Source organism: Marinobacterium arenosum (genome assembly GCF_019795155.1).
Classification (GTDB): Bacteria; Pseudomonadota; Gammaproteobacteria; order Pseudomonadales; family Balneatricaceae; genus Marinobacterium_C; species Marinobacterium_C arenosum.
Genome location: NZ_JAILYN010000030.1, coordinates 1 through 57671, shown reverse-complemented (window position 1 = coordinate 57671; position 57671 = coordinate 1). Strand labels below are relative to the sequence as shown.

The following is a 57671-nucleotide window of genomic DNA, read 5'->3' as shown; positions in this document are numbered from 1 at the left end:
GCCGTCCTTGTAGCGACTCGCTGTCCAGGTTGAGCAGACGGGCCGCGGCGGGGTTGCTGAAGATGATCTCACCGTCGGTATTGAGCCCCAGTACGCCCTCCTTGACCGAGTCGAGGATCAGCTGATTCTTCCTGGCCAAGGCCAGGAAATCGTTGCGCTGGCGGAACAGCTCCAGAAATACCTCCACCTTGTAGCGCAGGATCTGCGGATCGAACGGCTTGAACAGGTAGTCCACCGCGCCCAGTTCGTAGCCCTGCTCGACGTATTGCTTCTCTTTGCTGATGGCGGTGACGAATATGATCGGCAGGGCTTTGGTCTCTTCGTTGTAGCGAATCAGCCGGGCGGTTTCGAAACCGTCCATTTCCGGCATCTGCACATCCATCAGCGCCACTGCGAAGTCATTGCGCAGCAGTTGGCTGAGCGCCTCGTTGCCGCTGGCGGCGCAGACCACTTCACCGTCGAGCTTGGCCAGTATATGGCGCATGGCGACGAGGTTTTCCGGGTGGTCGTCGACCACCAGTACCTTAGGTGAGTCATGGGTATTGACGGTCATGGTATTCATTGATGCTCTCCTTGCTCAAAATTACTGGAGCTGCTGTTCCGGTCATCGGAAGGCACCACTCTCTTTTGGTAGATACGGCTTCGCCGGTCGCAACTGCTGAAACTGCGGCTGAAGCTGCTGAAGTCGACCGCCTCGCTCTCACCCAGCAGCAGAAAGCCCTGGCTGGTCAGACTGTTGAAAAACAGGTCCATGCAGCGTTGTTTGAGCGCCTGGTTGAAATAGATCATCACGTTGCGGCAGGAGACCACGACCATCTCGCCGAATACGCCATCATGAACCAGGTTATGGCTGGCAAAGGTGATGTGGTCCTGCAGGGCGCCGGACATCTTGATGGCGTTATAGCTGCGCCTGCAGTAGCGGTCGAAACGGTCCGGGCCGCCCATCTGTTGGTAGTTCTGGCAGGCAATCTGGTATTGCGGTTCGCCATATACCCCCTCACGCGCTTCCTCCAGGGCCCGGCTGTTGATGTCGGTGGCATAGATGCGGCTGCGTTCCAGCAAGCCGGCTTCCTGCAGCAGGATCGCCCAACTGTAGGCCTCTTCGCCGGTTGCACAACCGGCGCACCAAAGTGAAATGAACGGATAGGTACGCAGTATCGGCACCACCTCCTGCCGGAAAGCGGCAAAGAAGGCCGGGTCGCGGAAGAACTCGGTCACCGTGACCGAGAGGGTCAGCAGCAGCTGCTGCATGCAGTCGGGATCATGCAGCAGCGCCGGGATCAGTTCCGACAGGTGCCGCGCCCGGTAGCGGCTGCGGAAGATATTCAGTCGCCGGTGCAAGACCTTGGCGGAGTACTGGCGAAAATCGTAACCGTAGCGCCGCATCACGGCCTCGAGCAGCAATTCGATCTCGATGGCGTTCAGCTCGCTATGCGGCGGTTCGTCGGCCGGGTCAAAACAGTCCGGCAGCAGCAGGTCGTCAGCCATAACCATCAGGCGCTAGCCCATACCTTGAGGGCCGACATCAGCCGTTCCGAATCCACCGGCTTGGCCAGATAGTCGTTGGCGCCGACCTGCAGGCAGCGGTCCCGGTCCTCGGGCATCGCCTTGGCGGTCAACGCGATAATCGGCAGGTCCTTGTAGTCGGCGCGTTCCCGTATCCGGCGGATCGTTTCATAGCCGTCCATCACCGGCATCATGATATCCATCACGGCGAACTGGATATCCTTGCTTTCGCTGAGTTTCTCCAGCGCCAGGCTGCCGTTGTCGGCCATCACCACTGTCATGCCATGGCGGCGCAGCAGGTTGGCCAGAGCGAAGGTGTTACGCATGTCGTCATCGACGATCAGCACTTTCTTGCCACGAAGCACATTATCGTCGGTCGGGACGGGTTGTGCCCGGCGCTTACGGTGGGCCGGCTGAACGCTGTGCAGGAACAGGGTTACATCGTTGAGTAACCGGTCCTGCGCGAGGCTGCCCTTGATGATGATGTTGTCGGTGTACTGGCGCAGCTGCTTGTACTCCTCGTGATCCAGGTCGCGTCCGGTATAGATGATCACTGGCAGGGATCGCGCTGCGTCGTCCTCCGCAATAATGCGCAGAATCTCGAGACTGTCCATGTCCGGCAGGTTGAGGTCGAGTATCAGGCAGTCCACCTGTTCCCGCTCCAGTATTCGCAGACCCTCGCTGCCGGTGCCGGCGTGCAGTACTTCAACCTGGCGTTTCTGCAGCAGCAGGTCGATGGCTTTGCGGGTATCACGGTCATCTTCAATTACCAGCACTCGACATTGGCTGTCGTCGTGCAGGTGGTGCAGGATATTTCGGAAGGCGTCGTTGATCGATTCCTTGCTGATCGGTTTGGTTAACACACCGATCGCATCGTCCGGTTCCACATCTTCGCGGTCCAGTGACGAGATAATGTGAATCGGGATCCGCTGGCAGTCGGCATCAGCTTTTAACTGCTCAATCACCTGGTTGCCGCTGCCGTCCGGCAGCACCATGTCCAGCACAATGGCGTGCGGCTTGTAATGCCGGGCCATTGCAATGCCGGACTCTGCATCGCCGGCGACCAGGCACTGGAAACCGCGGGCGTGGGCCAGTTCCATCATGCAGCGGGCGAAAACCAGGTCATCCTCGATGATCAGCAGCCGGTCGCGGTCGGACTTGAGCTGCTGGCGATCGTCCGGGATGAATTCGGCGATCGGGCTTTGTTGAGCCTCTGCTGCCGGTTGTTCCGGTTGTACTTCCAGCAGGGCCGGCTCGACCTGGGCTGCTGGGCTGGCCGGTTCGCCAGCCGGGATCGGGCTGGCCATATTCGGTTCATCGCCGGCGGTTGACGCGACCGCCGAAAGCGGCAGCTTCAGGCTGAATCTGGAGCCCCGATGCTCTTCGCTTTGCAGCAGGATCTCGCCGCCCAACAGGCGACTCAGTTCGCGCGAGATGGTCAGCCCCAGGCCGGTGCCGGAATATTTACGGTTCGAGGAGCCATCCACCTGCTGGAACGCTTCGAAGATCGCCTGCTGCAGCTTGGCCGGAATGCCGATGCCGGTATCGTTGACGTGGAACAGCAGTGCATCCGGGGTCTGTTCGATCTTCAGGCTGACACGGCCCTGTTCGGTGAACTTGATCGCATTGCCCAGCAGGTTGCGCAGAATCTGCTGCAGCCGTTGCGGGTCGGTGTGGATTTGGGCAGGCAATTGCGGCGCCAGCTCCACGGCAAACTCCAGGTTCCTTTCGTTGGCCAGCGGCTTGAACTGTTGCTGCAGCAGGGTGGCCACCTCCTGCAGATCGCATGCTTCCCGGCTGATGCTCAATTTGCCGGCTTCCACCTTGGATAGATCGAGAATGTCGTTGATCAGGTTCAACAGGTCATGGCCCGAGCCATGGATGATCTTCATCGCTTCGAGCTGTTCGGCGGTCAGGTTGCCGTCGCTGTTCTCCTTCAGTTCTTGGGCCAGCAGCAGCAGGCTGTTCAGCGGCGTGCGCAGTTCGTGGGACATGTTGGCCAGGAATTCCGATTTGTACCGGCTGGCGGTGGCCAGTTCCTGGGCTTTGTGCTCCAGGTTCTGATGCGCTTTTTCCAACTCCTCTGAGCGGGCTTCCACCTCCTGGTTGCGAATCGACAGCTGTTCGGATTTCTGCCGTAATTCCTCATTGGCTTCGGTCAACTGCTGTTTCTGCATGCGCAGTTCCTGTTGAGACTCTTCCAGTTGCTGGGCCTGTTCCTCCAGCTCGGAGTTGGTCTGTTCCAGCTCCTCCTGCTGGGCCTGCAACTCTTCAGACTGGGCCTGGGTTTCCTCCAGCAACTCGGTGAGCTGTTCGCGGTTGCAGGCCGCATGCAGCGCGACGGCTAGACTTGCACTGGCTTTGTCGAGCAGGTCGATGTCGGTCTCGGTCAGAGTCTCCAGGGTACCCAGCTCCAATACCCCCAGCAGCTTGTCGGCATATATCAGTGGGAACACCGCCAGGCAGCTGGGCGCCGAACTGCCCAGGCCAGAGCTGACGCAAACGTAGTCCGGCGGTAACTGATTGATGATGATCGGCTGGCGCTCCAGTACCGCCTGGCCGACCAGCGATTCCCCTTTGGTAAACCGGTTACGCACCTCCTTGCGGAAGGTATAGGCATAGCTGGCACAAAGTTCGGCTGTCTCGTCCTTGTCTACCAGGTAGATTGCGCCGACCGGTGCTTCAAGGTAGCGGCACAGCTGGTTAATCGCCTTCTGGGCCAGTTCTTGCGGGCGTTGGTCGCTGTTGACCTTTACTGCCAGCTCGTTCTGGCCGGTTTTCAGCCAGTTTTCCTGCTGCATCTGGCTGACCGATTCCCGCAGGGCCCGGATCATATGGTTCAGAGACAGGGCGAGGCGGTCGTTGTCGCTTTTGACCGGGACCTGCTGCTCCAGATCTCCCCGGGCGACCTCCTCCATTGCATGGCTGATAGTACGCAGTTTGTCGATCAGCTGATTGAACGCTCGGGCCACCTCGCCCAACTCGTCGTCGCTGTCGATCGGTACATCCTCCAGCTGGCCGCTGTCGACAAACCCTACCGCCGAGTTGCGCATCTGCACGAATCGGTCGACCAGCCGGCGGGTGGCGATGCCGCCGGTCATCGTGATGCCGCCGACAGTGGCTAGTGCTATGGCAAGGGTCAATAGCAGGGAGTTAAGGGCATCGTTACGGTTACGATCGGCGTAAGCGACGAGGCTGCTGTGGATCGATTTTTCGATCTCCCGCAACTTGTCGATACGCTCGCTGGCGGCGGTAAACCACTGTTTTGCATTCCCGTTTAGGGTGGCCCCCGGTGCAGCAAGCAGGATCTGCTGTATCAATCGTCGGCCTTCAGCATCGGTGTTTTCCAGATCCAGTTGCAGGTAGGCTTCCTGGTATTGAAGTGGCGCGAGTTTCAGGAATTTCTGGCTGAAGATCTCCTTCTTGGTGGTCAGCACCAGCAGTTGGCGAATTTCGCTTTCGGAGGCCTGGCCGACCTCAAGAATCGCACTCACCAGCGCCCGCTCCTGGCCGGTAATCTCCTTCAACTCGGCGATGGCGGTTAGCGCATCGGCCAGCTGAAAGATTTCGCTGCCCGGTGCCAGTTTGAGCAGGTTGCTGATGTTGTGATGAATCTTCTCGATTGCGCGGGTATATACCGCTAACACGGTGGCGCGGTCCAGTGAACCGTTGCGTGGCAAGCGCTCTCGCAGTGCGTACAACGGCTCCAGTTCCGTCTCGATGGTGCCCAGGGCTTTCAGGACCTCAGGCCGGGTACCTTCGGTCGACAGTTGGGTTTTCAACTGAGCGACCTGATCGATAAATCCATCACTGAGCCCCACGGCCTTGCGCCATTCCTGTAACTCCTGCTTGGTGGGGTTGGCCAGATAGGTGATCGTCTTGCCGCGCTCGAACTGCAGCCGGTGTGCGATGCTTAGCAATTCTGTGGTGCGTGCGAGATGCGAAACATCCCGGGCACTGGCCAGTTCCTGCTGCCTTTCCAAGCTTATCGTGGCCGCGTAGACCAGGATCAGAAGCAAAGGCAGGGAGATAAGAAGCAGCAGTTTGTGACGTAGGCTGAGTTTGCGAAGAGGCCCCATAAAAATATTCCCTTACTCGGAAAGTGCCACCTTGGTAATCCGTTTAATTCAAGGTAGACCGGGCCTGCAAATGAGACAAAAAATATTTCTATTTTTGTGGTGCCGATGTTTGATATGCAGTGGTGTTCTTTTAGATGAGACGACAGCAAGGTCGGCCGGTCCTGCCTGCCGGTCGGGCCTTGCGGGCAGGCGGATAACGTACGGGTTTTCTGGAGAATTGGATTAATGCCAGGGCTTTATCAGGTTATCCAATATAGTCCTTGCTTTTTTGTGGGCTTTCGCCTGCTGGTGTTTGTTCTTGGGATACCTCATTTTAATTTGACAGCAGACGGTCACAATTTGACGGGAGGCCGCAGACAGTTTTTTAGCGTTTTGTAAAAAACGGCTTCCCGAATAGAAGAAGCCGAGCATCATCTACTACCCGCATAGTTCAGTCAGCATTCAAACAGTTGGGCAAAATCCAGCATCGCATCGCTCATCATGAAGGCTATATCCAGCTTCAACCGCTTCGCTGCGCCTGAATAGGGTGACAGGCAGCAGGGGCGTCGAGTGGTGCATATCACCGGCGCCGCCCGTGCTGTTGAATGGGCTCAGGATGCCTGTTGTACCATATTCCCGCCACCGTTAACGGTCCGGACACAGTCTCGCCCGGCAGCCTTCGCTTGGTAAAGCGCGTTGTCGGCACGCTTGATCAGGGCGTCCAGGTCTTTATCGCCCGGTTCCAGCATACTGACGCCGATCGATACGCTGATGCTCAGGGTTTCACCGGAGGGGATCGAGACGGTTGCTCGACCCAATAGGGAACGCAACCGTTCGGCGGCCTCCTGTGCCATCGTCAGGGTGGTCTCTGGCATCAGCACGATGAACTCCTCGCCGCCGAAGCGGGCCAGCAGGTCGGAGGTGCGCAGGCTCTGTTTGGCGGTTTCGGCCATTGCTTTGAGTACCGCGTCGCCAGCATCGTGACCGTGCTGGTCGTTGACCCGTTTAAAGTGGTCGGCATCCAGCAACATCAGTGCCATCGGACTTTGATGGCGACGCGCACGTTCCAGTTCGGTCTCTCCCTGCTCGTAGAAGAAGCGCCGGTTGCTGATACCGGTCAGCAGGTCGGTGCGGGCCTGGCTTTCCAGCTGCTGCGCCATCTTTACCCGGTCGCTGATGTCGAAGCTGCTGGCGCGTGCCGTGATCAACATACCCTGTTGATTCCGAATCGCCTTGGCGGATATGGAGACATGAAAGCTGTCGCCATTTCGACGCCGTACCTCGACATCGATATCGTCAAGCTGGCCGCAAGCTTTGAACTGCTCGAAGTAGTCCCTGAACCTCGCGACGCTGGGCTCGGTGAGCAACTGATGAAACGGTTTGCCGATCAGCTCTGCCCGGTCGTAGCCAAGCCAGTCCAGTTCGGTCTGGTTGATGCGGGTGAGCCTGCCCTCGTCATCCAGCGAGTGGTAACCGCAGGGGGCGTGCTCGTAGAGATCGACCAGTTCGGCCTGAACCTTGTGGTCCCGTTCCCGTTGCAGGCGTTGCTGTACATTGCGCTGTATCAGCAGGAACAGTACAGCGGCAAGTAACAGGAAAAATAGCCCGATCAATAGCTGGTTGATTGGACTGTAGAGAAAGGACGCCGCCTGGATCTGCGCGCGGGGCAGGAATATCACCACCTTCCAGTCGTTGTTAGCGCCCGAGATATGGCTGATGCCCATCGTCTGTCGCAACTGCATATGGGGCATGGGAATCTCGGCGAACTCCAGAGGGTTGACCTCACGGAATAGAAACAGCCCCAGCGGGGTTTCGAGTTGACCTTCGGGTTGGTTGGCAATTATCGGCCAGGCATCCGGGTAGAGGCTCGCAAAGCGTTTCTCCGGTCGGGCAAGATCCGCGCCCCACTCGTTGGCCCGGTCATGGTTGCTCAGCCAGTATCCGTCGCTGTCGATCAACATGCCGTGGTGTCCGTGGCGTCGCGCCATGGCATCGCGGAATGCTTCCAACAGCCCGCCAGCCATATAGTTCATCACGACCAGACCGGCGTTCTCGCCCTGGCCGTCAAATACCGGCTTGGCGAAGCGGATGACCGGCTTATAGGGCTGTTCAATACGGCCGTTCTCCACGTTGAGATCCATTCGGGAGACATAGAGCTGGCCCGCATCGAGCTGCATGGCTTCCTTGATGTAGTAACGATCGGATTTATCCTGCAGCTCGTTTGCAGGCACCTGAACCGCTTGACCATCGACGATGTTGATCCTCACCACCTCACGGCCGTCGATATCGAGCAAACGAACCTGGTCGTAGCGCCGGTAGGTTTCGGCGAGCTGCTGAAAATAGGTTGCCAGCGCTTGGCGTTTGTTCGCGTCCCGGGTGTTCAGGTAATCCTTAAGTATCGGCAGGCCGGAGACCAGGTTCAGGTCACCGATCCGTTCGAACATCTCCTTCTTGAACATCAGTATCGACGAGTTGATATGTGCTTGTTCCTGCGCCAGCAGCGTATCCTTGATGTTGTTTTCGTACTGCTGATAGATCGGGTAGCCGAACGTCAGCAGGGCGGTTACCAGTACGGGGTAGAGCAGAAAAAACAGGCGCGGGGCTCCCCAGCGGGAAAGGGAGCGAATGAAGGCAGACGTCATGACTATTCCGGTAGATGGGAGAGATCGAATTCAAGCACTATCCATGCAAAGCCTGGATTATACGTTGGTCGATGTCATTGTCCGGTGTCAGGATGCTGAGAATCGAGCGAATCGAAATCCGAGTAATTGAGGCTGGCAGAATCGGCCTGTTCTTGGCTGCTGTGCTAACTTGATTGAGCGGTCAACGGATAAGGATACGTCACACCGTATATGGCCCTACACGGATGACCGAGGTGAATGAGCCCGGCCCGTTTTGTCGGCCGTTGACGCTCGACAAGCGCAGTGGGGGGAATTTATCGGGATAACCAGCAAAGGAGATCGACAGTATCCGCCTGGAGGATGTCTGAGCGGGCCGATTTTCAACCATGGAGAAACTGACAATGCTAAAAAAACTGCTTCTCAAACTGCTATTTCTGACAATGGCATCCTTGGCGCCTTGGGCTGCCGCAGACAGCCTGCCCAAGCCCGCAGGGAAGGTTATCCTGACAATCGAAGGGGCCATCAAAAATACCAATAGCGGTGACAAGGCCGTGTTCGATAGGGCGATGCTGGAAAACCTGGGCATGGTAACCACCCGCACCCATACACCCTGGACGGACGGCGTTACCGAGTTTGAGGGGCCGCTTGGCCGGTCGCTGCTGGAAGTGGTGGGGGCCGAGGGGGAGAACCTCACCGTGACTGCGTTGAATGACTACAGTGCCAATGTGCCGAGCGAAGACTTCTACAGCTTCGATGTGATCCTGGCGCTGAAAATGGATGGCGCCTATATGCGGGTTCGAAATAAGGGCCCGCTGTTCGTTATCTACCCGTTTGACCGTTCTCCAGAGCTGAACACCGAGGTTATCCATAATCGCTCTGTTTGGCAGGTAAAGTCGATTCGGGTCGATTAATGCAGGCCGCTCGATCCCTTATTGGTTGAGCGTCGGGCCCATTGTGCAGGACGTTGGGATGCAGAGATTATTCGGACAGAACAAAAGGCTCGCCTTTTTACTGCTGCTCACTGTCCTGGGTATGGTAGGGGCCCTGGCGCTTTATTTTGTCATTATCGAGCGTGAGAAGGAGATGCTAAATGCGGTCGAGGAAAACGCGCTCTGGGCCGCCCATCAGCTCGATCGAGAGAGCTTAAGGCTTCGGACCTCCCTGGCAATACTGGAAGAGCGTTATGATGAAGGTTTGCTTGAAGAGACCAAGCTGCATTTCGATATCCTGTATAGCCGGCTGGGGATTGTTCAAAGTGGACAGCTTGGCAACGTTTTCGCTGGCTTTCCCGGCGCTAAGGAAAAGATTCGCAAAATTGAGGAGATGCTTGAGTTCATGGAGCCGGTGTTGTTCACCGAGACGGGCTCTATCGCCATAGCGGAACTCAGTATCAGAGCGGAGGCGATAAATAACCTGACCGGCGATATTATCCTGAAGGTACTGGAGTACCGGGCAGCCGAAAAGGTACGTGCCCGGAACTATGTACTGGAGTTGTTCAGCTGGTTGGGGATGTTGATCATGCTGCTGATGGGCTGCATGGCGTCGATGATCTTTATGCTGGCGCGCCAGGGGGCCGCGGCCCGAAGAGCACAGCTCAAGAAGGAACGGCTGGCCCGCAAGCTGGCTAAAGCCGTGCAGCAGGCGCAATCCTCCAACCGGGCAAAGTCGGAATTCCTGGCCACCATGAGCCATGAACTGCGCACGCCGATGAGCGGGATCATCGGGATGACCCGGATGCTGCTGGATTCAACACTGAATGAGAAGCAGCGCACATTCGCCCTCACCATACAGCAATCTTCCAATGCGCTGCTGACGATCCTGAATGACATCCTGGATATCTCCAAGATGGAAGCGGGTTTTTTCGAACTGGAACGTACGGTGTTCAGTATTAAGCCGTTGCTGGCCGAAGTGATCGACCTGTTCCAGCACTCGGCGGATGAAAAAGGGCTGAGCCTGCAACTGCACCTCGCGCCGGGAATCTCCGGCAACTATGAGGGCGATCCCGGCCGGCTACGGCAGGTGTTGGTTAATCTGTTGGGCAACGCGCTGAAATTCACCGAATGTGGGGAGATCACACTACGGGTCAGTCGACGATGTGAAGATGGCCTCGCCTGCGGTTTGTTATTCGAAATAGAGGATACCGGGATCGGTATCGACGAAGCCTCGCAGCCTCGCCTGTTCAATATGTTCAGCCAGGCGGATGCCTCGACCTCCAGGCAGTATGGTGGCACCGGGCTGGGTTTGGCGATATGCAAACGGATTGTCGAGCAGATGGGCGGGCAGATCGGATTCACCAGCCAGGCCGGCCGGGGCTCGACATTCTGGTTCAGCATCTCGCTGCCCTGCCGGGGAAAGGTCAGCCCGACGTCGGAGATTCAGCCCTCGGCGGCGACAACCGATGACCGTCAGCAGAACGCAGTGGCTACCGAGATGGCGATCCTGGTGGTGGAGGACAATCTGATTAACCAGAAGGTCGCCCTGGGGTTGTTGGAGCCCATGGGGTTAAGCGCCGATGTCGCCGGAGATGGCCTGGAAGCCCTGCGGCTGGTCGAGCAACGCGACTACGACCTGATCCTGATGGACGTGCGCATGCCCAAGATGGATGGCCTTGAAGCGACTCGACGAATCCGGCAACTGGGCGGGAACAGGGCCAGCGTCCCGATTGTGGCGATGACGGCCAATGCGATGGAGGAGGACCGCTCAACATGCCGGGCAGCGGGGATGAATGATTTCCTGGCCAAGCCGGTCGATCCCGACGAACTGAAGCGGCTGGTGCAATGCTGGCAACCCAGTGCCGTTGAGACAGAGTAACTGGGATGGGGAGTAACGAGATCTGTTTCGAGCCGGTTACTGCAGAATAGCGACCGGCCGATTCATTTGATCGGCCGGTACTGACTTTCACGCCTCGGGCGTTCGCCTTTTATCAGGAACTTTCACCGCATAACGGTTGCGCCAGCTGTTCGCGTACCTGCTCCGGCGTCAGGCCGCTGGCCAGCAGGAAGTGCAGCTTGGCGAATGCCGCTTCCGGGGTCAGGTCCTGGCCGGCGACCACGCCGATCCGGTTCAATACCGAGCCGGTGGCATAGGCGCCCTGGCTGACCCGGCCCTGCAGGCACTGGGTGATGTTCAGCACCACCACGCCGCGGTCGCTGGCCTTTGCCAGGCTGTCGACCAGCGCCTCGTTGGCGTCCGGTACGTTGCCGACGCCGTAGCTCTGCAGGATCAAGCCTTTCACCTTCGGGCTGTCCAGCAGCGCGTCGACCACCCGTGCCGGGATACCGGGATAGAGCTGCAGCATCACCACCGCTTCGGCATCGAACGCCGGCAGCAGGAACTGGCGCAGGCCCGGCTCCAGCAGCAGGTTGCCGTGCAGTTCGATATGGATGCCCACCTGGCCGAGCCAGGGGAAGTTGGGCGAGTCGAACGCATCGAAACCGGTGCTCTTCAACTTGGTGCTGCGGTTGCCGCGTAGCAGCCGACCGTTGAAGTAGATACAGACTTCGGGAATCTGGTAGTTGCCGGCCAGCAGCAGCGCGGTGATCAGGTTGTCCAGTGCGTCGTTGCGCAACTCGACCAGCGGGATCTGCGAACCGGTCAGGATCACCGGCTTGTCCAGCCCCTGCAGCATGAACGACAGCGCCGAGGCGGTGTAGGCCATGGTGTCGGTGCCGTGCAGTACGATAAAGCCGTCGTACTGCTGCCAGTGCTGTTGCAGCAGACCGGCGATCTGCAGCCAGTGCTGCGGCACCAGGTTGGCGCTGTCGATCAGCTGGTCCAGCTCCAGCAGCTCGAATTCCGGCAGCTGCTGGCTGGTCTTGCTGTGCAGCTGTTGCTGCAGCAGCTCATGGAAGCCGGTGACCGGCACGTAGCCCTGCTCGGAGGGTTGCATGCCGATGGTGCCACCGGTGTAGAGAATCAGGATACGTCGCTTCATAGGCGGGTCATCTGGGGTGTCAGCATCGATTGTGGGCTCAATAGTTGATCCAGCTGGCTGTCGGTCAGCAGTCCTTCGCGGATCACCAGTTCGCGTACTGTAGCGCCACTATGCAGTGCCTGTGAAGCGATACGTGATGCGCTGGCGTAGCCGATATGGGGTACCAACGCAGTAATGATGCCGATGCTGTGGTCGACATGACGGGCGCACTGCTCGCGATCGGCGCGGATACCGTTGATGCAGCGGGTCTCCAGCATCCGGCAGGCGGCGCCGAGCATCTTCATCGAGTTCAGCAGGTTGTAGACGATCAGCGGCTCCATCGCGTTGAGCTGCAGCTGACCGGCCTCGGCGGCCAGAGTCACCGCCAGGTCGCTGGCGATCACCTGGTAGGCGGTCTGGTTGACCGCTTCAGGAATCACCGGGTTGACCTTACCCGGCATGATCGACGAGCCCGGCTGCATCGGCGGCAGGTGGATCTCGCCAAAGCCGGTGCGAGGTCCGCTGGATAGCAGGCGCAGGTCGTTGCCGACTTTGGACAGTTTCACCGCCAGCCGCTTCAGGATGCCGGAGAAAAGCACGAAGGCGCCCATATCGGAGGTCGCCTCCACCAGGTGGCTGGCCTGGACGATCGGCTTGCCGGACAGCTTCGCCAGTTCACTGACCGCCAGCGCGGCGTAATCCGGGTGGGTGTTGATGCCGGTGCCGATCGCGGTGCCGCCCAGGTTAACCTCGCACAGCAGCAGGCAGGCCTCGTTGATCCGCTCGATATCCTCGCCCAGGGTCACTGCGAAAGCTTCGAACTCCTGGCCGAGGGTCATCGGTACCGCGTCCTGCAGCTGGGTGCGGCCCATCTTCAGCACATCGGCGAACTCCTCGCCCTTGGCTTCCAGCGCCCGCTTCAGGCTGTCGACCGCCTCGATCAGCGGCTCGGCGGCGAACTGCAACCCCAGGCAGACCGCGGTCGGGTAAGCGTCGTTGGTCGACTGGGAGCGGTTGACGTCGTCGTTCGGGTGCAACTGCCGGTATTCACCCTTGCCGTGGCCGAGTTTCTCCAGCGCCAGGTTGGCGATCACCTCGTTGGCGTTCATATTGGTGGAGGTGCCGGCACCGCCCTGGATCAGGTCGACCACGAACTGGTCGTGCAGCCGGCCGTCGATGATATCCCGGCAGGCGGCGGTGATCGCATCGGCTTTCTTCGGTACCAGCAGCCCCAATTCACGGTTGGCGCTGGCAGCGGCCGACTTGACCATCGCCAGCGCCTTGATGAACGGCGGGAAGTGGCTGATCGGCACGCCGGTGATGGCGAAGTTCTCGACGGCGCGCTGGGTCTGAATGCCATACCAGCAGTCGGCCGGGATCGCCATCTCACCCAGCAGGTCATGTTCAATACGTGTGTTCATGTTTTTTGAGTCGACTCAAACAAGGGACGAAAAGCGACCGCCGAACGGTGGGTGATCGGCGGTCGCAGGAAAAAGGCTGTGCTCTGGCGTCATTGCCGGACAAGCCCGGTTAGTTGGTAGTCATTAACCTGAGGTCACCGGCTGGCGCGCTTTTTTCGACAGAGCCTCCGGCCTATCTTCCGGCTCGATCTGCCAGGCGCCCGCATCGATATCCAGGTCGGCGAACTTCTGCGGATCGAACACCGGCTTGTCGTTGCCGGCGGCCAGCTGATCGTCGAAATCCTTCATGATCCGCAAGCCCGGCTTGAACAGCATCGCCAGGGCGAACAGGTTGGCCAGCGCCAGCAATCCCATGGTGACGTCGGCGAAGGCGAACACGGTGCCCAGGTCGGTGGTCGAGCCCCACAGGCAGAGTCCGATGACCGCGATGCGGAAGACGGTGAACAGGGTCTTGTTCTCTTCACTGAAGAAGTTGAGGCTGTTCTCGCCCAGGTAGTAGTTGTAGAGGATGGTGCTGAAGCCGAACAGCATCAGCGCGATGCTGACGAACACCCGGCCCCATTCGCCGACATGGTCGGCCAGCGACGCCTGGGTCAGTGCCACGCCGCCCAGATCGACCGCGTTGCCCGGCTCGTAGACGCCGCCCAGCAGGATGATGAAGGCGGTGCAGGAGCACAGGATCAGGGTGTCGATGAACACCGAGAACGCCTGCACGATCCCCTGATTGGCCGGGTGCGGCACATAGGCCACCGCCGCCACGTTCGGCGCGCTGCCCAGGCCCGCCTCGTTGGAGAACAGGCCGCGCTTGACGCCCATCAGGATCGCCGCGCCGATGCCGCCGCCGACCGCCTGCTCCAGGCCGAAGGCGCTGTTGATGATCAGGCTGAACACCGCCGGGATCTCGCCGACGTTCAGCGCCAGCACCACCAGGGTGATCGCCAGGTAGCCCAGCGCCATCACCGGTACCAGCACCTCGGCCACCTTGGCGATCCGCTTGATACCGCCGAAGATGATCAGGCCGACGATCAGGGTCATCGCCACGCCGGTGGCAACTACCGGAATGCCGAAGGCGTCATTGAACGAGGTCGCCACCGAGTAAGACTGCAGTGCGGTGAAGCCGAAGCCGAAGGTGACCAGCAACAGCACCGAGTAGAGTGCCGCCAGCCATTTCCATTGTTTGCCCAGGCCACGGGTGATGTAGTAGGCCGGGCCGCCGCGGTAGCTGCCGTCCGGTTCGGCATTTTTGTAGGTCTGTGCCAGGGTGCACTCGAAGTAGCTGGTGGCCATCCCCATCAGGCCGACCAGCCACATCCAGAAGATGGCGCCCGGGCCGCCCAGCGTGATCGCCACCGCCACGCCGGCGATGTTGCCGCCGCCGACGCGGCCGGCGACCGACAGCAGCAGTGCCTGGAATGAGCTCAGGTGACCGTGCTTGTCGGTACGGCTTTCGCTGAAAATCTTGAACATCCGGCCGAAGTAGCGGAACTGTACGAACCGGGACGCAACGGTGAACCAGATGCCCAGGCCGATCAGGGCGACGATCAGCACCTTGCCCCAGAGGAGGTCATTGAGAAGGTCCAGCATGCTTAGACTCCTGTTCCGGTGGCTGACAGGCTGTCTGGGGAGATCTGGCAGGCCGCTGCGTCGGCGGGCATCAATATGCGAGTCAAGGACATAAAAAATATCTCCATCTGCGGCCGCTGGCCGCTGTTATTGTTTTGGTAATAGAGAGTGGAATATTTCAACAGCGGGGCCGGGGCGGGTAAATTTGACGGCCTGGAACAGATTGGCGCTAAATGGTGCTAATAAAGCGCCAAACTGCGCTATATAGACGGTAGGCAGAAAGGCACGAATCCACTACCGTTGGCAATCTGGTCAAACCGGCATGGGCACGCTGATGAACGAAGACTTCGCACAGAACCTGCGCCTGCTGTGCAGTTACTACAAGTCTATCGCCGAGGTCTGCCGGCGATTAAGGATCAACCGGCCGCAGTTCAACCGCTACCTGAGCGGCCGCTACAAGCCGTCGGCCAATACCATGCGGCGGCTTTGTGAGTTCTTCGGTGTCGAGGAGTACGAAATCCTGCTGCCGCACAACCAGTTCCAGCGGCTGGTGCAGGTACGCCAGCGCCCGCCCGAAGTGGTCGAGCCGGCGCTGCCGGAACTGGCCCACCTCGAGCACCTGCAGCAGATCGGCAGCAGCGGGTTGGACAAGTACCTGGGCTACTACTTCGAGTACTACCTGTCGATGGCCTGCCCGGGCAAAATCCTGCGCACCCTGGTCTGCCTGGAACAGCGCGACGGCAAGGTCTACTACCAGCGTACCGAACGGCTGGCCGAGCAGCCGCACGAAAAGGTGTTCCACGGCGTCTATCTGGGAATCGCCCACTTCCTGACCGACCGGATCTTCATGGTTGATTATGAATCGCTGACCGGCCTGGAGATGACCCAGACCATCCTTTATCCGTCGTTCAAGAACCGGGTCGGCCGGCTGACCGGCTTGAAACTGGGCGTCTCCGGCAGTGGCGAGCGGGTGCCCTGCTGCGCCCGGGTGCTTTACGAATACCTCGGCCCGGCGGTGGAACTGCGCCGTGCGCTGAAATTGTGCGGCCTCTACGCGCCGGACGACCCGACCATCGACGGCTCGATCCGCCAGGCGATCCGCAACGATATCGCCGACCAGGAGTGGCACTTCCGGGCCCGGTTTTAAGGTTTCTTTTAATAATTGTATGTATTGGCTGTTAGGCTCAGAGCGTCCTGCAAGACTGAAGGGGGCTGGATTCGACGTTATTAATCCTGCTCGTTTAAATGAACTAATGGTTGCTGAGGATATCTGCCGAAGGTTCTACCCTGATCAGGTAACTTCACTGGTGTTTGATTGGCCGGGCTGTTATATCTATGAGTTCTCAAAGGGAGGTATGGAATTACCCGTAGGTTATATGCGGTTAATTCCATATCACTCTTGAGGAATCAACCATGCACAAGATCGTTATCGTAGGAGGCGGGGCCGGCGGCCTGGAGTTGGCGAGTCGATTGGGACGTCAGTTCGGGCGCAAACGCAAAGCAGAGATTACCCTGATCGACCAGAATCGTTCGCACATCTGGAAACCGTTGCTGCACGAGGTCGCCACCGGCTCGCTGGACACCAGCATCGATGGCGTCTCCTACCGTGCCCACGCGGCGCAGCACTACTACCAGTTCCAGCTGGGGCGGATGTGCGGCCTGGATGCCGACAACAAGACCATCACCCTGGCGGCGATGGAGGACGAGGAGGGGCGAGCGGTGCTGCCCGAGCGCAGCCTGCCTTACGATACCCTGGTATTGGCGGTCGGCAGTGTCAGCAACGACTTCGGCACCCCCGGCGTGGCCGAGCACTGCTACTTCCTGGATGGGCCGAAACAGGCCGAACGGTTCCACAATGCGCTGCTGAACCACTTCCTGCGGATCAACCAGGGCAACTCTGGCGAGGTGCTGAATATCGCCATCGTCGGTGCCGGTGCCACCGGTGTCGAGCTGTCGGCGGAGCTGTACCACGTTACCGAGCTGCTGGAATCCTACGGTATGCCGCACATGACCGCCGAACAGCTGAAGATCACCCTGATCGAAGCGGGGCCGCGGATTCTGCCGGCACTGCCGGAGCGGATCGCCGGCGCGGCGCGTCATGAGCTGACCAAATTGGGCGTCAACGTGCGCGAGGGAACCCGAGTGAAGGCCGCAAACGACGACGGTTTCCAGACCGCCGACGAGGAACTGATCGCCGCCGATATGATGATCTGGGCGGCAGGCGTCAAGGCGCCGGACTTCCTGGCCGGTATTGCGCCGTTCGAGTTCAACCGGGTCAACCAGATCCTGGTCAAGCCGACGCTGCAAAGCACCTTGTCCGACGATATCTTCGTGATCGGCGATTGCTGTGCCTGCCAGCAGCCGGACGGCAGCTGGGTGCCGCCGCGGGCGCAGTCGGCTCACCAGATGGCCGATCAGGTGCGCAAGAATATCGCGCTGGGCTTCAAGGAGCAGCCGATGAAGCCTTATGTCTACAAGGATCACGGTTCGCTGGTCAGCCTGAGCCGGTTCAGTACCGTCGGTAGCCTGATGGGCAACCTGACCGGTGGCAGCATGTTCATCGAGGGGCGGCTCGCCCGGCTGATGTATATCTCGCTGTACCGGATGCACCAGTTCGCCATCCACGGGCCGCTGAAGACGCTGCTGGTGATGCTGGCCGAAACCCTCAACAAGGTGGTGCGGCCGAAGATGAAGCTTCATTAAAGCTACAAGCTCTCAGCCTTAAGCGCTAAGCGGCTATCCCCGTGGACTCGGCCGGTTAAATACCGGCCGAGGTTATCGACCGCCTGCGGCGGTGGCGCCCTTAAATACGCCCTATAGGAAGGATAACCCTATGGGGCGTATTTCGTTTGCCGGCAGATGATGGGTCCGTTCTGCGTTTACTCCGCTGATTCGCCCCCCAACGGCTTCAATGCGATGATCAGCTGCGGCAACAGCAGCAGTGCGCCCATCAGCGCCGAGAACATTGCCAGGCTGGTTAGCAGGCCGAAGTAGATGGTCGGCGTGAAGTTGGACAGCGCCAGGATCGAGAAGCCGGCGATGATGATCACCGAGGTGTAGAACATCGCCTTGCCGATGCTGCCATGGCAGCGGTACATGGTGGCGCGGTAGTCTCGGTCCTTCGGAAACTCCTCCCGGAAACGGTGGATATAGTGGATGGTGTCGTCGACGCCGATGCCGACGGTAATCGCGGCGATGGTGATGGTCATCATATCCAGTGGAATTCCCACCCAGCCCATGAAGCCCAGCACCATGCCGGCCGCCAGCAGGTTGGGGGCGATGGCGATCAATGCCAGGAACAGCGAGCGGAACAACAGCGTGAAAGTCAGCGTGATGGCCACGAACACCGCGCCCAGCGTGGCGATCTGCGAACCGAACAGGCTCTGCAGCATGTTGTTGTACAGCACCAACATGCCGGTCAGCTGCACCTGGCCGGGCGCGTAGCCCAGATGACCGGTCAGCTGCTGGCGAACCTGCTTGATCAGCGCATCCCGCTGCAGGGTGCGACTGGTCTCCATCACCCGCACGGTGATCCTCGCCTCGCGGCCGTCCGGCGACAGGAACGGTTGCACCAGCAGTTCGTCGACCCGTGCCGGCAGGTTGCGGCGTAGCAGCGCCAGCTGGAAGTCGTCGATATCCTCGCCGGCGACATCCTGCAATACCTGGTAGAGCGAAGCCAATGACATCACCTTGCCGGTTTCCGGCAGGCTGTCGAGATACTGGTGCACCCGGCTCAGTTCCTCCAGCCCCGCCCGGCTGAACCAGTAGCTACGGACAGGCTGATCCGGTTGATCATCGGCAAAAGGATCGGCGAACGGGTCCTCGGCAAAAGGGTCCTCGGCAAAAGGGTCCTCGTCGGTGGAAGGGAGGGCTTCCGCTGCCGGTCGGGTCAGCAGGATCTCCAGCGGCACGGTACCGCCCAGCTCCCGGTCGATCACCTCCATCCCCTGATAGATCTCGGTGGTCTCATGGAAGTAGTCGATAAAGCGGTTTTCCACCTGCAGCCGGCTGATGCCCAGCAGACTGGTCAACAGCAGCGCCGCGCTGAGCCAGAGGATCTGGCGGCCGTAGCGGTCGGTGCAGCGGGCGAAGTAGTGGCTCAGCGGGCGATGCCTGGGGCGTACCTCCGGGCCGCCGAGGGGCAGCAGCAGCAGGCCGGCGGGCAACAGCGTGAAGGCCATCAGCAGGGCCACCGATACGCCGATGGTCATCATCCAGCCGAAGTCGATCACCGGCCGGATACCGCTGACCACCAGCGAGGCGAACGCGACGATGGTGGTCAGGCTGGTGAACAGGCAGGGTTTGGCCATGAACGCCAGGGTCTGAATGACCAGCTGGCGCTGGCTGGCGTGCGGGTTGGCGGCATGATACTCGCGGTAGCGCACCACCAGGTGAATGGTGATCGACAGGGTGATGATCAGCAGCAGGGCGGTGAAGTTGGAGGAGATCACCGTCAGCTGCCAGCGGGCCCAGGCTAGGTAGCCGAGCATCGCCAGCACCGTGGCCAGGCAGGTTGCCAACGGCAGCAGTACCCAGCGCAACCGGCGGAAGATGATTGCCATCAGCGCGACAATGAACAGTACCGTGGCGCTGCCGAAGATGGTCAGGTCGTTCTCGATAAAGGCGATCATATCGGCGGCGATCATCACCACGCCGCCGAGGAACAGGGTGCCGTGATCGCGGTGGCGGTCGAGTACCCGGCGAACCTCTGCCACCAGTTTCCGCTCTCGTTTGTTGGCCTCAATGGCGTATTCGCGGAACTCCGCTTCCGCCTTGTGCAACGTTCGTTGTTCGGCAGCGCTCAGTTGGTCGGCCGCCCGTTTGTTGCGCAGTGTGTCGCGGGCATCCAGCAGTTGAAAGTAGCGGCTGTCCCGCTGCAGGTTGACCTGCAGCGCGGTGGTGTCGGCATCGCTGCTGGTCAGCAGGTTGCGATACAGCGGGCTGTGGCTGAACTCCCGGGCGGCCAGTTCGAGGTCGACCTCCGGCTGGCTCAGGTAGCGGATCTCCTGTTCCAGCCGGCTGAGCCGTACCGGCGGGCTGTACAGCAGTGGTACGTCGAGGATGCTGGTGACCGAGGCGACGTCGGGCAGGGCCGCCAATTCGTCGCGCAGCTTGGCGATCCGTGCCAGCACGGGCGGCGAATAGAGTGGCGCGTCCGGCGCGTAGGTCACCACCAGGAAGCTCTGCGCCTGGTACCGTTTGTTGACTTCTCGGTAGAACGCCAGCGCCCGGTCGCCCTCCAGTACCAGCGAATCGGCCGAGGCGTCCAGCGTCAGTCGCGGGATCTGCCAGGCCAGCAGGCCGAGTAGCACCATGAGCAGTGACAGCAGCAACGCCGGGCGCTTCAGCATCAGGTCGAACAGCAGGGTGAGGCGGCGCGTCATGGCGGCCCGCCCGTCAGGGTTTGCTGGAGGGATTGATCGCGCCGATCAAGCTGTCGAGATCCGCCGTCTGCAGACTCTGCTTGATGGCCCCGTTCAGGGTCTTGCTGACCACCACGCCGTCCACCGACAAGTCGAACACCCGCCACTGACCGCTGACCTGGCGTAGCGCGAAGTCGATCAGGTGGCCGTCGTCGGAGGTGCGGATATAGACCCGCACCACGCTGTACTTGGGTTTGTCCTGACTGTCGCGCAGCTCGATGGTCTGGCCGTTGTAGCTTGCCAGGGCGATGCGGTAGGTGCGGCGCAAGGACTGCAGTACCGCCTGGTACGCCTGCTCACGTTTGCCGGCGGCGACGATCTCATCCCAGCGTGGCTGAAAGATTCGCTTGCTGAGCTGTTCCTGATCGACGTGGGGGATGATATGGCGGTCGATCACCGAATCGAGGAAGGCCCGGTCCTGCAGCTGGCCGTTGTCCTTGCCGGCCTTTAAGGCCGTTTCCAGTTCGCCGGTGATCTGCTGGATATAGCTGCGCGCATCCATCGCCTGTGCCTGGATTGGCAGAGTAAGCAGTAGGAAGATCAGCAGCAGCTGGCCGCGGATGATTAACGGATGCATGGCGGGCGGGCTCCGGACAGAGGTCTTCTGACTCAGTTTAGTCTACCGTTGGCCGGCAGCCCGCCTCAGTGCTATTGGATCTGTTCCAGGTTTGCCAGCAGGTCGTCGCGCAGGTCGAGGTAGTCGACGTCAGGCAAGCCGATGTAGTTCAGTACCGGCTTCAATAGCTCGACCGGCTTGGGTTCGCTGCCGATCCGCCAGTAGCGCCGATAGGTGCGGCTGATGTTTTTGGCCAGGATCAGGCAGCACAGCAGCAGTTTGCTGGCTTCGCTGGCGTCGATCCGTCCAGCCAGTGCCGGCTGAAAGTCGGGTTGCAGGCGGATCGCTTCGCTGACGCTGTCCGGCATATACCAGTGGTGCGCGATGCGGGCGCCGATGCGGTAATGATCGTAGCCGAAGATCGTCTGTTCCCGGTCGCGCAGGGTTTGGCAATCGTCGGTCTCCATCCGCTGCAGCAGATCGCGATAGCCGTCGAAGGCTTCGATCATCAGCGGGATACCGCAGTCGTGCAGCATGCCGAGTGAATAGGCGTGCTCGCTTGGCAGGTCGGTCAACTGGCGGCTCAGCGTCGCGGTCAGCTCCGCCACTTCGGTGGCCGAATCCCAGAACCGTTCCAGTCGGCCGGCCTTGGAGAGGGAACTTTTCAATGCTGCGATCTGTACCAGTGAGTGCAACTTTTCCAGCCCCAGTAGCATCACTGCGTGGTGGATCGACGAGATCGTGCGGCCGCCGCAGAACAGCGGCTTGTTGACGGTCGCAAGTACCGTGCTGTACAGCGACGGATCCCGCTTCAGGATGCCGGTAACCTGTGCGATGTCGGGGGTTTCCGACTTCAACAGGCGACCCAGGCTGATCAGGGCTTCGGGACGTGGCGGAAGTATGTAGGCTTTTCCTTCGGCGAGCGCTGTGTCCATAGACTGAATGTCCGGTTTGATAAAGACGCCGTAGTTTAGCGAATCCTCATTTTTCCCGGCAACCATGCTCCATTGACCTGGTGCAATGAACTGCATGCAGCGCTTTTATTTATCAGAAGTATTCAGCTAGACGGTGTTCTGGAAATGGCTGTGGCCCGCAGTTGGCCTGAGATAGCCATGCCGCTCCGGCTGTGCTCGGCTGGACTAAAGTAAGAGAAGAAGGGATATTTCAGACTTTAGTCGCCTGTTCTGATAAATAAGTTTTATCAGTTGTGGCAATGATTATTCATTAGACAGGCCGCTGGGCGGTGAACAAACTGTCTGTTAACTATTTGTCGTTTAACTCTGATAAAGGAGCCTTTTAATGGACCTGAAGATGTCACCGCGTGAGCTGCGCCAGAAGATCCGCAGCGGCGATTTTACCGGTAACACCTCCGGCTACTGCCAGGGCTTCGTGCAGGGCAACCTGGCGATCATGCCTCGCGAGTGGGCCAACGAGTTCCTGCTGTTCTGTCAGTTGAACCCGAAACCGTGCCCGATTATCGGTATGTCGTCGCAGCCGGGCGAGTTCATGCTGCCCGATCTCGGCGAAGGCCTGGATATCCGCACTGACATCCCGAAGTACCGCATCTATGAAAATGGCGAGCTGACCGCTGAAGTGGCCGATGTACGCGAATACTGGCGTGATGACCTGGTGACTTTCGTGCTGGGCTGTTCGTTCTCCTTCGAGGAGGCGCTGATCGCCGATGGTCTGGAGGTGCGCAATATCACCGAAGGGGTCAACGTGCCGATGTACCGCACCAATATCGAATGCCGCCCGGCCGGTCGTTTCAGCGGTACCACTGTGGTCAGCATGCGACCGATGAAGGCGGCCGACGCGATCCGGGCGGTGCAGATTTGCACCCGCTTCCCGTCGGTGCATGGCGCGCCGCTGCACCTGGGTGATCCAGCCCAGATCGGCATCAGTGATATCAACAAGCCGGATTTCGGCGACTCGGTCACCATCAAGGAGGGTGAGTTGCCGGTATTCTGGGCCTGCGGCGTGACGCCGCAGGTGGCGATCGAACAGGCCAAGCCGCCGTTCTGTATCACCCATAGCCCGGGCCATATGCTGGTTACCGATCTGCCGAACAGCCGTCTGGCGGTGATGTAAGGAGGAGTACGTCAAATGACCCTGAAATTGAATTGCGACCTGGGTGAGAGCTTCGGCTCCTGGACCATGGGGATGGACGAGGCGGTGATGCCGCATATCGACCAGGCCAACATTGCCTGCGGTTTCCATGCCGGCGATCCGCTGGTGATGCTGCGCACGCTGATGCTGGCCAAACGCAACGGCGTCACCATCGGTGCCCACCCGGGCTATCCGGACCTAGTCGGCTTCGGCCGCCGCCATGTCAAGGCCAGTGCCGAAGAGCTGAAAGCGATGCTGCTCTACCAGGTGTCGGCGATGGACGGTATGGCCGCCTCCCAGCAGCTGCAGCTGGAGTACGTCAAGCCGCACGGCGCGATGTACAACGACATGATGGCCAACGACGAGATCCGCCGCACCATCATGGAAGCGATCGCCAGCTACCACCGGCCGATCATCCTGATGCTGCAGGCCACGCCGGATGCCGAGAAGCACCGCGCCGAAGCGGCCGGTTTCGGTCTCAACCTCTGGTTCGAGGCGTTCGCCGACCGTTGTTACGACGACGATGGCCGCCTGCTGGCCCGGACCCGCGAAGGGGCGGTGCACAGCCGCGACAAGATGCTGGCCCAGGTCAAGCAGCTGGCCGAGCAGGGCACCGTCACCACCATCAGTGGCAAGGTGCTGCCGCTGCAGGTCGACACCCTCTGCGTGCATGGCGACAACATCGAAGGGGTGAATGCGATCCAGGAGATCCGGGAGCTGTTGACCCGATGAGAATAGAAGTCGCCGGCGAAAACGCCCTGATCATCTATTTCGGCGAGCGCACCGATCCGCGCATCTCCGCCCAGGTGCAGCAGGCGGTCAAGGTGCTGGAGACCGAGCTGGCCGACGTGCTGATCGACCTGGTGCCGTCGTACGCCTCGCTGCTGGTGATCTACGACCTGCTGGCCTGTGACCACCTGGAGATCCGCCGCCGGCTGCGCACGGCGTTGCAGCAGTTGGATAGCGCCGAGCAGGGCGAGGGCCGGCTGGTCACCCTGCCGGCCTGGTACAGCACCGAGTCCGGACCGGATCTGGCCGCGCTGGCCGAACGTGCCGGGCTCAGCGTCGACGAGGTGATCGAAATCCACAGCGGTATGGAGTACCGGGTTTACGCGATCGGTTTCGCACCGGGCTTCGCCTACCTGGGCGAGGTCGATGAGCGAATTGCCGCCCCCCGCTTGTCCACGCCGCGCCAGAAGGTACCGCGCGGCGCCGTGGCAATCGCCGATCGCCAGACCGCGGTGTACCCGGCGGTGTCGCCGGGCGGCTGGAACCTGATCGGGCTGTGCCCGACCCGGATGTTCAACCCGGCTGCCGATCCGACCATGCCGGTGCAGGTGGGTGACCGGGTCCGCTTCGAACCGATCAGCCGCGAGACGTACCTGGAACTGGGAGGTGAACTATGAACGGTTTCAAAGTCATCCAACCCGGCCTGCTGACCCTGATCCAGGACGCCGGCCGGTTCGGCCATCACCGTATCGGCCTGACCACCGGCGGGCCGCTGGACCCGCTGGCGTTCCGTTGGGCCAACCGGTTGTGCGACAACCCGCTGGACGCCACCGCGCTGGAGGTCAGCATCGGTGGCCTGGTGCTGGAAGCCCAGGTCGACACCCGTATCGCGCTGGCCGGCGCCGAGATGCCGTTCAAGATCAACGGTACCGAGCAGGATCGCTGGCACAGCCATAAGGTGCGCGCCGGCGATCGCATCGAGGTCGGTTTCGCCACCAATGGCGCCCGGGCCTACCTGGCGGTCAGCGGCGGTTTCCATGTCGAACACAGTTTCGATAGCGCCGCCACGGTGACCCGCGAGTCGATCGGCGGTCTCAACGGTGCCCGCCTGCAGCAGGGCGACTTCCTGCACTGCAAGCCGGCGCCGGACGCCCGGGGCTATCGGCTGGAAGAGCTGCACCGGCCGGAATACGGCCAGCATGTCACCCTGCGGGTGATCCCCGGTTATCAGCAGCACGCCTTCAGCAACGTGCAGAAGCGGATCTTCTTCAGCAGCGAATACAAGGTGACCGACCGGGCCGACCGGATGGGTTTCCGCCTGGAAGGGCCAGAGATCAAGCCGTCGATGGACGGCATCCTGTCCGAGGGGATCTGCCACGGCGCCATCCAGGTGCCGGCCGACGGCCAGCCGATCGTATTGCTGAACGACCGCCAGACCATCGGCGGTTATCCGAAGATCGGTTCGGTGATCTCGCTGGATACCGGCCGGCTGACCCAGCTGATGCCGGGTGGCACTGTGTCCTTCGAGGAGATCACCCAGGACGATGCCCATAACCTGCACTGCCTGGCGCATAAGCAGTTCGAGCGGATCGAACCGAAAGCGGTGTAACGTCACAGAATTACAACAGAGAAGTTTGCAAACATGACTGTCAATGAAGCGGCGCTGAGCCAGAAGATCGAAGATGCGCTGGTGGCGCGTAACCTGCGTGGTATGAAAACGGTCCAGCCGGCGCTGGAAGCGGGCTATTGCCTGCGGGCGGCGCAGAAGTTGCGCGGCCTGACCGGGCACGTATTGATCGGTACCGGTTTCCCGGTGGTCGATACCTTCGAAACCGACGGTCCGGTGGGCGCGCTGGCGCTGTACCGGGCGCTGGAGGAGCTGGGCGCTATTCCGGTGATCGTCTGCGGCAAGCCGATGTCCGAGGCGCTGGCGCGCGATTACCGGGTCTACGAGATCCACGTCGGTCCGCACGACCAGCGCGAGCAGGAAGCGGCCGAGGCGCTGGCCAAGTACCAGCCGCAGGCGATCGTGTCGATCGAGCGGCCGGGCCAGGCGGAAGACGGCGGCTACTACAACATGCGCGGTGAGAGCATCAGCGCCCGTGCGGCCTGCTTCGACAGCTTCGTACGCCAGGCCGAGTGCCCGACCATCGCCATCGGTGACGGCGGCAACGAGATCGGCATGGGCAACATCTACGAGGCGCTGAAGGAGCTGGATATCGTGGCCTCCGCCACCCAGGTGGACGAGCTGCTGATCGCCGACGTCTCCAACTGGGGCGCCTACGGCCTCATGGCGTTCCTCAGCCTATGGAACGATACCGATCTGCTGGCCAAGGTGAAGCCGCTGGAGATCCTGCAGTACCTGTCGGAGCTGGGCAGCGTCGACGGCGTGACCCGCCTCAACGAGCTGACCGAAGATGGTCTGCCGGTGAACGAGGGCGAGAGCATCCTGCTGGAGCTGCGCCGGATCATCGGCTTCGCTTAACGGTTGCTAACGCCGAATCCGATGGCCGCGGCTATCGAGATTAGTGTTAACAGGCCCTATTAGCGTACTCTGGCAGGGTTTCGAAACTGAGAGCCTGAGCCTATGCGCCTTCGTAACCTGAACACCTTCGTCAAAGTCGCCCGGCTGGGCAGTTTCCATGCCGCTGCCCAACAGCTGCATGCGACCCAGCCGGCGATCTCCGCCCGGATTGCGGCGCTGGAGGACGAGCTCGGTGTGCAGCTGTTCCTGCGCGACAAGAGTGGCACCCGGCTGACCGCACGGGGCACCCAGCTGCTGCCCTACGCGGAGAAGCTGATCGCCATCAGCCAGGAGATGAAGGCGCAGTTGCAGGAGGGCGCGCCGGAACGCGGCTGTCTGCGGATCGGCGTGGCCGACACCCTGGCCTACCTGTGGCTGACCAAGTTGTTGCAGCACTGGCGCGACCAGCATCCGCTGATGGCGTTCGAGTTGACCTGTGACGTCACGCCGACGCTGATCCGCCAATTGCGCGATCACCAGCTCGACCTGGCGCTGATGGTCGCCGAGCAGCAGCATATCCCGGAGCTGGTGACCGAACCGCTGTGCAGCTATCCGCAATACTGGGTGGTGGCGCCGGCATTGCTGGGTGGCGAACAGATCCGTGATGTCGCATCGCTGGCACGCTTGCCGATCCTGAGCTTTCCGCGCAACACCCGCCCCTGGCGCTATCTGAAGCAGCTGTTCGAGACGCTGGGCGACGAAGGACCGGTGCTGCATACCTGCAGTTCGGTGGCCAATCTGCTGGCCCTGGCCGAACAGGGTACCGGTGCCGCGCTGTTGCCGGAACCGCTGGTACGCGATCGGCTGGCGGCGGGAACGCTGGTGCGCTTGTCGATCGGCGATGAGCCGCCGGAGTTGACCTTCTGCTGCGGCTGGCGGCTGGAGGATGATCGCATGCTGCCGAAGTTGCTGGCGGAGAGCGCCCGCGAGATTGTCATCGGCGGCTAAACTTTTGGGTGAAGGCGATTTTCCTGTTTGGTTTTTTTGGGCGGGAAAATATCCTGTAATTTTGCGTAATTTATAAAAATATTATTTTGTTGATGGTGGCCTTGCAAAGAAAATTCTTTTTTCAGAAACTGCCGTGATCCATCCGTCCGGCTCTTATCCATGGGGCAGGGGGTGTTTCCGTCGTTGTTCGGAGACAGTCCACCCAAGCGGGCTGACAGTAAAACTAAATAATAGAAAGACGAGTGAGAGGTTGGTTTATATGAGCATCGCATATCTGAACGGTTCCTACGTGCCCCTGGCCGAAGCCCGTATCTCTCCGCTGGACCGTGGTTTCCTGTTCGGCGACGGTATCTACGAAGTGGTTCCCTACTACGGAGCCAAGCCGGTCGGTTTCGTGCCGCATATGAACCGCATGATCGATGGCTTGGCGGCGCTGGAGATCAACTGCAACAAGACAGTTGACCAGTGGCGTGAGCTGATGGACGAACTGGTGGCCAAGAACGCCGACGTAGGTGAAAACCTGGGCGTTTACGTACACGTATCCCGTGGTGCCGACACCAAGCGTTTCCACGCTTACCCGGAAAACGTCGAGCCGACCATCTTCGCGTTCGCCTTCGCGATCAAGAACCCGGAGCCGGCTGACCGTACCAAGGTTACTCAGTTCTCCGTGTCCAGCACCGAAGACCTGCGCTGGAAGCGCTGCAACATCAAATCCACCGCGCTGCTGGGCAACGTTATGCACTACCAGCAGGGCCACGCGGCAGGCAACAACGAAATCCTGCTGTACAACGGCAACGGCGAGCTGACCGAAGGCAGCTCCTGCAACGCCTTCATCGTCAAGGATGGTGTGGTGATCACGCCGATCCAGGATAACCAGATCCTGCCGGGTATCACCCGCCGGATCATCATCGACAGCCTGAAAGCCGACGGTTCCATCCAGGTGGAGGAGCGTACCGTCACCATGGACGAAGTACGCAACGCCGACGAGATCTGGATCACCAGCTCCTCCAAGGAGATCGCGCCGGTCACCAAGCTGGACGGCCAGCCGGTCGGTAACGGTGAAGTCGGTGAAGTCTGGGAAGCGGCGTTCAAGATCTACTCCGCTTCCAAGTTCGATTACTGATCTTCGATCGGTAAAGCCTGGCGGGCTCAACCCGCTGCAAAAGACGACGACAGCCCTCCGCCTTGCGCGGGGGGCTGTTTTTTTATGCCTGTTATATTCCTGTCACTGCCCGCTGACACATATCAAACCGTTGCCGCTTTATGTCAGTTGATGCGCTCGATAATCTTTCCAGTCACCCTGAGTGCTCTACACTGAAGGATCAATGGCCGGCGGGATCGTTGGCCGGTCGGACGGGTGAATTCAGGATGAGGAAAGCATATGGCAGCAAGGTACCGGGGAGTCGGCCTGATGCTGGCGGCATCGCTACTGGCCGGATGTGGTGAAGAAAAGGCGGAGGTGGCGGAGGTCGCGTCGCAATCGGCTCTGTCGGGCAAGGCGCTGTTCCACCAGCACTGTGCCAGCTGTCACAAGGAGCAGGGTACCGGCCAGTTTCTGGAGGGGATTCCGCCCAATGTACTGACCCGGCTGACCAAGGAGCAGGTGGTCACGCTGATCCTGTACGGCGACCCCGCCAAGCCGGAAATGCCGATATTCGAGCAGCTGACCGAGGAGCAGGCCAAGCGGATCGCCGATCACCTGTGGTGGTTGAAGGATGCCCGGCTGAAACTCTAACAGCCCGTTATACCGCCGGTCGTTCGGCCCAGATCAGAAACTCGCGGTTGCCGTCACCGCCCTTGATCGGGCTTTCGAAGTAATCTTTGACCCGCAGCCCCTGCTGCCGGTAGCAGTCGCGGATACGCTGCTCAACGTCGGCGTAGAGACTGCTGTCGCGCACGATGCCGCCGCGGCCGATTCCGGCTTTGCCGACCTCGAATTGCGGCTTCACCAGGCAGATCAACTGACCGCCTGGCCGTAACAGCGGGGCCAGGCTGGGCAGGATCTTGGTCTGCGAGATAAAGGAGACATCCATCACCGCCAGGTCGTATCCCCGGCCATCGCCGGTGTGTTCGAGCAGCTGCTGGTGGGGCAGGTCGCGACCGTTGACCCCCTCGTAGCAGACCACCCGCGGATCCTGGCGCAATCGTTCGGCCAACTGGTCGTGGCCGACCTCGACGCCGACCACCAAGGCAACGCCGGCCTGCAGCAGGCAGTCGCTGAAGCCGCCGGTCGACTGGCCGATATCCAGTGCCGTCATGCCTGTGGGATCCAGCCCGGTACGCTGCAGGGCGCCTGCCAGCTTCAAGGCGCCGCGTGACACGAAGCGGTCCGCCTCGTCGGCTTCCAGCTGCAGCTCGACATCCGGCGCCAGCTTCAGCCCCGGTTTGTTGACCGGCTGCCACTGGCCGCCCTGCTTGATCATTACCTTGCCGCCTTTGATCAGCCGCTGGGCATGGGTGCGTGATTGCACCAGGCCGCGTTCGACCAGCAGCATATCGAGTCGTTGCATATCCAAATCCACAGAATCCAGGCGCGCATTATAAGGGCCCCGGCGGGGCGGGATAAACCTGTCGGCGTGTCTGGCTGTCGAACAACCTTGCAGTCGTCATCTGACCGGTGAAACGTCGCTAGGACAGTTGGTGGCGGGTGCGGCGCGATGCTTTGCATGCCCGGCAATTCTCAACAGAAAATAAAAAACGCCGCTCCAGGCGAGCGGCGAAGGGGATCTGACAATACGCAGGGACTCTGTTGCATCGAGGGGTATCTTGCGCTGTCAATTTCAGGTTAGTTCCGCTGTCTGAAACCAGGCTGAAAGGGGAGGGGGGAGCGCCAAGTGGCAAGCTGCAAGCGGTAAGCAGTCTGGAGTTATCGGAGGCGTGAGCTACAGAGGGCGAGGGCGGCAATAAACGCCCGGCGAAGTATCGAAAAGACATCGAAAAGAAAAAGCCCCGCGGTTGCGGGGCTTTGGGTATAGCGAGGTTAGCGCCTGACAGGCTTATTTGCTGTCGGGTGCCACCTGGCCGCCAGCCTGACTGGCGAAGTATTCGCGGGTCAGCTTGAAGACTACCGGGCTCAGCACCAGGATCGCGATCAGGTTCGGGATCGCCATCATGGCGTTCAGCGTATCGGCCACCAGCCAGACGAAGTCCAGGCTCAGGGTTGCGCCCAGCGGAATCGCCAGGATCCACAGCACGCGGTACGGCACGATCGCTTTAACACCGAACAGGAACTCGACGCATTTTTCGCCGTAGAACGACCAGCCGATGATGGTGGTGAAGGCGAAGATGGCCAGCGAGATTGCTACCAGGTAATTGCCTACGCCCGGCAGAGCGTCGGCGAAGGCCGCAGAAGTCAGCGCTGCACCGGATTCACCGCTGGTCCAGATGCCGGAGGTGATGATCACCAGGCCGGTGATGGAGCAGACCAGGATGGTATCGATGAAGGTACCCAGCATGGCAACCAGGCCCTGGCGAACCGGTTTTTTGGTCTGAGCCGCAGCGTGTGCGATCGGCGCAGAACCCAGGCCGGCTTCATTTGAGAAGATACCGCGGGCCACACCAAAGCGGATCGCCGCCCATACCGCAGCGCCGGCGAAACCACCTTCGGCGGCGTGACCGGTGAAGGCGCTGGTGAAGATCAGGCTGATCGCATGCGGAATCTCGGCGGCGTTGATGCTCAATGCCACCAGGCCGGCGATGATGTAGGCGATCGCCATGAACGGTACTAGGGCGCCGGCGACAGAACCGATACGTTTGATACCGCCGATCAGTACGGCGCCGACCAGTACCGCGGCTACGATGCCGGTAACGGCGGTAGAGATACCGAAGTTGCTTTCCACCACCTGGGCGATGGAGTTGGACTGCACGGTGTTACCGATGCCAAACCCGGCGATAGCGCCGAAGATCGCGAATGCGGTACCCAGCCAGGCCCAGTTTTTACCCATACCGTTCTTGATGTAGTACATCGGGCCACCAACGTGGTTGCCGTTTTCATCAACTTCACGGTACTTCACCGCCAGAACGGCTTCGGAGTACTTGGTGGCCATTCCGACCAGCGCGGTCAGCCACATCCAGAACAGTGCGCCCGGGCCGCCGAGGAATACGGCGGTGGCAACGCCTGCGATATTACCTGTACCGACGGTTGCGGACAGTGCGGTCATCAATGCCTGATACGGCGGGATCTCACCATCGCCCTCTTCGCCGGATTTTGCACTACGGCCTTTCCAGAGCAGGCTGAAGCCGGTGCCGAGCTTGAGAATCGGCATCAGTTTCAGGCCCAGGCTCATGAAGAGGCCTACACCGAGGATGAGAACGAGCATTGGCACGCCCCAGACGATGCTGTTGACGCTGCCAATAAATGAGCTGATTGCTTCCATTAAGGATACCTCCCCTTGTTATTTTTATAAGTGCCCTGCGGCCCCTTGTGGGGGCCCAGAAGCGGGTCGAAATCATGTTTCCTGGTGTTTCTTCCCAATCAACAAGTTTCGTATAGTGAACAATATCGTTTCTTACGATAATTTTGAATTGGATTTTTCAATGGCTTTTTGCAAATACCCCTGATATTCGCTATCGGGAACGAAAGAGCCGCCTGTTGTCCAGATCAGATGACTGCATTGCGACAGTCGGTCGGCCAGCTGATGGTGGGCTATATACTGCTGTCCGGCGGTTGTGTTCAGCATAGCAGGGCCGAGGCAACCGATAGCGGCGGAGGGCTCGACCTCGATCGACTCCAGTTGCTTCAGCAGCAACAGTTGTCGGTAGAGGCTGTCGTCGGTTGCCGTATAGACGCCGGATAGCTGGTCGCGAACCGTGTCGCAGACCCACTGTGAGGCGGTGCCGACCGCCAGGCCATCGGCGTCGGTATCGATCTGCAGACCGAAGTCATAGACCGGCAGCGGTTCACTGCCGGGCGCACCGGCCATCCCCAGCAGCATGCAGGGCGCCTGTACCGGTTCGGCGAAGAAGCAGTGCACATGCTCGCCAAACAGTGCCTTCAGCCCGAAGGTGATGCCGCCGGGGGCGCCGCCGACACCAGCCGGCAGGTAGACGAATAGCGGATGGTCGGCATCCACCGGGATCTGTTGTTCGGCCAGCTGCTGCTTGAGCCGTAGCGCCGCTACCGCATAGCCCATGAACAACCGCGGTGAGTTTTCGTCGTCGACAAAGTAACTGTACGGATCGGCATCGGACTGGGCGCGGCCGGCGGCCACCGCAGCACCGTAATCGGCATCGTGCTCGACGACCTGGACACCGCGCTTGCGCAGCCGCTCTTTTTTCCACTGCTTGGCGTCGATCGACATATGTACGGTGGCGCGAAAGCCCAGCGCCGCGCCGATGATGCCGATACTGAGGCCCAGGTTGCCGGTACTGCCGACCGCCACTTCATAGCGGCTGAACAGCTGCCGCGCATCTTCCTGCCGAAGCTTGCGGTAATCGTCATCGGTGCCGCTGAGCAGCTTGTGTTCCAGCGCCAGTTGTTCGGCGAAGCAGAGCACTTCATGGATGCCGCCACGGGCCTTGATCGAACCGGCCACCGGCAACGCGTGGTCGGCTTTGATCAACGTGCGGCCGCCCAGCGGATTGACCGTCTGGTGCAGTATCGGCGCTGTCAGCAGCGGCGATTCGATCAGCCCCTGGTTGGCGGCCAGTTCTGGAAAAAGCTGCGCCAGCAGCGGCGCGAAGCGGGCCAGCCGTTGTTCGGCGGCCAGCATCTGCTCGACCTCCGGCCGAGCCGGTGCGCTGGCGCGGTCACCATAGGCGGGATTCAGCCAGAGCAGCGGAGTACCGCTACGCAGGTTTTCTATCTGTTGTTCGCTGAGCAGCAGGGCGGGCATCGCGCTCTCCGTCTGACGGTTGAATGTAGCCTGCAGTGTCGCCCGCCCGGGTGAACCCTGACAAACGATAGATATTTAAGGATGGTTTAGTGTAGCTAAACTATAGGCTTGGCCTGTCTGCTTGGCGTATGATCAAAGTACCCGCTGAAACTGCCCGGAGGCCTTTAATTACATGGCGATTACCATTAAAGCACAGACTTTGGCCGCGCTACGTACCTTCGAAGCGGCGGGGCGGTTGTTGAGTTTTTCTGAAGCGGCCCGCGAACTCTGCGTGACCACCGGTGCGGTCAGTCAGCAGATACGCAAGCTGGAGGAGCAGCTCGGCGTGGCGCTGTTCGAGCGCCGGGTGCGGGCGATCGCGCTGACCCCGGCTGGAGAGGAGCTGCTGGGGGTGACCCGGCGCTCGCTGGAATCGCTGTCATTGGCGGTGGAACGGATACAGCGGCAGACCGCCGAGGCGGCGGTACGGCTGAAGGCGATCCCGTCGTTCGTCTTCAAATGGCTGATACCGCGGCTGCAGGCCTTTCACAGCCGCTGGCCCGATATCCGGGTCGAGACCTTTGCCGATGCGGCACTGCTGGACATTGCCGGTGGCGATTTCGACCTGGCGATCGATTACGGTCGCGACGGTCATTACCCCGGTTTCGAGAGCCACCTGCTGTTGCCGGAAACCCTGTTGCCGGTGATGGCACCGGACTATATGCCCCATACCGACTGGCGGGATCCGCAGAGTTGGCGGCAGGCGGCGCTGCTGCACGATGCCATGCCCTGGCCCGGCGCACCCAAGGATGCCGAGTGGCGGCGTTGGTTGGATCAGAGTGGCCTGTCGGCGGTGGACAGCAGCTGCGGCCACAGCTTCAACCGGGTCGACATGGCGATCGAGGCGGCCGCCGCCGGGTTGGGGATCGCGCTGGCCCGGGGCGCGGTGGTCCGTGAGGCGCTGGCGTCGGGCCGGCTGGTGGCGCCGCTGCCGCCGGTGGCGGCCGACTGCACCTATTATCTGTTGATCCCCGAAGGCACCCTCGCCAGTGCACCGGCCCGTCTGGTGGCCGACTGGCTGCTGCAGGTGGCGTCGGGCGAGGAGGGCGCCGCCGCTCAACTCTGATTGGGTACCGGCAGTTCGCTGGTCTCCTTGACCTCTTCCATCACTATATAGCTCTTCGAATTTTTCACCCCCGGCAGGTTCAACAGCATATCGCCCAGTAGCTGGCGATACTCCGACATATCGCTGATCCGCGCCTTGATCAGGTAGTCGGTGTCGCCCGATACCAGGTGGCACTCCAGGATATAGGGCAGCTCGGCCACCGCCTGGCTGAAGCGCTCGAAGGCGTCCGGTGACTGGTAGGAGAGCGAGATCTCGACGAACACCAGCATGCTGTAGTCCAGCGCGGCCGGGTCGATCCGGGCGTGGTAACCCTGAATCACCCCCTCCTTCTCCAGCCGCTTGACCCGCTCCATGCAGGGGGTGGTCGACAGCCCGACCCGGTCGGCCAACTCGGTGTAGGAGATCCGTCCCTCACGCTGCAGGATGCGCAGAATATTGCGATCGATACGGTCGAAGCGACGGGGTTTTGATGAATTGTTACGCGAAACCATAGGAAATCCTGTTTTTACATCTTTGCCAGCTAATCGTCCTAATACTACATGAACTTCAGTGAGATTCACTGTATATCTTATCCTAGAATAGCGATAAATCTCGTCACTGAACAAAAAATAATCAAAGGTGAGTGCTATGCGCGTTCTTGTTCTCGGAAGTGGTGTCGTAGGTATTACCAGTGCGTGGTATCTGGCGAAGGAGGGCCATCAGGTCACCGTCGTTGACCGTCAACCGGGTCCGGCGCTTGAGACAAGCTATGCCAATGCCGGCCAGATCTCGCCGGGCTACTCCTCTCCGTGGGCGGCACCGGGCGTGCCGGTCAAGGCGGTCAAATGGCTGATGCAGGATCTGGCGCCGCTGGCGATCCAGCCGAAGCTGGACGGCACCATGTACAAGTGGATGATGCAGATGCTGGCCAACTGCACCGAGGCCGCCTACCAGATCAACAAGGCGCGCATGGTGCGCATCGCCGAATACAGCCGCGATTGCCTGCGCGAGCTGCGTCAGGATATCAGCATCCCTTACGAACACCGCGAGCAGGGTACCCTGCAGGTGTTCCGTACCCAGAAGCAGCTGGATGGCTCGCTGGCTGATCAGGCGATCCTGAAGGAAGCCGGCGTTCCGTTCGAAGTGCTGGATGCCAACGGCTGTGCCGAACGCGAACCGGCGCTGGCCCACGTCAAGCACAAGATCGTCGGCGGCCTGCGGCTGCCGGGCGATGAAACCGGCGACTGCTACAAGTTCACCCTGGCACTGGCCGACGAGTGCGCCAAGCTGGGCGTGGAGTTCAAGTACAACACCAGCATCGATGGCCTGGATCTGGAAGCCGGTGATATCAGCGGCGTGCAGACCAGTGCCGGTAAGCTGACCGCCGACCGCTACGTGGTGGCGCTGGGCAGCTACAGCCCGATGCTGCTGGCGCAGATCGGTATCAAGGTACCGGTCTACCCGATCAAGGGCTACTCGCTGACCCTGCCGCTGATCGACGAGAGCCGCGCACCGGTTTCCACCGTGATGGATGAAACCTACAAGGTGGCGGTGACCCGCTTCGACGACCGTATCCGGGTCGGCGGTACCGCCGAGATCACCGGCTACGACCTGAGCCTGCCGGAGAAGCGCCGCGCCAATGCCGACTTCGTGGTCAGCGACCTGTTCGGTGGCGGTGGCGACCTGAGCAAGGCCGAGTTCTGGACCGGCCTGCGGCCGATGACCCCGGACGGCACGCCGGTACTGGGTAAGACCAAGTACAAGAGCCTGTTTTTGAACACTGGCCACGGCACCCTGGGCTGGACCATGTCGGTCGGCTCGGCCCGCTACCTGAACGATGTGATCAACGGCCGCACGCCGGAGATCGACAGTGAAGGCCTGGGCGTCGAACGTTACGCCCGCTGATCCCTCTTTTACAGCCGGGTCGGTGGCCCGGCGGTGCAGGATTGTTTTTGTTCACCCATCCGTTCAGCCAATCTCATTGGATGGTTTTCGCGGGGTACTCCGGTACCCCTGCTTTTTTTCGTTTGAATTATCCTGCTAATTGTGGATAGTCAGCGAGTTCAACCTGACATCCTCCTGCACCGGGTTGTAGTGATCCTTACAAAACAATAGTTATCAAGGAATTTTCCATGAACAGAAGCATCATCAACACTGACAAAGCGCCCTCCGCTATCGGCACCTACTCGCAGGCGGTAAAGGTTGGCCAGACCGTTTACATCTCCGGCCAGATCCCGCTGAACCCGGAAACCATGGAAGTGGTTGACGGTGGTTTCGAAGCCCAGGCGGTGCAGGTATTCGAAAACCTGAAGGCGATTGCGGAAGCGGCAGGCGGCAGCCTGAACGACTTCGTCAAGGTCACCATCCTGCTGTCCGACCTGGAAAACTTCGCTACCGTTAACGAAGTGATGGCGCGCTACTTCGCCGAGCCGTACCCGGCCCGTGCCGCGTACGCGGTCAAGCAGCTGCCGAAGGCGGTGGATATCGAAATTGAAGCGATCATGGTGACTGTCGACTAAGACGGTTGGCAACCGGCGCTGTGCACACTGCACTTCGCCGGTTTCGTGGTACTGCAGGAGGAACCCGATGAGTCGTCAAGCACGTGCTCTGATTGATCTGGATGCTATTCGCGCCAACTACCGGCTGGCCTGTGCGCAGTCGCCGCAAAGCCAGGCTGTGGCCATCGTCAAGGCCGATGCCTACGGGCACGGCGCCACCCGCGTTGCGGCTGCTCTGGAACCGGAGGTGCCGGCTTTCGGTGTAGCCTGCATCGAGGAGGCGATCGCCCTGCGCGAGGCCGGTATCACACGGCCGATCCTGTTGCTGGAAGGCTTTTTCCAGCCGGATGAATTGCCGATCATCGTCGAACAGAATTTCTGGACAGCGCTGCACAGCGAGCATCAGATCGACCAGATCGCCGCGCTGCCCGAGTCTGCCGGACTGCATGTCTGGCTGAAGATGGATTCCGGTATGCACCGTCTGGGTGTGGCGCCGGAACATTATGCCGATGCCTTCCGTCGGCTGAAGGCACTGCCGCAGGTGGCTGAAGTGGTGCTGATGTCGCACTTCGCCTGCGCCGATGAGCTGGATAACGATTTCACCCGTGTGCAGATCGAGCGTTTCCGGCAGGCGACTGAAGGGCTGGATGCACCAGTCAGCCTGGCCAACTCGCCGGCCACGCTGGGCTGGCCGCAGGCCCGTCAGGACCTGATGCGGCCGGGGCTGATGCTGTACGGCGCCTCGCCGTTCGGCCAGCCGCAGGTGGAGGCTGACAAATTGCAGCCGGCGATGACCCTGCTGTCCGAGGTGATCGCGGTACGTGAAATCGAGCCGGGCGAGAGTGTCGGTTACGCCTGCACCTGGACCGCCGACCAGCCGAGCCGGGTTGGTACCGTGGCGATGGGCTACGGCGACGGTTTCCCGCGCCACGCCAAGAACGGCACCCCGGTGCTGATCGACGGCCAGCGCAGCCGGATTATCGGCCGGGTATCGATGGATATGCTGACCGTGGACCTGACCGACCTGCCGCAGGCGGGGCTTGGCAGCACCGTCGAGTTCTGGGGGGCGAACCTGTCGATCAACGAGGTGGCGCCCTGGTGCGACACCATCCCCTATACCCTGATGACCTGCCTGACCGGTCGTATCCCGCGCATCTATCGCGGCGACTGAGCCTGCCGGGCGGCGCCTTCTTGTTCGAAGGCCGCCGCCTGTTTGGCTGCCTCCTGCGCTCTCTCCGTTAGCACCACCGTTAACTCCAAGCTGTTAATTCTGCCCTGCTAATTCTGCCCTGTTGATCTGCTAGCCCGCCTCGTGCCGCTGCATCCAGGCAGACTGCGCCACTACGGCTTTGCCAATCATTTCTCGTTATCTGCGTTCCACGCTAGGCTTATAGAAACCTGACAAAGCGCCCATATCCCCTGAATGCGGGGTGTCGGGTCGCCAGTGCCGCATCCTTTAAGTCCTAGCTTTTCTCCTGTGAGCGGGAGGTGGTAAATGCAGGCATGTGCCTATCTCACATATCAGACGGGGCGTCCCGTTGTCCGATTGCTCAATGCCTTCGACCGGCGCCGGCTGAAAGTCAGGCGGCTGGAGGTGGGTTACGGCATACACCGGTTTCCGGTGCTGAGTTGGCATTTCGAGGATACCGTCGGCTTCGGCGTGCTACCGGGCGATCCGGAAGTGTACCTGTTTCGCGAACTGGCGTTGGAGATCGAGATCGAGGGGCGTTCGGTGGTGCTGTGGCTCTGCGATGAGCTGAATATGGCGGAACCGCCGGCCTGTATCTGTCCGGTTTACGGTGATGATTGGTCGCGAGGCCAGCGGGCGCGGCTGTCGCTGCTGTTTGGCGGGCCGGTCAGGGAAGGGGGTGTCTGCCCCTTCCTGAGGGTGCCCGAGCGGGCGTTGACGCTGTGGCTGAATGGCTATCCGCTACGCGCCTGACGCCCGCCCGCAGGCATTTTCGCTGAACGGTTACTTGCCGGCCGGGCGCTTGCTGCGGCCGCCTTTCGGTTTACGTGCAGCTGCCGGTCGTTGGCCATCGTTGGTATTCAATGCCTGCAGATGCAGTCGCTGACCGCAAACCCGGATCTTCTGCAGCATTTGCAGGGTTTCCTGCGGCATGCCGGCCGGCAGGTCGATGGTCGACTGGCGGTCGTAGATCTCGATATGGCCGATGAACTTCGATTCCAGGTTGGCCTCGTTGGCGATCGCGCCGACCAGGTTGCCCGGCTTGACGCCGTGCTCGTAGCCGACGGCAACACTGTAGCGCTCCATCACCACTTCCGGGTTGTCCTTCAGCGGACGCGGCCGGCTGTCTTCCGGTCGCGGCTTACGTGGTGCGCGTTCGCGACGTTCGCCGCGTTCGCCACGGTCGGTGCGCTCGGTGCGTTCGCGCTTCGGTCGCTCGGGTTCTGTCAGCAGCAGCGGGCTGTCGCCCTGAGCCAGTGCTGCCAATGCCGCAGCCATGCGGATCGGATCGCAATCGTGCTCTTTCTGGTAGTCGGCCAGCAGCTGCTGGTAGAACTCCAGTTCGATGTTATCCAGGGTTTCGCTGATCCGGTCCTTGAAGCGCTGTACCCGCTGTTCGTTGATATCGTCGGTGGACGGCAACTGCATCCGCTCGATCGGCTGGCGGGTGGCTCGCTCGATGGCGCGCAGCATCCGCTGCTCGCGGTAACCGACGAACAGGATCGCTTCACCTTCGCGACCGGCACGACCGGTGCGGCCGATCCGGTGGATATAGGATTCGGTGTCGTACGGGATATCGTAGTTCAGCACGTGGCTGATCCGTTCCACGTCCAGGCCGCGGGCAACCACGTCGGTGGCCACCAGGATGTCGGTCTGGCCCTTCTTCAGCCGGGTGATCGTGCGTTCACGCTGCTGCTGCGACATGTCGCCATTCAGCGCTTCGGCGGCGAAGCCGCGCGCTGACAGCTTCTCGGCAACCTCTTCGGTGGCCGACTTGGTGCGCACGAAGATGATCATCGCCTCGAATGCCTGCATCTCCAAAATGCGGGTCAGCGCATCCATCTTGTGCAGTCCGCTGACCTGCCAGTAGCGCTGGCGGATGGTGGTCGCGGTGGCGGTCTGGGCTTTGATCTTGATCTCGGCCGGATCGTTCAGGTGGGTCTGTGCCACCTTCTGGATCTCGCGCGGCATAGTGGCGGAGAACAGTGCGATCTGGCGGTCCGCCGGGGTGTGTTCCAGTACCCAGTTGACGTCGTCGATAAAGCCCATGCGCAGCATTTCATCGGCTTCGTCCAGCACCAGTGCCCGCAGGCTGTCCAGCTTCAGGCTGCCGCGTCGCATGTGGTCCATTACCCGGCCCGGGGTGCCGACCACCACCTGTACGCCGCGCTTGAGCTGGCGTAACTGGGTGTCGTAGGACTGGCCGCCGTAGATCGGCAGGATATGTACGCCCTTCATGTGGCGGGTGTAGGTCTGGAACGCTTCCGCTACCTGGATTGCCAGTTCGCGGGTCGGCGCCAGTACCAGCAGCTGCGGCTGGTTCTGTGTCGGATCGATACGGCACAGCAGCGGCAGCGCGAAGGCGGCGGTTTTGCCGGTGCCGGTTTGTGCCATGCCGAGCAGGTCACGCCCTTCCAGCAGGTGCGGGATACTGGCGTTCTGGATCGGTGTGGGGGTTTCGTAACCGATCTCTTGCAGTGCTTTGAGCAGTGGATCAGCCAGTCCCAGCGCAGAGAAGCTGAGAGGGGTGTCGACGGATTCGGACATTAAATAAAGGTACCTGTAGAGTCATTGGTGCGGCGGGCCCGGGCGGGCCGCTTGGGTGTAGCCCTATCGGGCGCACGTGCCTGCGGAAAACAGGAAATTGTACAGGAAACAGCCAGCTGATGCCACTGCTATCGACTGTTCCCGTTTGCGGCTTAGCTGTCGTCGTCCAGCAGCCGTGCCAGTAGTTGCTTGACCAGCTCCGGTTCGAACGGCTTATCGGTGATGGCGTCCACGCCGGCCTGGGAGACGTGGCAGAGGTGGGCGTCGTTGGCCTCCGATGAAACCATCATGATCGGCAGGTGGTTAAAGTTGTCGGATTGGCGGATCTGCTCGGTCAGTTCCAGGCCGTTAACCTGCGGCATGTTGTAGTCGGTGATCACCAGATCGAAGGTGTTTTGTTCCAATTGCTGCAACGCATCGGCGCCGTCCACCGCTTCGCGGATACGATGGATGCCGAGGTTGTTCAGTACCTTGATGATCACCTTGCGGGCCATCCGGCTGTCATCGACGACCAGTACCCGCACCGATTCGGCATCGTACAGTTCCAGCTCCAACTCTTCATGGCTGAGCAGGTCGAGGGTGGCGTTGATCGCTTTGCCGAGGTGGGCGCGGGTGAATGGCTTGGGCAAAATTGCCACCACGCCGGACTGCTTGAAGCTTTCCAGTTGTTCGCGGCGGGTTTCGCTGGATACCAGCATGAACGGCAGCTGTTCCAGCTCGGCGTCGCTGCGGATCTGCTGCAGCAGCTCGACCGCCGAGCCGTCGGCATAGTGCAGCGCGCTGATCACCAGGTCCGGCCGCACCGCCCGGATCCGCTCGAGTGCCTGCTGCCTGCCGGTGACCTGGTCGATCGCCACCACGGACTCCTGCTGCAGCTGTTGCGTGATTAGCTTGCGCTGCATCGCCGACGGCTCGACTAACAGTATGTTCAGGTCGCTGGGGGAGAGGCTGTGCATCCTCGCTGGCTCCTTACAGGCGGGCGGCTGGCGTTTCAGTGACCTTACTGAAAAGCGAACGGCAAGACAATTATCCCGATCTTTCAACCGGTTGCTACCGTTATCGCTGTTGATCTGGCGCAGGCCGCATCGGGCTGATGCAGGGCTGATGCCGGGCTGAGCGTTTTTGCCATTAGAGTGGATCGTTGCTAATAGTGAGGGAAAGCGGTTTTCGGAGGGGCTCGGCCAGCGTTTAATGTTAACCGCTGGCCGTTTCAATGCCCCGGCAATGACCAGGAGGTCGGACATGGTAGTTGGGGTAGTTGGTATGGTGCGTCGCTGTTGGATTGGATTGTTACTGTTGCTTGGCAGTGGCGCGGTTCTGGCCGACAGCCCGGTCTGGCTGGTGGAGCGGGCGGAGAACAAACTGTACCTGGCCGGTACCGTTCATCTGCTGTCGGCGAGCGACCTGCCGTTGCCGGCGGCGTTCGACCGGGCCTACCGGCAATCGGAACGGGTCTACCTGGAAACCGACCTGGGCCTGCTGCAAAGTCAGGCCACTCAGCAGCGACTGATGCAGTCGTTGTACTATCCGCCGGGTGAGCAACTGGACCAGTATCTACCGGAAAAATTACAACAGCGGCTGAGGCGGCGGCTGGAACACTACGGTGCTTCCTATGAACGGGCTCTGGCCATGAAGCCAGCCGGGGTGATGCTGATGCTGTTGCAGCTGGAACTGCAGCGGCTGGGCATTCAGCATCAGGGCGCGGATATGATTTACTACCAGCGGGCCCGCCAGCAGGGCAAGCCGCTTGGCGGACTGGAATCGGTCGATCAGCACCTGTACTTTATCAGCTCGCTGGGCGAGGGCCGGGAAGCCGAGTTTATCGACCGTACGCTGAACGATGTGGCCCAGGTTGGCCAACAGATGCCGGCTCTGGTCGCCGCCTGGCGCCAGGGCGACCTGCAGCGGTTGCAGCACCTGGTGATCGACGAGATGCGCGAGCAGTATCCCGATATCCACCGCCAGCTGCTGACCGACCGTAACCGGCACTGGCTGCCGCAGATCGAGCAGTTGTTGGAGGATGCACCGGTGGAGATGGTGCTGGTCGGCATCGGCCACCTGGTCGGTGCCGGTGGGTTGCTGCAGATGCTCAGCGAACGGGGTTACAAGATCAGTCAATTGCCTTGAGGTAGAGATGCTCGGAATACGCGTACTGATGATGGGGCTGGCCCGCCGGCTCGACAGCCAGCTGCCGAACGAGGCGGAAACGCTCTGCGCGGCCAATAGTAGGATTCCATTGTTCTGGCTGTTGCCGTTTCGGCCCCAGGATCTGCATCTGCAGCCGACCAGCGAGGCACCGGAAGGCTATCCGTTGCTCTGGGCTGAACGGGAGCAGATGCTGGCGCGGCTCGACCGGTTGCGACAACCGGTCGTTACGCTGCTCGGTCAGCAGACGGAAGCACTGCTGCAGCAGTGGCACGGTTATCTGGCGCAGCTGAGCGCGCCGGTATTGGCACTGGAAACCTATGAACTCTGGCAAACCGAGCCGGAACTGCAGCCACGGCTGCAGCAGCAACTGACGCTGTTGCAACGCTTGCTGGCTGATGGTCAGCTGGACGAAGCCGAGCGGGCCGCGCTGCTGGAGTGCTGCCAGCTTCAGCAGCCGGACGGCAGCCTGGCCCTGGATGAGATCAGCCTGGCCGGATTCGGCTGGCGATCAGCCTGATAGCCGCTGGCGGCTAACCGGGTCTGGCCCGCTTGTGACCGGATGCTGTTCGGTGAAGGTGAGGTCGTTTGCGGTTGGCGCCCGGCGGGCTCCTGGCCGACTGACGTCAGCCCTGTATGGTCTCGACGCAGCGGCTTATCTGAACAGCTTTACGTTTGTGACGGACATGGCCAGCATTATTCCTGAGCCGCCCGGCCGGGCAGGTTCAGTCGCTACTCTGCATTTGCCGCATCCGGCGCCGTTGCAGAGCCGAAATAAAAAAAACCGCCAAACCCATGGTGATCGGTTTTGGCGGCATTCAGGAAGTTTGCAGGAACCAGTATAGTGCAGCCGGGAACAGTTCCCAAGCGTTGCCAAACACTCAGGCGGTGACCCAGAGCACCTCGGCATCTTCACTACTGGTGGAGACCAGGGCGTGACCCATTTCGCAATCGTAGTAGGCGGAGTCGCCGACCTGCAGCTCGATCGGCTGGTAGAACTCGGTGTAAAGCAGGATCGACCCCTTCAGCACGAACAGGAACTCTTCGCCGTCGTGCCGGATCCAGTCCTGGTAGTCATCGAAGCTGCGTGCCCGCACTTGGGTGCGGTACGGGATCATCTTCTTCTGGCTCAACTCGGTCGCCAGCAGTTCATGCTCGTAGGTCGGCGTCGGATGGGGGCGACCCTCACCGTACCGGGTAATATCGCGTCGGCCACCGGTACTGATGGATTTTTTCGGCGCCACGAACAGCTGAGGGATGTCGATCCCCAGGCCGGTTACCAACTTGTTGACCGCACTGAAGGTGGGCGAGATCTGCTCGTTCTCTATCTTCGACAGGGTCGAGCGTGCCAGCCCGGTTAACTTGCTGGCTTCTTCCAGTGTCAGGTTCTGGCTCAGCCGGATCTCGCGGACTCGCTTGCCCAGTTGCAAGGGTTCCACCGTGGCGTCAGTGTTGCCGGCAACAGCAAGCTTTTCGTTCTCTTTTTCTTTTTCTTCTTTCAGGAAATGCGGTTCTTCAGACATTCTGTACTCCGTCGGGTCGGCATTCAGCTCACCAACCGGTCATCGAATGGTACACAAAGGCCTGCCGAGAGCAAATCTAGCGCTCCCTGGTGGCGTCGAGCGCCGCTCTGATGGCCCGCAGTTGGCTGGGAGTGAGGGATTGTTCTGCCCGGGTAAGCTATGTTCCCTTGTTTAAATCCCGCTGTTGGACTAGAAATCAATCTCAGCCAATTTTACTGATCTGTGGCTGCATAAGTTTGGGCTTCTTTTTTGCGTGTGCGAAAAAAACTAGCCAATTTAATTGCTTGCATGGCCTTGCATCCCTTGGGAGCCGGTTTTTCGCTGTTCTGTTGCAGAGCGGAATCAAGCGTGACTGGAGCTGGGTATGCCGGGTGTCTGTTTGAATTTCCCTGCAGGGACGTCGACCGGAGATAGGGGATCAGTCCATGGAATTGTTGAGGCGGGAGTTGGCACAGTTGTTTTCGATCGCACCGGCGGTCGACCTTCGTGACGAACTGAACGGCGCTATCGAGCTGACGGGCCTGTTTGCCCGACTGGCAGAAAGGGCTGGCCACGATGTGGTGATCGAGGGCGTGCGCTGGCTGTCGCTGCCGGGCCGTGCACTGGCGTTGCGCAGCCAACTGGATCCGGTGCTCGAGGCGTTGCTGGCTTCCCGGCAGGTGGAGCTGGCCTGGTCGCTGGCTTGTCTGTTCGCCACCGGCGATGCCTGCTGTGATGATTGGGATTGGTTTGCGCTGTCGGATGAATCCCGAACCGCTTACTGCCTGCGGCAGGCCGCTGGCCATCCGCTGGCGGATGCTTATGACCATTTCCTGAGCATGCGACATGAACCACGGCATCTGCAGCCGGATTCCTATCCTGTCCCGGCACTGGTCATTGCCGGTGCGCTTCATTGTCTGCCGCTGCGGCCGATGCCGATGCTGCGGATACTGGAGCGGCTGGTGCGCTGCGGCAGCCTGCCGGCCTGGCAGGCGTTTCAACAGCAGGCCGTTCGCTATCGGCAGGCGCCGGTAATCGCCCGCTGGCGACAGGTGATGGCACAATCGGCCTATCCGTTCGAGATCAACCGGGCGGTTATCAACAACTCGGCCACGCTGGACAGCTGGTTGCGCCGTCACAGCCCTCAGCAGTTGGTCGACGGCTTTGTTGAACTGAACCGAGAGCAGTGGCTGCTGCTGGTTGGCAGGCTGACGCCTGAGCTCCGTCAACCGGTGGTGGCGCAGGTCTGGCAGCGGTTCGGCCCGCGTATCGAGCTTTGACTTGCGCGCCGCCTGAGCAACATGGAGGGTTGCCGTTCTTGCTGCTGGCTAAGTATATTCCCGTATTACTCAACGGGTGGCAGAGGTATAGCAACATGCTGGAGCAATATGGACTGAGCGCGGAGAGCCGGGCTTTTCTGGAAACGGCGAACTTCATGTGGATCGATGGCGAGCCGGTGCAGGCGGCGGCCGGACAGACCTTCGAGGCGTTCGACCCGGCCTCCGGACAGCCGATCGCGGCGCTGCCGGCGGCCCAGGCGGAGGATGTCGATCGGGCGGTCGCCAGTGCCCGGGCGGCATTCGACAACCCGGCCTGGCGGATGATGCGGCCCAACCAGCGTGAACGGCTGATCCACCGGCTGGCCGACCTGATCGAGGCCAACGCCCCACAGCTGGCCGAGCTGGAGGCGCTGAACAACGGCAAGGGGGTCAAGATCGCCCGCTATGGCGATGTCGCCTCGGCGGTCAACTACCTGCGCTACATGGCGGGCTGGCCGACCAAGCTGGAGGGGCAGACCATGGAACCCTCGGTGCCCTATATGCCGGATGCCAACCTGTTCGGCTACACCCGCCGCGAGCCGGTCGGGGTGGTCGGCGCCATCATCCCGTGGAACTTCCCGCTGGTGATGGCCGCCTGGAAACTCGGCCCGGCACTGGCCGCCGGTTGCACGGTTGTCTTGAAGCCGGCCGAAGAGACCCCGTTGACCGCGCTGCGACTCGCTCAGTTGGTGCAGGAAGCGGGCTTCCCGCCCGGTGTGGTCAACGTGGTGACCGGCTTGGGCGATCAGGCCGGGGCTGCGCTGGCGGCCCATCCGGGCGTCAACAAGATCACCTTCACCGGCTCCACCGAGGTCGGCAAGCTGGTCGGCAAGGCGGCGATCGACAACATGGCCCGGCTGTCGTTGGAGTTGGGCGGCAAGTCGCCGGTAATCGTGCTACCCGATGCCGATATCAAGGCCGCGGTGCGCGGCGCGGCCAATGCGATCTTCTTCAACCAGGGCCAGGTTTGCACCGCCGGGTCGCGGCTCTATGTGCACCGGTCGATCTTCGATCAGGTGGCCGAAGGGGTGGCGTCGATCGCCGACAAGATGGTGCTGGGCGATGCCTTCAACGACGCCACCCAGATGGGGCCGCTGGTCTCCGCTCGTCAGCAACAGCGGGTACTGGGCTATATCGAGCAGGGGCTGCGCCAGGGCGCCGAGGCGCTGGCTGGCGGCGGGGCCGCCGAGCGTGATGGCTACTTCGTCAAGCCGACCGTACTGAGCCAAGTGAACGATCAGATGTCGGTGGTGCAGCAGGAGATCTTCGGCCCGGTGCTGGTGGCCGACAGCTTCAGTGATCTGGACGAAGTGTTGGCGCGAGCCAACGGTACCCAGTATGGTCTCGGCGCCAGCCTGTGGTCGAACGACCTGAAGGCGGTGCACTACATGATCCCACGTATCCAGGCCGGCACCGTCTGGGTCAACACCCACAATGTGCTGGATCCGGCACTGCCCTTTGGCGGCTACAAGCAGTCAGGCATCGGCCGTGAGATGGCGCGCCAGGCGGTGGAGTCCTTTACCGAGACCAAGGCGGTATTGATGAACCTCTGACGCATCGGCGCTAAGGAATCCGTGAACAAGTCCCTTGGGCCTCTGGCTGTCGGAGCGATCAGAGATCAATACCCACACGCAAGGGCATAAAGGCAACGATTACAGGCGCACTGGTTGTCCCCGGCGCGCCGGCCGGACGTAAATCGTTAACGCAGAGTTCTGATCGCCCGGGTGCCGGACCACCGAAAGCCCCGCAGAGAACATAAGGGACTTATTCACAGGTTCCCTAAGGTATTTGGGCACCGGTCGGCAAATTCGATATCGGCCGGTGTCGATATCGAAGTTATGGACCGGATAGGTATGGTGAATAATTAGTTATTTATCTTTCGTTAATATTTTGAGTTTGTGTGCTTGTTAAGATTTTAGACCGTTGTCGATATTTTCTACCCAGTCACAGCCGGAATAATAAAGGCTTTTTTTCGTTGCTTTTTTCTGTAGTACGTTGTGTTCCTGCTACCTGCGCTTGGCTCCAAATCGTTTGGGCGAAAGCCGGCAGCGCTTTCCTCCACCCTTGATTCTCCGCCAGCAAAGGCTATGGCCGGCGATTTACGAGATGGATCATTGGTAGATAACGGCGGTTTTATTCCTGCTTTATTCCGGTTTTATTTCAGTAATTTAAATTTTGAGTGGTGCTCTTCTTTTTTGCAGGTATTATTCCTGAAGTAATAAATCTATAAAAATATATTTTCGGTGCATTATTGGAGTTGTCTGATGTTTTTCTCTCGCAAGCTGCACCTGCAGCTGAATGATGTACAGCAGGAGCTGGAGCGTTTAAGGCGTGAAAATAACCGCCTGGTGGATGAGAACCAGCGATTAAACGCTGAGTTGGCGGTGGCCACTCAACCGGTTGACGCTGGCGAGTCGGAACAGAAGGTGCTGTGTACCGCCTGGATCAGCGGCGGTGCGCTGGTCGGCTCGGTCAGGGATACGGTTTCCAGGGCGGCGGAGAACCTCATGCAGGAACGGGACTCCCTCGATACCTCGGCGTCGATATTTGGCGAAACTCGTGAAGCGGTGGGCACTATTCTGCAAAGCGTCGCCGAGATCCAGCAGCGCTCGGAGACCGGCAGCCGCAATGTCGAGAGTCTGTTGACGGTGTCGGAGCAGATCGAGAAGTTTGTTGGGGTGATCCGCGATATTTCTGATCAGACCAACCTGCTGGCGCTGAACGCGGCGATCGAAGCGGCGCGTGCCGGTGAATCCGGCCGCGGCTTTGCGGTGGTGGCCGATGAGGTGCGCAACCTGGCCCGCAAGGCCAGCGAGGCCAGCAACGAGATCGGCGCTCTGGTGGGGGAAATTACCCAACAGACCCAATTGGCATCTCAGGAGATAGGCCAGGTGCAGAGCCAGTCCAGTGAGGTGGTCTGCTCCGCTGAACAGATCCGTTGTGCGGTCAATGAAGTGGTCGAGCTGTCCGAGCATATGCACCGGGTGATCACCGGCAGCGCCGAGGACGCCTTTATCGAAATGGTCAAGCTGGACCATATCATTTGGAAAAACGGCATCTACCGGGCGATCATCGAGGCCAAGTACGACTCGGTTGCGGGCATGGCTGACCACTCCGGTTGCCGGCTTGGCCGCTGGTATTACCAGGGGGAGGGCTACCACCGCTATAGCCAGTGCCGTAGCTTTGCCGCGCTGGAGGAGCCCCATCAGAAGGTCCATGAGCAGGGCTTCCTGGCGCTGGAAGCCGCCCGCAGTGGTGACCTGTTCGGCGCGGCCGGTTACCTGGCCGAAATGGAACGGGCCAGCATGAGGGTGGCTGATACGCTGAATCGGCTGAACGCCGAACGCGAAGGCTGAGCCAAGGGCGGCCATCCTTTTTCTGTCAGTCGCCCGGCGGAATCAACCTCCGCTTTCCGGTGAAATCCAACTGCCAGCCGGCGCCGGCAATGGTAAGCTGGCTGGCAGTCTATGTTGTTGATTCGCCATCAAAAGGAGTGGCTAGCAGATGTTCAAGAAATTGCTTGCGTCGGTGGGTGTCGGTGGTGCCGAGGTGGACACCCTGGTTCTGCAGGAGACGGTCGAGCCGGGTGGCCGCCTGGCCGTGAACGTTGTGATCCGCGGTGGCAGTGTCGAGCAGAGTATCTCCGGCCTGAATCTGACGCTGTTGACCCGGGTGAAGGTGGAAGGCGAGGAGGGCGATCATTATCGCAACCAACAGCTGCAGAGCTGGCAGCTGAGCGAAGCCTTTACCCTGCAGCCCGGTGAGCAGCGCGAATTCCCGCTGCAGCTGGATATCCACCTGGAAACCCCGCTGACCGCGCTGTCCTCCTACCGCAACCAGTGCCGGGTTTGGCTGCAGACCGGCTTGGAGATCGACCTGGCGCTGGATGCCGGCGACAACGACGAGCTGCGGGTGGTACCAACCAGCGCGATGGCCAATTTTATGCAGGCGATGGAGTCGCTCGGCTTCCAGATGGCCAAGGCGGATGTGGAAGCGGGCTACCTGCAGTCGCAGCAGTTCCGCTCCAGCACCGGCTGCTATCAGGAGCTTGAGTACAAGCCGTCCGGCCTGTTGAACAGTATCCAGGAGGTCGAGGTTTCCTTCGTGCCGCAGGGCGGTCAGACCCATTCCCTGATCGAGGTCGACCGCTTCCTGCGTGGCGACGGTTATATGGCAATGAGCTGGGACGAGACCACGACGGCTGCCGAACTGCAGGCGCGGTTGCGCCAACTGTTGAGGCTCTGAGCCCTCAGCTGAAGATTAAGGGCCTCAGCTGAAGATTAAGAACCTCAGCTGAAGATTAAGAACCTCAGCTGAAGGTTAATGCCCTCAGCGGTAGGATTAGAACCGTACGACCAATGGTTATGCGGTAAGTAGTTTCCCTAGTCTCGTCATGGGGCTACAGTTGGGCTTCCGCACCTATAACAATAAGGAAGCCCGACCATGTCTGAAGCATTGTTGCTGCGTGAGGATCATCAAGGGATCTGCACGCTGATCCTGAACCGCCCCGAAGCGTACAACGCCCTGTCGCTGGAATTGATGACAGCGTTGTCCGAGAGCCTGCAATCGATCGCCACTGACGAGCAGGTGCGGGTGGTGGTACTGAAAGGCGAGGGGCGCGGCTTCTGCGCCGGCCATGATCTGAAGCAGATGATGTCGAAGCCTGAAGCGGCGTTCCACAGCTGCACCTTCGAGGCCTGCTCCCGGTTGATGCAGCAGATCGTCAACCTGCCGGTACCGGTGATCGCCCAGGTCAGCGGTATCGCCACCGCCGCCGGCTGTCAGCTGGTGGCCAGTTGTGATTTGGCGATCGCTTCCGACAGCAGCCGTTTCGCCACCCCGGGGGTGAATATCGGCCTGTTCTGCTCGACTCCGATGGTGGCATTGAGCCGAGCGGTGGCACCCAAGCATGCGCTGGAGATGCTCTATCTGGGCGACACCATCAATGCTGTCCGAGCCGAACAGATCGGCCTGATCAACTGGGCGGTGCCGGCCGATCGGCTGGATGCCGCCACCGCCGAGGTTGCCGGCAAGATCGCCTCTAAGTCCCGCGCGACCATCACCCTGGGCAAACGAGCCTACCACGAGCAGAAAGACCTGCCACTGGCCGATGCCTACGGCCATTGCAGCCAGGTGATGGTGGACAATCTGCAGTTGCACGATGCCCAGGAGGGGATTGACGCCTTTATCAACAAGCGCAGCCCGCAGTGGCAGCATCGCTGATAGTTTTATCAATCCGTTGATGCTGTTGCTGCTTACGCTACGGTGCCTTGTTCTGATTCGCCTCGGCGGCGATATGCCGCCGACGGCTCCAGTTCCCGACCTGCCCGGTGTTCAGTCATCAGGCGCCTGACAAAAGGTTCTTCGCTCTTTGATAGGGAAAGCCTAGAACGCACCTTGCAGGGTGGGCTCGTTCTTTTGTGCTACGCGGCGATTGTTCACCTGAATTAGATGATTTCCGCTAAGCCGTGAAGAAACTGAAAAAAGTACCGATTGCTATACAATGGGCGCTTTCCGATTGACTGGAGGTCGCCTGTGTCGAAACCCTTGCATCTCTCCTCTCTGATCCTGGCGTTGCTGCTGGCCGGTTGCAACGCCGCCAGTGTCCAGCCGCAGCCGGTGCAGGCCGACGTTGAGCAAGCCGGCGCTGAGCAAGCCGATGCGGCTCAGGTTGCTGCCGCGCAAACGCCGGCCCGGACGGCAACCGGCAACCCGACGCAAAACGCCAACCCGAGTAACCGGACGGCCGGCGCGAACCGGCCGCCGATGCCGCCGAGCCGGGCCGACTTCGAACAGCTGGCCGGTCGCTTCACGCTGGTACAGGAACAGCTGTTACAGCTGGTGTCGCGCAGTGCCCAGTTGCAGGAGCAGAACCAGCGCATCCTGCTGCAGCTGCAGGGGGTGCAGGCGGAGCTGGGCCGGCTGAGTCAGCAGCAGTCGGGGCCGGCAGAAACCGACACCAGCGCGCTGGATGCGGCGCTGGAACAGTTGATGCTGGTGGCCAACAGCATCGGCGCCCCGGTTGGCGTAGCCGGTGACTTTCGGGTCGCCAGCACCTACACCCCGCAGGGCGAGTGGGTGTTGATCCGCTACGACCGGGTGACCGGCGAGACCTGGCTGGCCGATCAGGGCCAGTGGCAGCCGCTGCAGGAGACCGGGATGCTGGAGCCGGCGATCTATTCGGTCACCCTGGTGCCGGCGGGAAAAGACCTCAAGGGCTACGCAGCGGCGCGGGTCGATCGCAACAATGGCCGCATCTGGTGGCTTAAACAGACAACCTGGCAACTTTACGGCGAATGACAGAACTAAACAGTGCTGAGCTGATCAAGCTGTTCAACGATCAGTTCCAACAGAGTGAAAACACTATCCTGGTGCGGGGCGACGACGAGCCGATCTACCTGCCCGCCGACGAGCAACATCCGCATCACCGGGTAATCTTCGCCCACGGCTTCTTTGCCAGTGCGATGCACGAGATCGCCCACTGGTGCGTGGCCGGCGAGGCGCGCCGTCAGCTGGTCGATTTCGGCTACTGGTACAAGCCGGATGGCCGCACCGCCGACGAGCAGGCCGAGTTCGAAAGGGTCGAGATCAAGCCGCAGGCGATGGAATGGATCTTCTCGCAATCGGCCGGCCACCGCTTCGTGTTCAGTGCCGACAACCTGTCCTCCGGTATCGGTGCCAGCGACAGTTTCAAGCACAATGTGCGCCAGCAGGTGATGGAGTATCTGGCCAACGGGCTGCCCGGCCGGGCGCAGCGCTGGAGCGATGCGCTGCGGGCCTATTACCGTACACCGGCGCTGGGTCCGGAGCTGTTTTCTCTGCAAGGGCGTTAAGCGAGCCGAGCGGGTTTAATCCGCTTTTTTTTTTTAAAGAAAAAAAGGTTCTTCGCGGATTAGCGACAATCATCTACATCCGGTGAACAAGCGCCGCGTGGGCGCAAAAAACGTGCCCACCCTACAATGCTGAGTGCCCGCTTCCTGTAGGGCGTCACCTGGGGCGCCACCGCCGCAGGCGGTTATAACGCCTGCCGGCGTTTGGCCGGCAGGAGATGCCCGGAGGGGCTATCCGGTCAGTGGAGCTTCTTGCCTCTTGCCGTTCCTCTGTTAACAGCGGGCTGTTTATCATCCGAAGCAGGGGGCTTTAAAGCTTAAGCAGCAGGTTCCAGGCTGTTCCCGCTAAAACGCGAAGCGCCTTGTAAGGGGACTTACCAGGGCCCGGCAGACATACGTTGGTGTCGCGGTTAGTCGTCCGACTTGTGATGCTGGTGTTCTTGGTTGTGCTGATGGGCTTCGTTCTTCGTCGGCTGATCGTGCTGCATTTTCATTCCGCCCATTACCCTCTTGACCGGCACGGTCAGCGTCTGACGGCTCTGGTCCGAAAACACCAGTTCCAGCTCGATCTGCTGGTCCGGCTTCAGCTGCTCCTTCAGGCCGAGCAGCATCAGGTGCAGGCCGCCCGGTTGCAGCACGGTTTCGCCGTGCGCCGAGATCTCGATCTTTTCAACCTGGCGCATTCGCATCACGCCGTTGTCATGACTGTGGATGTGCAGCTCGACCTTGTCGGCCACGTTGCTGCTGCCGTCGATCAGCGCCACCGGGGTGTCGGCATGGTTCTTCAGCACCATGAACGCGGCGGAGTTGGCCTGGCCCGGCGGCATCGCCCGGGCGTAGGCGCCTTCCACCTGCACTTCGGCCAGCGCGGATGCGCTCAGTAACATGGCTGCGGCAAATGCCAACGCTTTGTTCATCGGAAACCTCATCCTTTTGATTTTAAAGTAATTGTCGCAGTGCCTGTGCCAACTCGTCGGGGTAGCTGTTGTGGGTCAGGGTGCTGCTGAGCTTGCCCTGCCGGTCGATCAGATACAGCCGCGAGGTATGGTCGACCGCATAATCCAGCGCCGAATCCTCCAGCTGGACGATGCGGTAATATGAGCCGTACTGCTTGACCACCTGGTCGATCTGCTGCCGGCTGCCCGAGATGCCCAGCATCCTGGGGTGGAAGTAGCGGGCATATTCATCCAGCCGCTCCGGCGTATCCCGCTGCGGATCGACGCTGATGAACAGCGGCTGGATCTGGGCCTGCTCCGCTTCATTGAGCTTCATCATCGCGGTCGACAGGATGCCCAGCGAGGTGGGGCAGACATCGGGGCAGGAGGCATAGCCGATATACATCACCACCACCTTGCCGCGGAAATCGGCCAGCGATACCGGGCCGTTCAGGCCCTGCAGGGTGAAATCGCCGCCCAATTGCTCGCCCAACGCAATCCGTTGTTCGAACGGCTGTGGCCGCAGGTAGAACGCCACCGCCATACCGACCAGCAGGAACAGCGTCAAAATCAGCAGGTTGCGCAATGTTGTCAGTGAAGTGTTGTTCATTTTGCCTTGAACTCGAATTGGCTGCTGACCTGGCCGCCGTTACCGGCGGCCACCAGGGTGGCCTGCCAGACCATCTCACCGGTGGTACAGACGGCAAGCTCGGCGCTGCCCTGCCAGAGGCCGGGCTGGCCGGCGACCGGTTTCAGATGGACCTGGTTGATACCCATATACATATCACGCCCCTGTAGATCGAGCATCACCTGCTCGGCCGGCACATTGTCGAGACGGGCGCTGAATTGCAGTGGTACTGCCGCATGCACCGGGCTGCTGTCGATACTCAGGCTGATCCGCCGGCCATCGGCTTCGGCGCTGCAGCTCTGACGGCTGAGGTCGCAGTCGGGGGACGGCAGCTGCAGCTCGCCCTGCAGGCGGTTGCCCTGCAACTGTTGTGGAAGCGAGACGACTGCCAACAGCGCGACCAGTACAGCGGCGCATAGGAGCAGCTTTTTCACGGACAGGGCGGAGCCTTCAGTTGCCATCAATCACCTTTCTAATGGGTACTTACTATAAAGTCAGCGCGGGCAGGCGCAATGCGACCGATTGTCGCACTCCGGCGCAGACGGGACCAGTCGCGCCGATTCAGTCCGCGGCTGCGGGCTGATCCGCACGCAGACAGCCGAGCAGCGCCTGCTCCAGCGCATCCCAGTCCTGCGGTTGCTGGCTGATCGCCTCCAGCCGCGAGTCGCGTCGGTAGGCGATCGGCAGACTGCTGGACTCCTGCTGGACCCGGTTGATGCTGATCCAGATATCACCTATCCGGAACACCCCTTTCAGCCGCATCAGCTCCGGCCAGCTGCTGAGCAGCTGGTACAACCGGGTCGGGTCGAAGATCGCCTCGCTGCTGAACAGCCAGCCGCAGCTTTCCATACCGCCACTGCGGCCGACCTTGCGCAGCGGCTGGTCCGCCTGCTGCGGCAGCGCCGGTTCGGCGGCAGACTGATGGTCGTGGTCGTGGTCGTGGTCGTGGTCGTGGTCGTGGTCGTGCTTGGATTCCGCGCCATGGGCATCGGGGAACAGGGCACTGCGCTCGCCACTGTATCTGTAATCGAGCAGGCTGAGTGGAATGCGGCCATTTTCGGCCCGCACCACCGCCTGCTTCGCTGGATAGAATTCGGCGCTGCGCTGCTCGATCAGCTTGATCTGCTCTTCGCTGGCCAGGTCGCACTTGTTCAACACCAGCACATCGGCCAGCTGGATCTGGTCCTGGAACACCGGGTCGGCGAGGATCTCCGGCTGCTCCAGCACCCGCGGATCGACCAGGCAGAGCATCGCCTGCAGATCGATCGCTTCGCGGAAGGTTTCGCTGAGCAGGGTGTCGACGATACCGGTCGGGTGGCCCAGGCCGGTCGGCTCGATCAACAGCCGGTCCGGCCGGGCGCGGCGCAGCAGCATCGCCAGGTTGATGCTCAGCGCCGGACCCAACGCGCAGCAGAGACAACCGCCGGCCAGTTCGCGGATATGCAGGTCGTCGCCGGTCGGCAACTGGGCCTCGTCGATGCCGATCTGGCCGAACTCGTTGACCAGCACCGCCCAGACTTCGCCCTCCGGCTTCTGGGCCAGCAGCTGGTTGATGGCGGTGGTCTTACCGGTGCCCAGAAAGCCGGTGATGATATTGGTCGGGACCTGAAGGATCGGCTGCATCGGATTTTCTCAGTTGTGACTGTTACAAGATAACATGGCTTGTTGAGCTGGATTCTACCGGATCTTCCAGCAGGCGCCAGCCTGGCCGGCGAGTAATCTAAAAAGATCGATATGGCAGTTGAAAATCATTCGCAGTAAATGCACTATTTACCGCGTAGGGCACAGATCTGTCCTGCAAGCCGCATGGAGGGCCTGCATCTTGGTGGGCAGGCCGTCCAACCTGACCGCACTCCTCTCCCCGTGGTCAGGCGGGAATCGCACGCACGAAAACGGGCCCGCGGCCCGTTTTTCCTTTTTAGCCCATTTAATAGCCCATCCAAGTCTGGCGCCGCGTGCTGGTGAAGCGCGCGAAGAGCGTAATCTCTGTCCAGCGCCGGGCGCTCTAATCCGGTGTTCATTTACTCCGTTTGGTTTTGGTTTGGATGTCTGTATGGCTCTGCCGGTCGGATTGGGTGCGCAAGCCGTGCCTTGGACCGTTGATCTGCCTCCAAAATAGGGAGGGGGATAAACAGCCGTTGATAGGGATCAACAAAAATTTAAAAATGATGTTGCAAATCATTATCATTACGATATTATCGATCCTGCTCACACGCACACGGCAATGTGGACCTCACCTCACTGACTCATTGCCGACGGGGCCCGATAAGGGCCCCGGCCTCTGGCCGAGGCGTGCAGTTTGATTGGTCATCATCGATGAGTGAATCAAGCATACGGCTCTTGTCATTGAAGCGATCCAAATTCCCCGGGCAGTCTCTGCCCGGTTTTTTTTTTGCTTGCGGCATCGATAACCGGTATGTCACCTGGCTCCAGCCGGATTCTTATCGAGCAGTTTCCCGTTCCCGTTGTAAGAAATCCGCTATTTGAACTCGCAGCTACGGGGGCACGCTATGTAGCGGCAGGACAGCGCACGTTGGCGGCGGGCAACAAGCAAGGCAATAATTTCAAGAAACGGTATTGCAAATCATTATCATTACGGTATTATCGATCCTGCTCACACGCACACGGCAATGGGACCTCACCTCACTGACTCATTGCCGACGGAACACGGTAGCGATACCGGGCTCCGGCCCTTAACCGGGAGCGCGTATCGGCCTACGGTGTGGCCGAAGCAAGCATACGGCTCTTGTCATTGAAGCGATCTAATTCCACCGGGCAGACTCTGCCCGGTTTTTTTTTTAGCGTGCGCCAGGCATGGCGCGTAGCGCCTTGACTGGCGCTGTTCCGGTACGCGTGGTGGCGGCCGGATGACTTGGTGGTGAAAGTCCACTGTCGGCCCGGCAAGGGGAACGATTAGCCGAACGGCAAGGGTGTCCATCGTGAGGTGGAATCTGAAGGAAGCCGAAGGCAAAACACTGGCCTGACGAACAGAAACTGCATATGAGGCGGTCGCCGTGGGTGAGAAGGCACATATCTTCAAAGCCCGATACTTGCATGGAAACGGCGGACGTAAATGCAGCAGGTATAAGTGTGAAGGTCACGCGTCTTACCCTGGGAGCTCTGCGGTCCTGCCGCTGGCTACGGCCGTCGTGAGGCGGTCGGATGGGACTACAGAAGTCAGCAGAGGCCATAGTAGGTGATGAACCCGTCACTGAAGGGCCGAACATGTGGTACGAATTGGGAGTCCTGCCCCTTGATGACCCTGAACATAGCAGATACAGCGGCTGAGAATGCGCTGCTCACCGGTGAGGGAAGCGGGCGGAACCCGCCAGAGTACCCGGTTGAGGCGATGCCGGTCACAGCGGGTGCTGGTTTACTTCCGAGCGGGGCCGATGTCGATCTGATGTCGGCGGTACTGGCCCGTGGCAACATGCTGCGTGCCTACGATCGGGTGCATCGCAACAAGGGTGCTCCCGGGGCCGATGGCATGACGGTGGAGGCTCTCAAGCCCTACCTGAAGGCCCTCTGGCCCGAGATCAAGCAGCAACTGCTGGAAGGGCGTTACCGTCCTCAGCCGGTGCGCAGGGTGGAAATCCCCAAGCCCGGTGGCGGTGTCCGTATGCTGGGCATTCCCTGCGTACTGGACCGGCTGATACAGCAGGCACTGCATCAGGTACTGAGTCCGGTGTTCGAGCCGGCATTCTCGGCACACAGCTACGGCTTCCGGCCGGGCCGCAGCGCTGCGCAAGCGGTACAGCAGGCTCGCACCTATATGGAGGAAGGTCGTCGCTG

Annotated in this window: 48 protein-coding genes and 1 pseudogene (1 of these 49 running past the window's edge); 28 read left to right on the top strand and 21 right to left on the bottom strand. The window is 60.7% G+C overall.

What is annotated here, in order from left to right; all coding sequences use genetic code 11:
• The 4 genes from K6T12_RS14025 to K6T12_RS14010 all read right to left on the bottom strand — a co-directional run.
• Nucleotides 1-562, bottom strand: the 5' portion of a protein-coding gene (locus K6T12_RS14025) for an EAL domain-containing protein (RefSeq protein ID WP_222223500.1). It extends 1544 nt beyond the left edge of the window; only the first 562 of its 2106 coding nucleotides appear in the window; it begins with the start codon at nucleotides 560-562; the stop codon falls past the left edge of the window.
• A complete protein-coding gene (locus K6T12_RS14020; protein ID WP_222223499.1) occupies nucleotides 559-1488 on the bottom strand; it encodes a CheR family methyltransferase in 930 nt (309 codons plus the stop codon). Before K6T12_RS14020 ends, K6T12_RS14025 begins: the two co-directional genes overlap by 4 nt.
• Nucleotides 1489-1493: 5 nt before the next feature.
• Nucleotides 1494-5426 (bottom strand): response regulator, encoded by a 3933-nt coding sequence (locus K6T12_RS14015; protein ID WP_222223498.1) that lies wholly within the window; start codon nucleotides 5424-5426, stop codon nucleotides 1494-1496.
• A gap of 749 nt (nucleotides 5427-6175) precedes the next feature.
• A complete protein-coding gene (locus K6T12_RS14010; RefSeq protein WP_222223497.1) occupies nucleotides 6176-8206 on the bottom strand; it encodes a sensor domain-containing diguanylate cyclase in 2031 nt (676 codons plus the stop codon).
• 380 nt (nucleotides 8207-8586) lie between these two features.
• On the opposite strand from K6T12_RS14010, the gene K6T12_RS14005 reads away from it, so the two are divergent.
• Together K6T12_RS14005 and K6T12_RS14000 are read left to right on the top strand one after the other, a co-directional pair.
• On the top strand, nucleotides 8587-9096 hold the full coding sequence (locus K6T12_RS14005) for a molybdopterin-dependent oxidoreductase (RefSeq protein WP_222223496.1): 510 nt from the start codon (nucleotides 8587-8589) through the stop codon (nucleotides 9094-9096).
• A gap of 58 nt (nucleotides 9097-9154) precedes the next feature.
• Nucleotides 9155-10996 (top strand): ATP-binding protein, encoded by a 1842-nt coding sequence (locus tag K6T12_RS14000; RefSeq protein WP_222223495.1) that lies wholly within the window; start codon nucleotides 9155-9157, stop codon nucleotides 10994-10996.
• A gap of 112 nt (nucleotides 10997-11108) precedes the next feature.
• On the opposite strand, the gene ansA is transcribed toward K6T12_RS14000, so the two are convergent.
• From ansA to K6T12_RS13985, 3 genes are all read right to left on the bottom strand, one after another.
• Nucleotides 11109-12119 carry an asparaginase gene (gene ansA, locus K6T12_RS13995; protein WP_222223494.1) on the bottom strand — a complete coding sequence of 337 codons (1011 nt, stop codon included), beginning with the start codon at nucleotides 12117-12119 and terminating at the stop codon, nucleotides 11109-11111.
• A complete protein-coding gene (locus K6T12_RS13990; RefSeq protein ID WP_222223493.1) occupies nucleotides 12116-13519 on the bottom strand; it encodes an aspartate ammonia-lyase in 1404 nt (467 codons plus the stop codon). The genes ansA and K6T12_RS13990 overlap by 4 nt, the downstream gene beginning before the upstream one ends.
• 123 nt (nucleotides 13520-13642) lie before the next feature.
• Entirely contained in the window at nucleotides 13643-15103 is a 1461-nt protein-coding gene (locus K6T12_RS13985) for an alanine/glycine:cation symporter family protein (RefSeq protein WP_222223492.1), read from the bottom strand.
• Between the two features lie 313 nt (nucleotides 15104-15416).
• Here K6T12_RS13985 and K6T12_RS13980 point away from each other — a divergent pair, with 313 nt between their 5' ends.
• Entirely contained in the window at nucleotides 15417-16229 is an 813-nt protein-coding gene (locus K6T12_RS13980) for a helix-turn-helix transcriptional regulator (RefSeq protein ID WP_222223491.1), read from the top strand.
• Between the two features lie 266 nt (nucleotides 16230-16495).
• Complete coding sequence (locus tag K6T12_RS13975) at nucleotides 16496-17785, top strand: NAD(P)/FAD-dependent oxidoreductase (protein ID WP_222223490.1); 1290 nt, start codon at nucleotides 16496-16498, stop codon at nucleotides 17783-17785.
• A gap of 176 nt (nucleotides 17786-17961) precedes the next feature.
• On the opposite strand, the gene K6T12_RS13970 is transcribed toward K6T12_RS13975, so the two are convergent.
• The 3 genes from K6T12_RS13970 to K6T12_RS13960 form a co-directional block, all read right to left on the bottom strand.
• Entirely contained in the window at nucleotides 17962-20466 is a 2505-nt protein-coding gene (locus tag K6T12_RS13970; protein WP_222223489.1) for an efflux RND transporter permease subunit, read from the bottom strand.
• 13 nt (nucleotides 20467-20479) lie between these two features.
• Nucleotides 20480-21082 (bottom strand): Tgt2/MlaC family protein, encoded by a 603-nt coding sequence (locus K6T12_RS13965; protein WP_222223488.1) that lies wholly within the window; start codon nucleotides 21080-21082, stop codon nucleotides 20480-20482.
• A 71-nt stretch (nucleotides 21083-21153) separates the two neighbouring features.
• Nucleotides 21154-21996, bottom strand: a complete 843-nt coding sequence (locus tag K6T12_RS13960) for an HDOD domain-containing protein (protein ID WP_222223487.1) — start codon at nucleotides 21994-21996, stop codon at nucleotides 21154-21156.
• A 364-nt stretch (nucleotides 21997-22360) separates the two neighbouring features.
• Here K6T12_RS13960 and K6T12_RS13955 point away from each other — a divergent pair, with 364 nt between their 5' ends.
• The 8 genes from K6T12_RS13955 (at nucleotide 22361) to K6T12_RS13920 (ending at nucleotide 29103) form a co-directional block, all read left to right on the top strand.
• Complete coding sequence (locus K6T12_RS13955; protein WP_222223486.1) at nucleotides 22361-23149, top strand: putative hydro-lyase; 789 nt, start codon at nucleotides 22361-22363, stop codon at nucleotides 23147-23149.
• Between the two features lie 15 nt (nucleotides 23150-23164).
• Nucleotides 23165-23899, top strand: a complete 735-nt coding sequence (locus tag K6T12_RS13950) for a 5-oxoprolinase subunit PxpA (protein WP_222223485.1) — start codon at nucleotides 23165-23167, stop codon at nucleotides 23897-23899.
• Nucleotides 23896-24573: a 5-oxoprolinase subunit PxpB gene (gene pxpB, locus K6T12_RS13945; RefSeq protein ID WP_222223484.1), complete on the top strand. Its 678-nt coding sequence runs from the start codon at nucleotides 23896-23898 to the stop codon at nucleotides 24571-24573. The genes K6T12_RS13950 and pxpB overlap by 4 nt, the downstream gene beginning before the upstream one ends.
• A complete protein-coding gene (locus tag K6T12_RS13940) occupies nucleotides 24570-25505 on the top strand; it encodes a 5-oxoprolinase subunit C family protein (protein WP_222223483.1) in 936 nt (311 codons plus the stop codon). Before pxpB ends, K6T12_RS13940 begins: the two co-directional genes overlap by 4 nt.
• Before the next feature lie 33 nt (nucleotides 25506-25538).
• Nucleotides 25539-26381: a DUF4392 domain-containing protein gene (locus K6T12_RS13935; protein WP_222223482.1), complete on the top strand. Its 843-nt coding sequence runs from the start codon at nucleotides 25539-25541 to the stop codon at nucleotides 26379-26381.
• A gap of 102 nt (nucleotides 26382-26483) precedes the next feature.
• Nucleotides 26484-27368: a LysR family transcriptional regulator gene (locus K6T12_RS13930; RefSeq protein ID WP_222223481.1), complete on the top strand. Its 885-nt coding sequence runs from the start codon at nucleotides 26484-26486 to the stop codon at nucleotides 27366-27368.
• A 259-nt stretch (nucleotides 27369-27627) separates the two neighbouring features.
• Nucleotides 27628-28491 carry an aminotransferase class IV gene (locus K6T12_RS13925; RefSeq protein ID WP_222223480.1) on the top strand — a complete coding sequence of 288 codons (864 nt, stop codon included), beginning with the start codon at nucleotides 27628-27630 and terminating at the stop codon, nucleotides 28489-28491.
• Between the two features lie 258 nt (nucleotides 28492-28749).
• Nucleotides 28750-29103, top strand: coding sequence for a c-type cytochrome (locus K6T12_RS13920; RefSeq protein ID WP_222223479.1), 354 nt, complete (start codon nucleotides 28750-28752; stop codon nucleotides 29101-29103).
• Between the two features lie 7 nt (nucleotides 29104-29110).
• Here the strand turns inward: K6T12_RS13920 and K6T12_RS13915 are convergent, their stop codons facing one another.
• From K6T12_RS13915 to K6T12_RS13905, 3 genes are all read right to left on the bottom strand, one after another.
• Nucleotides 29111-29878: a TlyA family RNA methyltransferase gene (locus K6T12_RS13915; RefSeq protein ID WP_222223478.1), complete on the bottom strand. Its 768-nt coding sequence runs from the start codon at nucleotides 29876-29878 to the stop codon at nucleotides 29111-29113.
• A gap of 486 nt (nucleotides 29879-30364) precedes the next feature.
• On the bottom strand, nucleotides 30365-31744 hold the full coding sequence (locus tag K6T12_RS13910; protein WP_222223477.1) for an alanine/glycine:cation symporter family protein: 1380 nt from the start codon (nucleotides 31742-31744) through the stop codon (nucleotides 30365-30367).
• A 132-nt stretch (nucleotides 31745-31876) separates the two neighbouring features.
• Complete coding sequence (locus K6T12_RS13905; RefSeq protein WP_222223476.1) at nucleotides 31877-33202, bottom strand: D-serine ammonia-lyase; 1326 nt, start codon at nucleotides 33200-33202, stop codon at nucleotides 31877-31879.
• Between the two features lie 172 nt (nucleotides 33203-33374).
• Between K6T12_RS13905 and K6T12_RS13900 the strand changes: the two genes are divergently transcribed.
• A complete protein-coding gene (locus K6T12_RS13900; RefSeq protein WP_222223475.1) occupies nucleotides 33375-34307 on the top strand; it encodes a LysR substrate-binding domain-containing protein in 933 nt (310 codons plus the stop codon).
• On the opposite strand, the gene K6T12_RS13895 is transcribed toward K6T12_RS13900, so the two are convergent.
• Entirely contained in the window at nucleotides 34298-34798 is a 501-nt protein-coding gene (locus tag K6T12_RS13895) for an Lrp/AsnC ligand binding domain-containing protein (protein ID WP_222223474.1), read from the bottom strand. The genes K6T12_RS13900 and K6T12_RS13895 overlap by 10 nt on opposite strands.
• Nucleotides 34799-34934: 136 nt before the next feature.
• Between K6T12_RS13895 and K6T12_RS13890 the strand changes: the two genes are divergently transcribed.
• The 4 genes from K6T12_RS13890 to K6T12_RS13875 all read left to right on the top strand — a co-directional run bounded on the left by K6T12_RS13890 (nucleotide 34935) and on the right by K6T12_RS13875 (nucleotide 38726).
• A complete protein-coding gene (locus K6T12_RS13890) occupies nucleotides 34935-36191 on the top strand; it encodes a D-amino acid dehydrogenase (RefSeq protein WP_222223473.1) in 1257 nt (418 codons plus the stop codon).
• Between the two features lie 227 nt (nucleotides 36192-36418).
• Nucleotides 36419-36805, top strand: coding sequence for a RidA family protein (locus K6T12_RS13885; protein ID WP_222223472.1), 387 nt, complete (start codon nucleotides 36419-36421; stop codon nucleotides 36803-36805).
• Nucleotides 36806-36872: 67 nt separating this feature from the next.
• The gene (gene alr, locus K6T12_RS13880; RefSeq protein WP_222223471.1) at nucleotides 36873-37955 is read left to right on the top strand and encodes an alanine racemase; all 1083 of its coding nucleotides are present in this window, start codon (nucleotides 36873-36875) and stop codon (nucleotides 37953-37955) included.
• Nucleotides 37956-38378: 423 nt separating this feature from the next.
• Complete coding sequence (locus K6T12_RS13875; RefSeq protein ID WP_222223470.1) at nucleotides 38379-38726, top strand: hypothetical protein; 348 nt, start codon at nucleotides 38379-38381, stop codon at nucleotides 38724-38726.
• Between the two features lie 30 nt (nucleotides 38727-38756).
• On the opposite strand, the gene K6T12_RS13870 is transcribed toward K6T12_RS13875, so the two are convergent.
• Together K6T12_RS13870 and K6T12_RS13865 are read right to left on the bottom strand one after the other, a co-directional pair.
• Nucleotides 38757-40520: a DEAD/DEAH box helicase gene (locus K6T12_RS13870; RefSeq protein WP_222223469.1), complete on the bottom strand. Its 1764-nt coding sequence runs from the start codon at nucleotides 40518-40520 to the stop codon at nucleotides 38757-38759.
• 152 nt (nucleotides 40521-40672) lie between these two features.
• Entirely contained in the window at nucleotides 40673-41476 is an 804-nt protein-coding gene (locus K6T12_RS13865; RefSeq protein ID WP_222223468.1) for a response regulator, read from the bottom strand.
• A gap of 286 nt (nucleotides 41477-41762) precedes the next feature.
• Between K6T12_RS13865 and K6T12_RS13860 the strand changes: the two genes are divergently transcribed.
• Both K6T12_RS13860 and K6T12_RS13855 read left to right on the top strand, forming a co-directional pair.
• On the top strand, nucleotides 41763-42647 hold the full coding sequence (locus tag K6T12_RS13860; protein WP_222223467.1) for a TraB/GumN family protein: 885 nt from the start codon (nucleotides 41763-41765) through the stop codon (nucleotides 42645-42647).
• A gap of 7 nt (nucleotides 42648-42654) precedes the next feature.
• Nucleotides 42655-43185 (top strand): hypothetical protein, encoded by a 531-nt coding sequence (locus K6T12_RS13855; RefSeq protein WP_222223466.1) that lies wholly within the window; start codon nucleotides 42655-42657, stop codon nucleotides 43183-43185.
• A 361-nt stretch (nucleotides 43186-43546) separates the two neighbouring features.
• Here K6T12_RS13855 and K6T12_RS13850 read toward each other — a convergent pair whose 3' ends face one another.
• The gene (locus tag K6T12_RS13850; protein WP_222223465.1) at nucleotides 43547-44188 is read right to left on the bottom strand and encodes a helix-turn-helix domain-containing protein; all 642 of its coding nucleotides are present in this window, start codon (nucleotides 44186-44188) and stop codon (nucleotides 43547-43549) included.
• Nucleotides 44189-44613: 425 nt separating this feature from the next.
• Between K6T12_RS13850 and K6T12_RS13845 the strand changes: the two genes are divergently transcribed.
• From K6T12_RS13845 to K6T12_RS13815, 8 genes and pseudogenes are all read left to right on the top strand, one after another.
• The gene (locus K6T12_RS13845) at nucleotides 44614-45447 is read left to right on the top strand and encodes a hypothetical protein (protein WP_222223464.1); all 834 of its coding nucleotides are present in this window, start codon (nucleotides 44614-44616) and stop codon (nucleotides 45445-45447) included.
• A gap of 95 nt (nucleotides 45448-45542) precedes the next feature.
• On the top strand, nucleotides 45543-47039 hold the full coding sequence (locus K6T12_RS13840) for an aldehyde dehydrogenase family protein (protein WP_222223463.1): 1497 nt from the start codon (nucleotides 45543-45545) through the stop codon (nucleotides 47037-47039).
• A 1125-nt stretch (nucleotides 47040-48164) separates the two neighbouring features.
• Nucleotides 48165-48416, top strand: a pseudogene (locus tag K6T12_RS21850) (methyl-accepting chemotaxis protein); the annotation flags it as partial.
• Between the two features lie 45 nt (nucleotides 48417-48461).
• Nucleotides 48462-48842 (top strand): CZB domain-containing protein, encoded by a 381-nt coding sequence (locus K6T12_RS21845; RefSeq protein WP_390879085.1) that lies wholly within the window; start codon nucleotides 48462-48464, stop codon nucleotides 48840-48842.
• A 148-nt stretch (nucleotides 48843-48990) separates the two neighbouring features.
• Nucleotides 48991-49731: a sporulation protein gene (locus tag K6T12_RS13830; protein WP_222223461.1), complete on the top strand. Its 741-nt coding sequence runs from the start codon at nucleotides 48991-48993 to the stop codon at nucleotides 49729-49731.
• Nucleotides 49732-49929: 198 nt separating this feature from the next.
• Nucleotides 49930-50709: an enoyl-CoA hydratase gene (locus K6T12_RS13825; protein WP_222223460.1), complete on the top strand. Its 780-nt coding sequence runs from the start codon at nucleotides 49930-49932 to the stop codon at nucleotides 50707-50709.
• A gap of 312 nt (nucleotides 50710-51021) precedes the next feature.
• Nucleotides 51022-51786, top strand: a complete 765-nt coding sequence (locus tag K6T12_RS13820) for a hypothetical protein (protein ID WP_222223459.1) — start codon at nucleotides 51022-51024, stop codon at nucleotides 51784-51786.
• The gene (locus tag K6T12_RS13815; protein ID WP_222223458.1) at nucleotides 51783-52319 is read left to right on the top strand and encodes an elongation factor P hydroxylase; all 537 of its coding nucleotides are present in this window, start codon (nucleotides 51783-51785) and stop codon (nucleotides 52317-52319) included. The genes K6T12_RS13820 and K6T12_RS13815 overlap by 4 nt, the downstream gene beginning before the upstream one ends.
• Before the next feature lie 407 nt (nucleotides 52320-52726).
• On the opposite strand, the gene K6T12_RS13810 is transcribed toward K6T12_RS13815, so the two are convergent.
• From K6T12_RS13810 to K6T12_RS13795, 4 genes are all read right to left on the bottom strand, one after another.
• The gene (locus K6T12_RS13810) at nucleotides 52727-53233 is read right to left on the bottom strand and encodes a copper chaperone PCu(A)C (RefSeq protein ID WP_222223457.1); all 507 of its coding nucleotides are present in this window, start codon (nucleotides 53231-53233) and stop codon (nucleotides 52727-52729) included.
• Between the two features lie 22 nt (nucleotides 53234-53255).
• Nucleotides 53256-53861: an SCO family protein gene (locus K6T12_RS13805; protein ID WP_222223456.1), complete on the bottom strand. Its 606-nt coding sequence runs from the start codon at nucleotides 53859-53861 to the stop codon at nucleotides 53256-53258.
• Entirely contained in the window at nucleotides 53858-54340 is a 483-nt protein-coding gene (locus tag K6T12_RS13800; RefSeq protein ID WP_222223455.1) for a hypothetical protein, read from the bottom strand. The genes K6T12_RS13805 and K6T12_RS13800 overlap by 4 nt, the downstream gene beginning before the upstream one ends.
• Before the next feature lie 100 nt (nucleotides 54341-54440).
• On the bottom strand, nucleotides 54441-55502 hold the full coding sequence (locus K6T12_RS13795) for a CobW family GTP-binding protein (protein ID WP_222223454.1): 1062 nt from the start codon (nucleotides 55500-55502) through the stop codon (nucleotides 54441-54443).
• Nucleotides 55503-57282: 1780 nt separating this feature from the next.
• Between K6T12_RS13795 and K6T12_RS13790 the strand changes: the two genes are divergently transcribed.
• Nucleotides 57283-57671, top strand: a 389-nt coding sequence (locus K6T12_RS13790; RefSeq protein WP_255611733.1) for a reverse transcriptase domain-containing protein, incomplete at its 3' end; no start/stop codon positions are given.

Bases quoted from the DNA above. Each gene is read 5' to 3' on its own strand.
- K6T12_RS14020 (WP_222223499.1), bottom strand. From the start codon at position 1,488: ATGGCTGACGACCTGCTGCTGCCGGACTGTTTTGACCCGGCCGACGAA.
- K6T12_RS14010 (WP_222223497.1), bottom strand. From the start codon at position 8,206: ATGACGTCTGCCTTCATTCGCTCCCTTTCCCGCTGGGGAGCCCCGCGC.
- K6T12_RS14005 (WP_222223496.1), top strand. From the start codon at position 8,587: ATGCTAAAAAAACTGCTTCTCAAACTGCTATTTCTGACAATGGCATCC.
- K6T12_RS14000 (WP_222223495.1), top strand. From the start codon at position 9,155: ATGCAGAGATTATTCGGACAGAACAAAAGGCTCGCCTTTTTACTGCTG.
- ansA (WP_222223494.1), bottom strand. From the start codon at position 12,119: ATGAAGCGACGTATCCTGATTCTCTACACCGGTGGCACCATCGGCATG.
- K6T12_RS13990 (WP_222223493.1), bottom strand. From the start codon at position 13,519: ATGAACACACGTATTGAACATGACCTGCTGGGTGAGATGGCGATCCCG.
- K6T12_RS13985 (WP_222223492.1), bottom strand. From the start codon at position 15,103: ATGCTGGACCTTCTCAATGACCTCCTCTGGGGCAAGGTGCTGATCGTC.
- K6T12_RS13980 (WP_222223491.1), top strand. From the start codon at position 15,417: ATGAACGAAGACTTCGCACAGAACCTGCGCCTGCTGTGCAGTTACTAC.
- K6T12_RS13975 (WP_222223490.1), top strand. From the start codon at position 16,496: ATGCACAAGATCGTTATCGTAGGAGGCGGGGCCGGCGGCCTGGAGTTG.
- K6T12_RS13970 (WP_222223489.1), bottom strand. From the start codon at position 20,466: ATGACGCGCCGCCTCACCCTGCTGTTCGACCTGATGCTGAAGCGCCCG.
- K6T12_RS13965 (WP_222223488.1), bottom strand. From the start codon at position 21,082: ATGCATCCGTTAATCATCCGCGGCCAGCTGCTGCTGATCTTCCTACTG.
- K6T12_RS13960 (WP_222223487.1), bottom strand. From the start codon at position 21,996: ATGGACACAGCGCTCGCCGAAGGAAAAGCCTACATACTTCCGCCACGT.
- K6T12_RS13955 (WP_222223486.1), top strand. From the start codon at position 22,361: ATGGACCTGAAGATGTCACCGCGTGAGCTGCGCCAGAAGATCCGCAGC.
- K6T12_RS13950 (WP_222223485.1), top strand. From the start codon at position 23,165: ATGACCCTGAAATTGAATTGCGACCTGGGTGAGAGCTTCGGCTCCTGG.
- pxpB (WP_222223484.1), top strand. From the start codon at position 23,896: ATGAGAATAGAAGTCGCCGGCGAAAACGCCCTGATCATCTATTTCGGC.
- K6T12_RS13940 (WP_222223483.1), top strand. From the start codon at position 24,570: ATGAACGGTTTCAAAGTCATCCAACCCGGCCTGCTGACCCTGATCCAG.
- K6T12_RS13935 (WP_222223482.1), top strand. From the start codon at position 25,539: ATGACTGTCAATGAAGCGGCGCTGAGCCAGAAGATCGAAGATGCGCTG.
- K6T12_RS13930 (WP_222223481.1), top strand. From the start codon at position 26,484: ATGCGCCTTCGTAACCTGAACACCTTCGTCAAAGTCGCCCGGCTGGGC.
- K6T12_RS13925 (WP_222223480.1), top strand. From the start codon at position 27,628: ATGAGCATCGCATATCTGAACGGTTCCTACGTGCCCCTGGCCGAAGCC.
- K6T12_RS13920 (WP_222223479.1), top strand. From the start codon at position 28,750: ATGGCAGCAAGGTACCGGGGAGTCGGCCTGATGCTGGCGGCATCGCTA.
- K6T12_RS13915 (WP_222223478.1), bottom strand. From the start codon at position 29,878: ATGCAACGACTCGATATGCTGCTGGTCGAACGCGGCCTGGTGCAATCA.
- K6T12_RS13910 (WP_222223477.1), bottom strand. From the start codon at position 31,744: ATGGAAGCAATCAGCTCATTTATTGGCAGCGTCAACAGCATCGTCTGG.
- K6T12_RS13905 (WP_222223476.1), bottom strand. From the start codon at position 33,202: ATGCCCGCCCTGCTGCTCAGCGAACAACAGATAGAAAACCTGCGTAGC.
- K6T12_RS13900 (WP_222223475.1), top strand. From the start codon at position 33,375: ATGGCGATTACCATTAAAGCACAGACTTTGGCCGCGCTACGTACCTTC.
- K6T12_RS13895 (WP_222223474.1), bottom strand. From the start codon at position 34,798: ATGGTTTCGCGTAACAATTCATCAAAACCCCGTCGCTTCGACCGTATC.
- K6T12_RS13890 (WP_222223473.1), top strand. From the start codon at position 34,935: ATGCGCGTTCTTGTTCTCGGAAGTGGTGTCGTAGGTATTACCAGTGCG.
- K6T12_RS13885 (WP_222223472.1), top strand. From the start codon at position 36,419: ATGAACAGAAGCATCATCAACACTGACAAAGCGCCCTCCGCTATCGGC.
- alr (WP_222223471.1), top strand. From the start codon at position 36,873: ATGAGTCGTCAAGCACGTGCTCTGATTGATCTGGATGCTATTCGCGCC.
- K6T12_RS13870 (WP_222223469.1), bottom strand. From the start codon at position 40,520: ATGTCCGAATCCGTCGACACCCCTCTCAGCTTCTCTGCGCTGGGACTG.
- K6T12_RS13865 (WP_222223468.1), bottom strand. From the start codon at position 41,476: ATGCACAGCCTCTCCCCCAGCGACCTGAACATACTGTTAGTCGAGCCG.
- K6T12_RS13860 (WP_222223467.1), top strand. From the start codon at position 41,763: ATGGTAGTTGGGGTAGTTGGTATGGTGCGTCGCTGTTGGATTGGATTG.
- K6T12_RS13855 (WP_222223466.1), top strand. From the start codon at position 42,655: ATGCTCGGAATACGCGTACTGATGATGGGGCTGGCCCGCCGGCTCGAC.
- K6T12_RS13850 (WP_222223465.1), bottom strand. From the start codon at position 44,188: ATGTCTGAAGAACCGCATTTCCTGAAAGAAGAAAAAGAAAAAGAGAAC.
- K6T12_RS13845 (WP_222223464.1), top strand. From the start codon at position 44,614: ATGGAATTGTTGAGGCGGGAGTTGGCACAGTTGTTTTCGATCGCACCG.
- K6T12_RS13840 (WP_222223463.1), top strand. From the start codon at position 45,543: ATGCTGGAGCAATATGGACTGAGCGCGGAGAGCCGGGCTTTTCTGGAA.
- K6T12_RS21845 (WP_390879085.1), top strand. From the start codon at position 48,462: ATGCACCGGGTGATCACCGGCAGCGCCGAGGACGCCTTTATCGAAATG.
- K6T12_RS13830 (WP_222223461.1), top strand. From the start codon at position 48,991: ATGTTCAAGAAATTGCTTGCGTCGGTGGGTGTCGGTGGTGCCGAGGTG.
- K6T12_RS13825 (WP_222223460.1), top strand. From the start codon at position 49,930: ATGTCTGAAGCATTGTTGCTGCGTGAGGATCATCAAGGGATCTGCACG.
- K6T12_RS13815 (WP_222223458.1), top strand. From the start codon at position 51,783: ATGACAGAACTAAACAGTGCTGAGCTGATCAAGCTGTTCAACGATCAG.
- K6T12_RS13810 (WP_222223457.1), bottom strand. From the start codon at position 53,233: ATGAACAAAGCGTTGGCATTTGCCGCAGCCATGTTACTGAGCGCATCC.
- K6T12_RS13805 (WP_222223456.1), bottom strand. From the start codon at position 53,861: ATGAACAACACTTCACTGACAACATTGCGCAACCTGCTGATTTTGACG.
- K6T12_RS13800 (WP_222223455.1), bottom strand. From the start codon at position 54,340: ATGGCAACTGAAGGCTCCGCCCTGTCCGTGAAAAAGCTGCTCCTATGC.
- K6T12_RS13795 (WP_222223454.1), bottom strand. From the start codon at position 55,502: ATGCAGCCGATCCTTCAGGTCCCGACCAATATCATCACCGGCTTTCTG.